Source organism: Paenibacillus sp. J22P59 (assembly GCF_059383895.1).
This window is the reverse complement of the sequence record NZ_JBXENX010000019.1, coordinates 1-57,671: the sequence shown is the minus strand read 5'-3', so window position 1 is coordinate 57,671 and position 57,671 is coordinate 1. Positions and strand designations below refer to the sequence as shown.

The 57,671-nt window shown below is 46.9% G+C and carries 56 protein-coding genes, 1 rRNA gene and 1 riboswitch (1 of these 58 running past the window's edge); all 57 genes read left to right on the top strand.

The window, feature by feature from the left end; genetic code table 11:
* Positions 1–1,249 carry the 3' portion of an HD domain-containing protein gene (locus AC50YO_RS23800; RefSeq protein ID WP_494850890.1) on the top strand. The gene continues 47 nt to the left of window position 1, outside the view, so the window shows 1,249 of its 1,296 coding nt (coding positions 48–1,296); the start codon falls outside the window, past its left edge; its stop codon occupies positions 1,247–1,249.
* Positions 1,250–1,278: 29 nt separating this feature from the next.
* Positions 1,279–2,052, top strand: coding sequence for a TatD family hydrolase (locus AC50YO_RS23795; RefSeq protein ID WP_494850888.1), 774 nt, complete (start codon positions 1,279–1,281; stop codon positions 2,050–2,052).
* A 184-nt stretch (positions 2,053–2,236) separates the two neighbouring features.
* Positions 2,237–2,442, top strand: a riboswitch (cyclic di-AMP (ydaO/yuaA leader).
* 242 nt (positions 2,443–2,684) lie between these two features.
* Positions 2,685–3,833, top strand: a complete 1,149-nt coding sequence (locus AC50YO_RS23790) for a resuscitation-promoting factor (protein ID WP_494850886.1) — start codon at positions 2,685–2,687, stop codon at positions 3,831–3,833.
* A 181-nt stretch (positions 3,834–4,014) separates the two neighbouring features.
* Positions 4,015–4,554, top strand: coding sequence for a ribonuclease M5 (rnmV, locus tag AC50YO_RS23785; RefSeq protein WP_494850884.1), 540 nt, complete (start codon positions 4,015–4,017; stop codon positions 4,552–4,554).
* A gap of 11 nt (positions 4,555–4,565) precedes the next feature.
* Entirely contained in the window at positions 4,566–5,468 is a 903-nt protein-coding gene (rsmA, locus tag AC50YO_RS23780; RefSeq protein ID WP_494850883.1) for a 16S rRNA (adenine(1518)-N(6)/adenine(1519)-N(6))-dimethyltransferase RsmA, read from the top strand.
* Between the two features lie 193 nt (positions 5,469–5,661).
* On the top strand, positions 5,662–6,546 hold the full coding sequence (yabG, locus tag AC50YO_RS23775) for a sporulation peptidase YabG (RefSeq protein WP_494850882.1): 885 nt from the start codon (positions 5,662–5,664) through the stop codon (positions 6,544–6,546).
* A gap of 155 nt (positions 6,547–6,701) precedes the next feature.
* Complete coding sequence (gene veg / locus AC50YO_RS23770) at positions 6,702–6,977, top strand: biofilm formation stimulator Veg (RefSeq protein ID WP_494850881.1); 276 nt, start codon at positions 6,702–6,704, stop codon at positions 6,975–6,977.
* A 160-nt stretch (positions 6,978–7,137) separates the two neighbouring features.
* A complete protein-coding gene (locus AC50YO_RS23765; RefSeq protein ID WP_494850878.1) occupies positions 7,138–7,326 on the top strand; it encodes a small, acid-soluble spore protein, alpha/beta type in 189 nt (62 codons plus the stop codon).
* 121 nt (positions 7,327–7,447) lie between these two features.
* A complete protein-coding gene (gene ispE / locus AC50YO_RS23760) occupies positions 7,448–8,302 on the top strand; it encodes a 4-(cytidine 5'-diphospho)-2-C-methyl-D-erythritol kinase (RefSeq protein ID WP_494850875.1) in 855 nt (284 codons plus the stop codon).
* A gap of 73 nt (positions 8,303–8,375) precedes the next feature.
* A complete protein-coding gene (gene purR / locus AC50YO_RS23755) occupies positions 8,376–9,203 on the top strand; it encodes a pur operon repressor (RefSeq protein ID WP_494850873.1) in 828 nt (275 codons plus the stop codon).
* Between the two features lie 18 nt (positions 9,204–9,221).
* On the top strand, positions 9,222–9,620 hold the full coding sequence (locus AC50YO_RS23750; RefSeq protein ID WP_494850872.1) for a RidA family protein: 399 nt from the start codon (positions 9,222–9,224) through the stop codon (positions 9,618–9,620).
* Positions 9,621–9,750: 130 nt separating this feature from the next.
* Positions 9,751–10,038, top strand: coding sequence for a septation regulator SpoVG (gene spoVG, locus AC50YO_RS23745; RefSeq protein ID WP_167282740.1), 288 nt, complete (start codon positions 9,751–9,753; stop codon positions 10,036–10,038).
* 160 nt (positions 10,039–10,198) lie between these two features.
* Positions 10,199–11,599, top strand: coding sequence for a bifunctional UDP-N-acetylglucosamine diphosphorylase/glucosamine-1-phosphate N-acetyltransferase GlmU (gene glmU, locus AC50YO_RS23740; protein WP_494850871.1), 1,401 nt, complete (start codon positions 10,199–10,201; stop codon positions 11,597–11,599).
* Between the two features lie 93 nt (positions 11,600–11,692).
* Positions 11,693–12,343 (top strand): 50S ribosomal protein L25, encoded by a 651-nt coding sequence (locus AC50YO_RS23735; protein WP_494850870.1) that lies wholly within the window; start codon positions 11,693–11,695, stop codon positions 12,341–12,343.
* A 142-nt stretch (positions 12,344–12,485) separates the two neighbouring features.
* A complete protein-coding gene (pth, locus tag AC50YO_RS23730) occupies positions 12,486–13,046 on the top strand; it encodes an aminoacyl-tRNA hydrolase (protein WP_494850868.1) in 561 nt (186 codons plus the stop codon).
* Between the two features lie 66 nt (positions 13,047–13,112).
* Positions 13,113–13,343, top strand: coding sequence for an anti-sigma-F factor Fin (gene fin / locus AC50YO_RS23725; protein WP_494850867.1), 231 nt, complete (start codon positions 13,113–13,115; stop codon positions 13,341–13,343).
* 112 nt (positions 13,344–13,455) lie between these two features.
* Entirely contained in the window at positions 13,456–16,983 is a 3,528-nt protein-coding gene (gene mfd, locus AC50YO_RS23720) for a transcription-repair coupling factor (RefSeq protein WP_494850866.1), read from the top strand.
* Positions 16,984–17,055: 72 nt separating this feature from the next.
* On the top strand, positions 17,056–18,153 hold the full coding sequence (locus AC50YO_RS23715) for a peptidylprolyl isomerase (protein WP_494850865.1): 1,098 nt from the start codon (positions 17,056–17,058) through the stop codon (positions 18,151–18,153).
* A 124-nt stretch (positions 18,154–18,277) separates the two neighbouring features.
* Positions 18,278–19,150, top strand: coding sequence for an SPFH domain-containing protein (locus AC50YO_RS23710; RefSeq protein WP_494850864.1), 873 nt, complete (start codon positions 18,278–18,280; stop codon positions 19,148–19,150).
* A gap of 12 nt (positions 19,151–19,162) precedes the next feature.
* Positions 19,163–19,336, top strand: a complete 174-nt coding sequence (locus AC50YO_RS23705) for a type II toxin-antitoxin system antitoxin (RefSeq protein ID WP_494850863.1) — start codon at positions 19,163–19,165, stop codon at positions 19,334–19,336.
* Between the two features lie 141 nt (positions 19,337–19,477).
* A complete protein-coding gene (locus AC50YO_RS23700; RefSeq protein ID WP_494850862.1) occupies positions 19,478–20,080 on the top strand; it encodes an AAA family ATPase in 603 nt (200 codons plus the stop codon).
* 384 nt (positions 20,081–20,464) lie between these two features.
* Entirely contained in the window at positions 20,465–21,004 is a 540-nt protein-coding gene (spoVT, locus tag AC50YO_RS23695; protein ID WP_494850913.1) for a stage V sporulation protein T, read from the top strand.
* 149 nt (positions 21,005–21,153) lie between these two features.
* The gene (locus AC50YO_RS23690) at positions 21,154–22,281 is read left to right on the top strand and encodes a PdaC/SigV domain-containing protein (RefSeq protein WP_494850860.1); all 1,128 of its coding nucleotides are present in this window, start codon (positions 21,154–21,156) and stop codon (positions 22,279–22,281) included.
* Between the two features lie 203 nt (positions 22,282–22,484).
* Positions 22,485–23,957: a bifunctional methyltransferase/pyrophosphohydrolase YabN gene (gene yabN / locus AC50YO_RS23685; protein WP_494850859.1), complete on the top strand. Its 1,473-nt coding sequence runs from the start codon at positions 22,485–22,487 to the stop codon at positions 23,955–23,957.
* A gap of 211 nt (positions 23,958–24,168) precedes the next feature.
* Positions 24,169–24,441: an HU family DNA-binding protein gene (locus AC50YO_RS23680; protein WP_494850858.1), complete on the top strand. Its 273-nt coding sequence runs from the start codon at positions 24,169–24,171 to the stop codon at positions 24,439–24,441.
* A 3-nt stretch (positions 24,442–24,444) separates the two neighbouring features.
* On the top strand, positions 24,445–24,723 hold the full coding sequence (locus AC50YO_RS23675) for an RNA-binding S4 domain-containing protein (protein WP_494850857.1): 279 nt from the start codon (positions 24,445–24,447) through the stop codon (positions 24,721–24,723).
* A 186-nt stretch (positions 24,724–24,909) separates the two neighbouring features.
* On the top strand, positions 24,910–25,194 hold the full coding sequence (yabP, locus tag AC50YO_RS23670; RefSeq protein ID WP_494850855.1) for a sporulation protein YabP: 285 nt from the start codon (positions 24,910–24,912) through the stop codon (positions 25,192–25,194).
* On the top strand, positions 25,191–25,799 hold the full coding sequence (yabQ, locus tag AC50YO_RS23665) for a spore cortex biosynthesis protein YabQ (protein WP_494850854.1): 609 nt from the start codon (positions 25,191–25,193) through the stop codon (positions 25,797–25,799). The genes yabP and yabQ overlap by 4 nt, the downstream gene beginning before the upstream one ends.
* A gap of 23 nt (positions 25,800–25,822) precedes the next feature.
* Positions 25,823–26,134, top strand: a complete 312-nt coding sequence (locus tag AC50YO_RS23660; protein ID WP_494850852.1) for an FtsB family cell division protein — start codon at positions 25,823–25,825, stop codon at positions 26,132–26,134.
* Positions 26,135–26,236: 102 nt separating this feature from the next.
* Complete coding sequence (locus AC50YO_RS23655; protein WP_494850851.1) at positions 26,237–26,746, top strand: S1 domain-containing RNA-binding protein; 510 nt, start codon at positions 26,237–26,239, stop codon at positions 26,744–26,746.
* A 370-nt stretch (positions 26,747–27,116) separates the two neighbouring features.
* Positions 27,117–29,615: a stage II sporulation protein E gene (spoIIE, locus tag AC50YO_RS23650; RefSeq protein ID WP_494850849.1), complete on the top strand. Its 2,499-nt coding sequence runs from the start codon at positions 27,117–27,119 to the stop codon at positions 29,613–29,615.
* Between the two features lie 335 nt (positions 29,616–29,950).
* Positions 29,951–30,676: a vWA domain-containing protein gene (locus AC50YO_RS23645; protein ID WP_494850848.1), complete on the top strand. Its 726-nt coding sequence runs from the start codon at positions 29,951–29,953 to the stop codon at positions 30,674–30,676.
* Positions 30,660–31,580 (top strand): protein kinase domain-containing protein, encoded by a 921-nt coding sequence (locus tag AC50YO_RS23640; protein WP_494850847.1) that lies wholly within the window; start codon positions 30,660–30,662, stop codon positions 31,578–31,580. The genes AC50YO_RS23645 and AC50YO_RS23640 overlap by 17 nt, the downstream gene beginning before the upstream one ends.
* Positions 31,581–31,627: 47 nt before the next feature.
* Positions 31,628–33,058 carry a tRNA lysidine(34) synthetase TilS gene (tilS, locus tag AC50YO_RS23635; RefSeq protein WP_494850846.1) on the top strand — a complete coding sequence of 477 codons (1,431 nt, stop codon included), beginning with the start codon at positions 31,628–31,630 and terminating at the stop codon, positions 33,056–33,058.
* A gap of 53 nt (positions 33,059–33,111) precedes the next feature.
* On the top strand, positions 33,112–33,651 hold the full coding sequence (gene hpt, locus AC50YO_RS23630; RefSeq protein ID WP_494850845.1) for a hypoxanthine phosphoribosyltransferase: 540 nt from the start codon (positions 33,112–33,114) through the stop codon (positions 33,649–33,651).
* 111 nt (positions 33,652–33,762) lie between these two features.
* A complete protein-coding gene (ftsH, locus tag AC50YO_RS23625; RefSeq protein ID WP_494850843.1) occupies positions 33,763–35,778 on the top strand; it encodes an ATP-dependent zinc metalloprotease FtsH in 2,016 nt (671 codons plus the stop codon).
* A gap of 318 nt (positions 35,779–36,096) precedes the next feature.
* Positions 36,097–37,035: a quinolinate synthase NadA gene (gene nadA / locus AC50YO_RS23620; RefSeq protein WP_494850842.1), complete on the top strand. Its 939-nt coding sequence runs from the start codon at positions 36,097–36,099 to the stop codon at positions 37,033–37,035.
* A 41-nt stretch (positions 37,036–37,076) separates the two neighbouring features.
* Positions 37,077–38,693: an L-aspartate oxidase gene (gene nadB / locus AC50YO_RS23615; protein ID WP_494850841.1), complete on the top strand. Its 1,617-nt coding sequence runs from the start codon at positions 37,077–37,079 to the stop codon at positions 38,691–38,693.
* A complete protein-coding gene (gene nadC / locus AC50YO_RS23610) occupies positions 38,686–39,570 on the top strand; it encodes a carboxylating nicotinate-nucleotide diphosphorylase (protein ID WP_494850839.1) in 885 nt (294 codons plus the stop codon). The genes nadB and nadC overlap by 8 nt, the downstream gene beginning before the upstream one ends.
* Positions 39,567–40,337 (top strand): type III pantothenate kinase, encoded by a 771-nt coding sequence (locus AC50YO_RS23605; RefSeq protein ID WP_494850838.1) that lies wholly within the window; start codon positions 39,567–39,569, stop codon positions 40,335–40,337. Before nadC ends, AC50YO_RS23605 begins: the two co-directional genes overlap by 4 nt.
* 2 nt (positions 40,338–40,339) lie before the next feature.
* Positions 40,340–41,236 (top strand): Hsp33 family molecular chaperone HslO, encoded by an 897-nt coding sequence (gene hslO / locus AC50YO_RS23600; RefSeq protein ID WP_494850837.1) that lies wholly within the window; start codon positions 40,340–40,342, stop codon positions 41,234–41,236.
* 16 nt (positions 41,237–41,252) lie between these two features.
* Positions 41,253–42,221 (top strand): peptidylprolyl isomerase, encoded by a 969-nt coding sequence (locus AC50YO_RS23595; RefSeq protein ID WP_494850835.1) that lies wholly within the window; start codon positions 41,253–41,255, stop codon positions 42,219–42,221.
* A gap of 96 nt (positions 42,222–42,317) precedes the next feature.
* Entirely contained in the window at positions 42,318–43,256 is a 939-nt protein-coding gene (gene cysK, locus AC50YO_RS23590) for a cysteine synthase A (protein ID WP_494850833.1), read from the top strand.
* A 165-nt stretch (positions 43,257–43,421) separates the two neighbouring features.
* Positions 43,422–44,981 carry an anthranilate synthase component I family protein gene (locus tag AC50YO_RS23585; protein WP_494850911.1) on the top strand — a complete coding sequence of 520 codons (1,560 nt, stop codon included), beginning with the start codon at positions 43,422–43,424 and terminating at the stop codon, positions 44,979–44,981.
* Between the two features lie 15 nt (positions 44,982–44,996).
* The gene (gene pabA, locus AC50YO_RS23580; RefSeq protein WP_494850831.1) at positions 44,997–45,578 is read left to right on the top strand and encodes an aminodeoxychorismate/anthranilate synthase component II; all 582 of its coding nucleotides are present in this window, start codon (positions 44,997–44,999) and stop codon (positions 45,576–45,578) included.
* Positions 45,575–46,456: an aminodeoxychorismate lyase gene (gene pabC, locus AC50YO_RS23575; protein ID WP_494850829.1), complete on the top strand. Its 882-nt coding sequence runs from the start codon at positions 45,575–45,577 to the stop codon at positions 46,454–46,456. The genes pabA and pabC overlap by 4 nt, the downstream gene beginning before the upstream one ends.
* 43 nt (positions 46,457–46,499) lie before the next feature.
* Entirely contained in the window at positions 46,500–47,357 is an 858-nt protein-coding gene (gene folP / locus AC50YO_RS23570) for a dihydropteroate synthase (RefSeq protein WP_494850908.1), read from the top strand.
* Between the two features lie 17 nt (positions 47,358–47,374).
* Positions 47,375–47,761: a dihydroneopterin aldolase gene (gene folB / locus AC50YO_RS23565; protein ID WP_494850827.1), complete on the top strand. Its 387-nt coding sequence runs from the start codon at positions 47,375–47,377 to the stop codon at positions 47,759–47,761.
* Entirely contained in the window at positions 47,739–48,296 is a 558-nt protein-coding gene (gene folK, locus AC50YO_RS23560) for a 2-amino-4-hydroxy-6-hydroxymethyldihydropteridine diphosphokinase (protein ID WP_494850825.1), read from the top strand. Before folB ends, folK begins: the two co-directional genes overlap by 23 nt.
* Positions 48,248–48,457, top strand: coding sequence for a helix-turn-helix domain-containing protein (locus tag AC50YO_RS23555; protein WP_494850823.1), 210 nt, complete (start codon positions 48,248–48,250; stop codon positions 48,455–48,457). The genes folK and AC50YO_RS23555 overlap by 49 nt, the downstream gene beginning before the upstream one ends.
* A 71-nt stretch (positions 48,458–48,528) precedes the next feature.
* A complete protein-coding gene (dusB, locus tag AC50YO_RS23550) occupies positions 48,529–49,548 on the top strand; it encodes a tRNA dihydrouridine synthase DusB (RefSeq protein WP_494850822.1) in 1,020 nt (339 codons plus the stop codon).
* Between the two features lie 261 nt (positions 49,549–49,809).
* On the top strand, positions 49,810–50,289 hold the full coding sequence (greA, locus tag AC50YO_RS23545) for a transcription elongation factor GreA (RefSeq protein ID WP_494850821.1): 480 nt from the start codon (positions 49,810–49,812) through the stop codon (positions 50,287–50,289).
* A 78-nt stretch (positions 50,290–50,367) separates the two neighbouring features.
* Positions 50,368–51,900 carry a lysine--tRNA ligase gene (gene lysS, locus AC50YO_RS23540; protein WP_494850819.1) on the top strand — a complete coding sequence of 511 codons (1,533 nt, stop codon included), beginning with the start codon at positions 50,368–50,370 and terminating at the stop codon, positions 51,898–51,900.
* 197 nt (positions 51,901–52,097) lie between these two features.
* Positions 52,098–55,877, top strand: coding sequence for a phospholipid carrier-dependent glycosyltransferase (locus tag AC50YO_RS23535; RefSeq protein ID WP_494850818.1), 3,780 nt, complete (start codon positions 52,098–52,100; stop codon positions 55,875–55,877).
* Positions 55,878–55,891: 14 nt separating this feature from the next.
* Positions 55,892–56,869 (top strand): glycosyltransferase family 2 protein, encoded by a 978-nt coding sequence (locus AC50YO_RS23530; protein WP_494850816.1) that lies wholly within the window; start codon positions 55,892–55,894, stop codon positions 56,867–56,869.
* The gene (locus AC50YO_RS23525; protein WP_494850815.1) at positions 56,862–57,281 is read left to right on the top strand and encodes a GtrA family protein; all 420 of its coding nucleotides are present in this window, start codon (positions 56,862–56,864) and stop codon (positions 57,279–57,281) included. The genes AC50YO_RS23530 and AC50YO_RS23525 overlap by 8 nt, the downstream gene beginning before the upstream one ends.
* A 291-nt stretch (positions 57,282–57,572) precedes the next feature.
* Positions 57,573–57,671 (top strand): 16S ribosomal RNA (locus tag AC50YO_RS23520); the annotation flags it as partial.

Sequence of the window (57,671 nt, the reverse complement as noted above, 5' to 3'; positions counted from 1 at the left end):
CAAGTACATATATGTACAGGATCAAACCATCTGGGACTTGATTAATACAAAAGAATTCCAGCGATTGCGTCGAATTAGACAACTGGGAACCTCCTATTTAACCTTTCATGGAGCTGAGCATAGCCGATTCTCTCATTCACTTGGTGTATATGAAATTACGAGGAAGATAATTTCACAGTTTGAACGCAATAATTATCCCGGCTGGCCGCGAGAAGAACGAATGCTCGCTCTATGTGCGGCTTTGCTGCATGATGTTGGCCATGGTCCCTTCTCTCATTCCTTAGAACAGGTATTTGACACGCATCATGAGCAATGGACCTGTGCAATTCTGCTGGAGGACACGGAAGTCAATCGAGTTCTTCGGCAAGTGTCCGATGATTTCCCACAGCAAGTTGCGGCAGTTATCCGTAAAACATACCCCAATCCAATCGTCATCAGCTTGATCTCAAGTCAGTTGGATGCGGATCGAATGGACTATTTGTTAAGAGATGCTTACTTCACTGGTGTGAATTATGGCAACTTCGATTTGGAGCGCATACTGCGCGTGCTTCGTCCGATTCAAGGGAAGATCGTTGTTAAGGAAAGTGGAATGCATGCCATTGAGCATTATCTAATGTCCCGCTATCAGATGTATTGGCAGATTTACTTCCATCCTGTAACAAGAAGCTCGGAGATCATATTAAGGCAAATTTTCCGCAGGGCCAAAGAGCTTCATGAAAGCGGCTATGCGTTAGGATGGATGCCGACTCCAATTAAGCATCTTCTCAATAATACAATTACCGTGAATGAATATTTGAAGCTGGATGAAGCCTATGTTCAGGCTGCATTCATTCACTGGGCTGAAGAGGCTGATGCTCTCTTGTCAGATCTCTGCGACCGCTTCTTGAATCGCCGCTTATACAAATATATAACCATAGATGAACCAGACGACACTTTATTAGAAGAAGTGCAACGCCAGTTTGTTGAAATAGGCCTTAATCCAGACTATCATATGGAGATTGACTTTCCTTTCGACCAGCCCTATGACATCTATCGTCCCGATACCAAAAAAGGAGGGAAAGAGGAGAAGACACCTATTCTGTTGTTGGACGAGCAGGATAGATTTATTGAGATCTCGGCTAAATCCGACATCGTATCCTCTATAACTGGCCTGCATCAGGGACAATATCATTTGTATTATCCAGAGGAGCCTCTGGCAGCCGCTGCAGACCAATTAAGCAAGCCTGTTCGCGAGCTATTCAAACTATAAGCCTTATTATAGAAGGAGCATGACAAAATATGATCTCTTTATTCGACACACATACCCATCTCGATGCTTCACAATTCGACGAAGACCGTGCAGAAGTGATTGAAAGAGCAAGAGCTGCTGGTGTAGATTTAATGCTTAACATTGGGTTTAATCGCGAGACGATTCCATCGACAATAGCATTAGCCGAGCAGTATGAGTTTATCTATGCTGCTGTCGGCTGGCATCCTGTCGATAGCATTGATATGAGACCTGAGGATTTGGAATGGATCGAACAGCTTTGTTCACATGAAAAGGTTGTAGCAATAGGGGAAATTGGCTTGGATTATCATTGGGATACTTCTCCCAAGGACGTGCAGCAGCGTGTGTTCCGCGAGCAGATTCGCCTAGCCAAGCGCCTTAATAAACCGATTGTTATTCATAATCGGGATGCCCATGAGGATATTCTTCGACTATTAAAGGAGGAGAATGCTTCCGAGGTTGGAGGGGTCATGCACTGTTTTTCTGGCAGTCCTGAAACCGCTAAGCAATGTCTCGATATGAACTTCTATATTTCGTTCGGTGGACCGCTTACATTCAAGAACGCGAGGGTGCCAAAAGAGGTGCTTGCAACAGTTCCTTTGGATCGATTATTAATGGAAACAGACTCCCCTTATTTGGCCCCGCATCCATATAGAGGGAAGAGAAATGAGACCTCTTATGTATCCCTTGTGGCCGACATGGTAGCTGAAATTAAGGGGAAAACGAAGGAAGAAATTGCTGAAATCACCACCCAAAATGGTAAAAAATGTTTCCGAATTCAGTAAAATCGGTTGAAAAGCAGAGAAAACGAGACCTTTACGACGATAAAACTGATTTTTGCTTGGGAAATCGGCTAAATTTTCAGTGGTAATGCTGAAATTTCGTTAAAATCGTCTTTTATCTCATCTTTACAACTAGGCTCTGGTGAAGGTATGATTCATTTCAGAGCTTTAAATTTTTGTATTGGATTTCCAGTTTGCGCTTAATCTCCATTGCGGAGAGCGGGGGAACCAGGGCGACTATGTTGGGGGAGAATGTTACCTCACAACAAGACCATGATGAATTCTTCTAGGGGTGAATTTTGCGGCGATTGCCATGAGCATTCGATCCGTGATTAGGGCAGCTCTCTTGCCCGAACCCGACAGCTAACCTCGTAAGCGTGTTATAGAGAGCGATCACCCTCGTGCATCCACCAACCCTGAAGTCTAGCAGACCATTCGGGAAGCCACGATACAGATCCTCTGTCGACGGCTTCTTTTTATTTTCCGAATAACACGGAAATGGTCGACATAGGGTAGATTTAGGAGGTGGGGGGCGTAAGAATAGACTGGAGCGTGTTGATCACGCCAATATACTATAGTCACGTCAATGTATCATGTTACACTAGGCGGCGGGGCTATGAAGGAGGACCGATGAAGTGGGCATTATCCAAGCTAAGGAAACCCATGTGAAACGATCATCCAGCATGTCTTTCGCATTGCGATGGAAGCATGGAAACTTGCGTTTGATTCTTCTGAGTGCTACTATCTCAATCGCTATGACTTTCATGTTTTTGGTGTTGTTGTACGGATCGGCTGACAAAAGCGTATCCGTAGTGGTTAATGGACAAGAAACTATTGTGAAGACAAAACAATGGGTCCTGCAACGCCTACTGGATGAACAAGCTATTACAATTGGTCCGCATGATGAGGTCTCAGTTCCTCTGAATGCGTCCATCAAAGACGGAGACCGGATTGAGATTAATTTCGCGGTTCCAGTCGTTGTAAAAGCTGATGGCAAGACCTCAACGATGTACACGACAGAGAAAACAGTGCAAGCAGCGATCGATGATTTGAATATTTCGGTTCGCGATCAAGATAAGATATTGCCATCGTTGAGCACACTAGTCACGGAGGATATGACCTTATCCGTTATCCGCGTTGACAAAAAAGTGAGTGAGAAAGAGCGTACTACTCCGTTCTCGATCGTTAAGAAGGAAGATCCGACTCTGGAGACAGGCAAGGAGAAGTTGGTTCAGACCGGTAAAGAGGGCCTTGTCGTCGAGAATATAGAGAAGCATTATGAGAATGGTGTTCTTATATCAGAGACTGTCGTGAGCAAGGTGGTTGAAGCGAGAGCGGTCAATCAGGTTGTTGCAGTCGGAACGAAGAAGGCAGAGCCTAAGGTACAGGTGCTTTCCAACAAAAGTCCAAGCCTCATGAGCTATACTAAGAGAGGTGTTACGTTCAAAGCTAAGAAAGTATTGAGCAACTTCACTCTTACGGCCTATACAGCGGATCTGCGCTCCACAGGCAAAGGAAAAGATCACCCTGATTTCGGAATCACAGCTTCCGGTACACGTGTGACAGAGGGACGTACGATTGCAGTCGATCCTAAAGTCATTCCAATCGGTTGGTGGGTATATATCGAAGGCATCGGCTTCCGCAGAGCGGAGGATAAGGGCGGTGCAATCAAAGGCAACAAAATTGATGTGTACTTCGACAGTGCGAAGCAGGCAACCAATTTTGGCAGAAAGAAAGGGTTCACGGTATACGTACTTGGGCCAAATAAGCCGTCAGCAAGCTAGGCGAGATGACGGTATCGTATTTAGAAGCTAAATATGTCATGATAAGGAGAGGCACTGCCTCTTCTTTTTGTCTGTTCAGGGGCAGTAAACATTCATTAAACAAGAGATTACGGATATAGTAAATAGACGTTGTCATAGGAATGAAGGTTGCACTTTCTTTCGATGGAAAGGGATGTTTTTATTGATTAAGGAGATTATTGTTGTAGAAGGCAAAGATGATACGGTTGCCATTAAGCGAGCGGTTGAAGCAGATACCATTGAGACGAACGGTTCCGCTATAGGAGAGGACGTTCTTAGACGCATCCTGCTGGCTCAAGAGCGAAGAGGAGTTATCATATTCACAGACCCTGATCATGCTGGTGAGCGTATTCGCAAAATTGTTGCAGGCCGCGTTCCTGGCTGTAAGCATGCTTTTCTGCCGCAGGAGAAGGCTATGTATAAAGGTGATATCGGCATTGAGAACGCTGCGCCGGAGGCCATTCGCCAAGCCCTTGCCGAACTGCGTACAGAGACGCCAGAGGGTCTGGGGGAGATTACTTGGGATGACTTGATGGATGCTGGGCTTATTGTACATCCTGAGGCAGCAAACCGTCGTCTGCTGATGGGCAATCTGCTTGGCATTGGGTATGCCAATGGCAAGCAGTTCTATAAGCGTTGTACAAGCTTCCGAATCTCCCGTGAAGAGTTCTTGGAAGCGCTGGGCAAGATGGAAGAGGGATAGGAGTGGGGATAATGAGCGGGCAAGAACAGAATATGAAGGCAGTAGAGGTAGCGACGCCTAGAAGAACCAAAGAAATTGTCGCAAAGTATGGTTTTTCTTTCAAGAAGAGCTTAGGGCAAAATTTTCTTATTGATCAGAATATATTGCACAAAATTGTAGCAGCAGCCGATCTTAATGAAACGAAGGGCGCACTTGAGATTGGACCTGGTATTGGTGCATTGACTCAGCATCTCGCGTCTGCAGCCGCAAAGGTAACAGCTGTTGAGATTGATAACCGATTAATTCCGATCCTGCGTGATGTTCTTGAAGAGGAGAATAACGTAGAGGTCGTACATGGCGATATACTGAAGCTGGATCTAAAGCAGTTATTTGAAGAGCAATTCTCGGATGTATCTGGCGTAAGCGTAGTGGCGAATTTGCCTTATTATGTGACGACACCGATTCTGATGAAGCTGCTGGAGGAACGATTGCCTTTAGAAAATATTGTTGTTATGATCCAGAAGGAAGTAGCCGAGCGGATGGCAGCCAAGCCGGGCGGCAAAGAATATGGCAGTCTCAGTGTGGCTGTGCAGTATTATTGCGAGCCGAGTCTCGTATGTATCGTGCCGCATACGGTATTCATTCCGCAGCCGAATGTGGATTCTGCTGTTATTAAGCTTGCGCTTCGGGATAAGCCTCCCGTGGATGTGCCCGATGAGGACCACTTCTTCCGTATTGTTCAGGCGAGCTTTGCTCAGCGCCGCAAGACGCTTGCGAACAATCTGACTGCCTTAGTAGGCAAGGAAAATCGTGAGCAATTAACGGAATTGCTTCATAGCTGCGATATTGACCCTGTACGTCGCGGCGAGACGCTCTCGCTTGATGAATTCGCCAGAATCAGTCGGGCGTTTCTAGAGGCTGGCTGGAGGGGTTAAAAGAGAGACAGGCTGATGAAGCTGATCAAGGTTTATTTGAATCTACAAAGAAACCGTTCCTTTCGTAAATGGCAGGTATTACTTCCATTTTGCTAAGGGTCGGTTTCTTCTTGCTTTATAAAGGAAGAGGGATAAAGTTCTGCGCACATTCCGGGCGCTTCACCCATACGATGAACGAAGAGGTGATTTACCCATGGAGCAAGGGGACCTGGTCGTCCGCAAATCATATGGCGGTGATGTGCTGTTCCAAGTTGAAGCTGTTCAATCTCATCACGCCTTGCTTAGAGGCACGGACTACCGATTGCTTGCGGATGCGCCAATTCCTGATTTATCGGTTGTTCGAGACCCTGAATCGACAAAGGCAAAGCAGCAAGTGAGGATTAAAGTTAATCATACCTTAACGAGAATGCGTCAGCAGCGAGAGCAGCAAGCCGTTCAGACTGAAGATGATATAAGGCATGCATTGCAGCAAAGCCAGCCCTATTTTGAATTACCGGGTAAAGTGCTCCATCTGGACGGGGATGGGAACTATTTGCGGAAAAGCATGCAATTGTATCAAACGATGAAAGTGCCGGCACACGGTGTACATGCGCATGAATCCCAAATGGCGGATCTTTTGTACCGCCTATTGCCACAGGTTAAACCGGATATCGTTGTGATTACCGGACACGACGGTGTGTTGAAAAATCGTGTGGGAGAGGATCTCTTCAGTCTTAGCAGCTACAAAAATTCTCAGAATTTCGTGAATGCAGTACAAGTGGCCAGACAATATGAGAAAAACAGGGATAGCCTGGTTATCGTATCTGGTGCTTGCCAATCTCACTTTGAGGCCTTGCTTCAAGTGGGTTCCAACTTCGCAAGCTCGCCTGGACGAATCTTAATTCATGCTCTTGATCCGGTCTATATTGCAATCAAAGCAGGCTATACATCTATTAAAGAAACCATAAATTTGTCGGATGTTATCGAAGGTACGATTAGTGGAATTGATGGGGTTGGCGGGATTGAAACGATGGGAAGATTCCGTGTGGGCATGCCGAAGTCAAAGGTAGGAGCTACAACCTCAGCGCTAAAAACTTAATATGCGTAATATTTTATTAAATATTCGTCAGAATCAAAAAAATGGGCGAAAACACCGTTGACAACCAAATAACTTGACTGATATAATATTTTGCTTTGTTTGACAAACTCCCTCTTTCTGGTTATAATGGACAAGGAAAGAGGTGGTAGTGGACAATGGCAAAAAATGCGCTATTGGATATAAAACGTAATTTGGAATCTCATGTCGGCTCCAAAATCCGTCTTCGAGCTAACGGTGGCCGGAGAAAGACCATCGAACGTACCGGAACGTTAGAAGAAATCTACCCTTCTGTCTTCATTGTCAAACTGGATGAGGAATCTCATGCCTTTAAGCGCGTGTCATACAGTTATGCGGATATACTGACGGAGTCGGTTGAAGTGACCGTATGCAATGATGAAGGTCAAGTCCGAATCACCCATATTCAACAATAGAGCTATAGATGCCTATAGAGGCAGTTTAGGCGCGGATGAGATATTCATTCGCGTTCTTTTTTTTATACATATCCTGACTCGCATAGACGTGAGCATCAGACACATACTAAGAAGCAATCTATTCTTGATTTGATGTGAACCTAGAAGGGTGGGGTGTGCAATGGGTCGAAGAAGAAGAAGCGTCATGTCAGAGCAAATGAAATATGAGCTGGCGAAGGACCTCGGTTTTTATGACACGGTTCAGGAAGAAGGCTGGGGCGGCATTAAAGCCAAGGATGCAGGCAATATGGTGAAGCGGGCTATTCAGCTTGCTGAGCAGGCTGTTGCCAATAAGAATAATCAGGTATAAATGGATTTAAATACAAGCTAAGAGTGCTGCACGCAAGCTCGTGTTGTTAACCTCTTAGCTTTTCTTCTGCCCGTTTGCTATAATGTTCCTTAATCTAATGTTACGAACGGGAGAGCTTAGGATGAAAATTTATGAGAAAGCTCCAGCAAAAATAAATCTGCTGCTTGATGTAATGAGGAAGCGGGAAGATGGCTTTCATGAAGTTGAGATGATAATGACAATGGTCGATTTGGCAGATCGTCTGGAGATGGAAGAACTTCCGCGTGACACCATTATTATATCGAGCCAGGCAGGGTACATACCGCTGGACGAGAAGAATCTGGCCTTTCAGGCCGCCCAACTTATTAAAGAACGTTATGATGTCCGTAAAGGCGTCTACATTCATTTGGATAAAAAAATTCCGGTGGCAGCAGGCTTGGCTGGGGGCAGCAGTGATGCTGCGGCAGCGTTGCGCGGCTTGAATCGGTTATGGAAGCTGCAAATTCCTGAGGAGGAGCTCTGCCGCCTTGGCGCTGAGCTTGGCTCCGATGTGCCATTCTGTGTTACGGGAGGTACTGCTATTGCTCGTGGACGCGGAGAGAAGCTGGAGCGGATTGTGAACCCCCCGCAATGCTGGGTCGTATTAGCTAAGCCGCCTATTAACGTCTCTACAGCAGATGTATATGGCAAATTCCGTGTATCAGAACTAAAGAGTCATCCCTCTACAGAAGCAATGGTATCTGCCATTGAAAGGGGCTCCTTTTCTGATATTTGCTCGGGGCTCGGCAATGTATTAGAGAGTGTTACCCTTGATCTGCACCCTGAGGTGCGGCAGTTGAAGGAAAGCATGCAGCGTCTAGGAGCTGATGGCGTCTTGATGTCGGGAAGCGGACCAACTGTATTTGGGCTTGTATCCAAAGAAGCTAAGCTTGCCCGGATATATAATGGGCTTAGGGGCTACTGTAAAGAAGTGTATGTGGTAAGAATGCTGACATAGTCTTCTTGCTTAAATCCGTATAAAAATGTTATATTGTCTTTATAATATTCGGATTTTAGTGGGGGGCAAAGGCTTGAAAAAGTTAAAGAGAAGTGCAAGACTGGTAGAAATGACGCACTATTTGCTTAGTCGTCCCCACACGTTAATATCGTTGACAGCATTTGCCGATCGCTATCAGTCCGCTAAATCATCGATTAGCGAGGATTTGGCGATCATCAAGGAAGTATTCGAGGATGAGGGCTTCGGTGATTTAAATACGCTTGCGGGCGCTGCAGGCGGTGTGAAATTCACACCCAAGATGCATAAGTCCACCGCGCTATCAATTATGACTAATATATGCCGCCAATTGGAACAGCCTGAAAGGGTTCTTCCTGGCGGTTATTTGTATATGACGGATATGCTTGGTCAACCGGAGCTGCTGGCTGATGTAGGACGAATGTTCGCAACAGCATTTGCTGGTCGAAATATTGACGTGATTATGACAGTAGAGACCAAAGGGATCCCGCTCGCCTATGCAGTGGCCTCCTGTCTCAATCTGCCTGTCGTTATTGTGCGCAGGGACAATAAGGTTACAGAAGGCTCGGCAGTTAGCATCAACTATGTATCCGGCTCTACTAAGCGCATTCAGACAATGTCGCTAGCAAGACGTGCTTTGAAGGAACAGTCCAGAGTTCTTATTATTGATGACTTCATGAAAGCTGGCGGAACCATTCAAGGCATGATTGATTTACTCTATGAATTCAAAGCAACCGTTGCAGGGGTTGGCGTATTCGTTGAATCAGGCGAGGTTGAGCTCGGAGAGCGTCTGCTTGAGGATTATGTATCGTTAGCCAAGCTGACAGCCGTTGATATGAAGACGAAGCAAGCGACAGTCATTGCCGGAAATTTTTTTAATTCCTAAAGAAGGCGGGTAAATAACATGGCTAACAAGCAATCTTTGCAAATGATTACGGCGGATAAGGCACCACCTGCAATTGGGCCTTATTCACATGCAGTTAAGCTCGGCGGTTTGCTATTTACTTCTGGTCAAATTCCGCTTGATCCAGAAGGTAATCTTGTAGAGGGGGGAATTGAAGAACAAACACATCAAGTATTTCGGAATTTGCAGGCTGTGCTGCAAGCAGCTGATGCCAGCTTGGCCGATGTCGTGAAAGCGACTGTTTTTATGAAGGATATGAATCAATTCGCTATCGTCAATGAGATTTATTCTTCCTATTTCGGCGAACACAAACCAGCACGCTCGGCCGTTGAGGTCGCTCGACTGCCAAAGGATGTTCTTGTCGAAATAGAGGTCATTGCATCGACATATGTCGAATAGAAGCGAAAAACTTTCTAAGTAAAAAAAATATTTTAAAAAGTGCTTTATTTTTCCAAAAAACTAGAAGGATTTTGCATGAAAACGTGGAAGTATACACCAAGTCTCAGATAGGCAAAGGTGGTGAACACAAGTGCAAATTACTGATGTCAGACTCCGCCGTGTAAATTCGGAAGGACGCATGAAGGCTATTGCTTCCATAACCATTGATAATGAATTCGTCGTTCACGATATTCGTGTTATTGATGGCAACAATGGAATGTTTGTTGCAATGCCAAGCAAGCGTACGCCAGATGGAGAATTCCGGGATATCGCTCATCCGATTTCTTCGACCACTCGGGAGAAAATCCAAGCTGCAGTACTCGCTGAATATGAGCGTGCGGCAGTAGAAGAAGTAGTCGCTATTGAAGAAGGAGCATAACCTGTCTTTTGTTGGAACGGAATTTTCCCCCTATTAGGGACGGCCTGTTCGTTTCTGCGGGGGAGTGTTGAAAGAGGGAGAGCCTTAGGGCTCTCTTTTCTTTTTATTCGTAATGGGATATATTCAAAAAGAGAAATAGGATGTTGGGGAGGAAGACAAATTGAAAGTTATGGCGATAGTACTGGCTGCCGGACAGGGCAAGCGTATGAAGTCGAAATTATATAAAGTTCTTCACCAAGTGTGCGGTAAGCCTATGGTTGGGCATGTACTTGATATTATAAAAGAAGCGCAGAGTGAGCGTGCTGTAGTAGTGGTAGGCCATGGCGCGGATGCTGTTCAGGCTTATTTGGGCGACCGTGCAGAATATGTCCTTCAAGAGCAACAGCTTGGAACCGGTCATGCGGTTCTCCAAGCAGAGGCGCTGCTAGGGCAGGAGGACGGGACGACGATCGTTATTTGCGGAGATACCCCTCTTGTACGCTCGGAGACGATTACTGCCATGCTGGAGCTTCATACGTCCAGCCATGCAGCTGCTACCGTACTGACAGCTTCCTTTGATGATCCGACCGGATATGGCCGAGTGCTGCGAAGCGCTGGTGGAGCTGTCGAAAGAATCGTAGAGCAAAAGGATTGCACACCTGAACAAGCGGCAGTGAATGAGATCAACACAGGTACCTACTGTTTTGATAATAAGAAATTGTTCAAGGCTCTTGCTGAAGTGAAAAGCGATAATGCTCAAGGCGAGTATTACTTGACGGATGTTATCGGCATATTCAAGAAAGTGGGAGAGATTGTTCAGGGCTACTGTACGGATGATGCTGCTGAGGCAATTGGTGTTAATGATCGCGTGGCTCTCGCAGAAGCAGAGCAGTGCATGCGCGGGCGCATTAACCGTAAGCATTTGATCCAAGGGGTTACTTTCATTGATCCGGCATCGACTTATATTGATGCGGACGTGCGTATTGGCGCAGATACGATCCTATATCCGGGTACGGTTCTGCGCGGAACAACGGCAATTGGCGAGGATTGTGTTATTGGACCGCAGGCTGATATCGAGAACGCAACGATCGGTAATGGCGTGACGATTAAACATTCGGTTATCGCAGAAGCGGAAATAGGGGATTTAAGCAGTGTCGGCCCATACGCTAATCTTCGTCCAGGCTCGAAGCTTGGGGTCGATTGCAAAGTGGGCGATTTCGTGGAATTGAAAAATGCAACGCTTGGCGACGGCAGCAAAGTATCTCATCTTAGCTATGTTGGCGATGCCAAGGTAGGGAAGGATGTCAATATTGGCTGCGGAGCTATTACGGTCAATTATGATGGATTTAATAAAGCTCTCACAGAGATCGGTGATGGCGCCTTTGTAGGCAGCAACGTAAATCTGATTGCACCTGTGAAGATTGGCGATGGCGCTTATGTGGTAGCTGGCTCGACGATTACGCATGATGTTCCTTCGAGCGATTTGGCGATTGCACGTGAGCGTCAAGTTAATAAGCCGGGCTATGCAGATAAAATCCGTGCGCGCGCTAAGGCGAAGCAAGAGCGCAGCAAGAAAGAGTAAGGCAGGTACTCGGAATTAAGCGATTTTTGTTTAATTATCATCAATTATGGGTAATCCTATATGGAACTTGACTTTATATAGGAGGTTTTCAAAATGTCCATACCGATGATAGCCGAACAAAGAGCAACCCATACGAAGGGTGAGCTTCGCTCCTTGAGAGAAGGGGGCAAAGTGCCTGGTGTCGTGTACGGGAAGCAGCTTGCTGAGCCGACCTCTATAAGTCTTGGAGAGAAAGAACTGCTCGCTCTGCTGAGATCACATCCTAATGCCGTATTGGAGTTAGATATCCCCTCCATTGGCAAACAGCCCGTAATGATAACCGAGGTGCAGCGTGAGCCCTTATCGCGAAAGGTGCTACATATCGACTTGCATCAGATTAATATGAATGAAGCAGTGAAGACGCAGGTGCGGATAGAGTTCGTTGGTGAGGCCAACGGCGTGAGTGAGGGAGGCATTCTTCAAGTCATGCTCCATGAGATTGACGTGGAATGTCTTCCAGGCAGCATTCCAGAGGCTATAGAAGTTAACGTAGCCGATCTGGAAATGGGCAGCAACCTGCTCGTCAAAGACATCATTGTCCCTAGTGGAGTTGAAGTGAAGTCGGATGAGGAATTGGTTGTTGTCACGGTGCTGGCACCTCAGAAGGATCTTACAGAGGAAGAAGCAGAAGATGCAGCGGTCGAGCAGCTTGAAGCGGAATCCAGATCCAATGAGGCTCATAAGAATGAAATTGTTCAAGCGTAGCATGCACACCATGCTGCTCCAAACGGTATTGCCTCAACCTGAGGCAATACCGTTTCTTCTTGTTTGACAAGAAGGGAATATCACCCTTTGTGTAGAACAAGACAGGGAGAAGACAACGGCAACACAGATTGGAGATACGCATATGAAGTGGATTGTAGGACTAGGTAACCCGGGCAACACTTATCAGGGAACGAGACATAACGTTGGGTTCATGGTCATTGATGAGCTGGCAAGACGATGGGGCATCCAGGTAACGCAAAATAAATGCAAGGCATTAGTAGGGGAAGGCAATGTGCAAGGCACGAAGGTGATTCTTATTAAACCGATGACTTATATGAACTTATCGGGAGAATCCGTCCGCGCTTTCATGGATTATTTCAAGGCAGATCTGAGCGACGGCCTTATTGTGTACGATGATCTGGACACGGAGGTTGGCAGGATAAGGCTCCGTTATCAAGGAAGCGCAGGGGGCCATAATGGCATCAAGTCGCTTATCCAGCATTTGGGCACCCAGACCTTTAACCGTGTAAGAATGGGGATCTCAAGGCCGCTGCCGGGGCGTAATATAGCGGATTATGTGCTCGATACATTTCCTAAGAGTGAGCATGAAGCAATTAAGGCGATGATTGAACAAGCCTGTGATGCCATTGAATACGGTTTAAAAGCGGACTTCGAGAATACGATGGCGAAATTTAACCGATAATTAAGCCTAAGATACACGAGGTTTGGGCATACTGAAGGGTATAACTATTCTTCAGGAGGCATACATATGGCTGTAAACTATATTTGCCGGCATTGCCGTACTTCAATGGGGATGATTGATGGAAGGGATATTACGGAGCAGCAGCTCGGTTTCCATTTCTTGACCCCCGAAGAGCGCAGCGATATAATATCGTATAACCTGAACGGTGATGTGACGGTTAAAGTAGTATGTGATTTTTGCCGAGAGGCGCTGGATGCAAATCCCGAGCTGCTGCTGGTATCCAACCCGCTGCAATAAAGGGCTTCCAAGCGATCGGCAATATAAGTAGGGCCTTAGCGATGCGGCTGAGGCTTCTTTTCGATGATAGATACTGTTTGTGTTGTTGTAAAGAAACGGGGTGCCTAAACGGTTGAAAGCGTTAATAGAGGCTTTTGCTGCGGATCCAGATGTTCAATCGGTTATAGCCGGAATTCGCAAAGGAATGCGCGAGCAGATGATATCGGGGCTTGCAGGCTCCTCCAGACAAGTGTTAGTTGCTGCAGTGAAGGAAGAGCTTGACCGTCCGTTGCTCGTCGTTACGCATAATATGTATGCTGCACAGAAGATAGCGGAGGATTTGCAGGAATGCTTGTCACCCGATCATGTATTATTATATCCCGCTAATGAGCTAGTGGCTGCTGAAGCAGCGATCTCGAGTCCCGAGACGCTGGCACAGCGCATGGACGTGCTAATCAAGCTGTCCGAAGGCTTCCGCGGGATTGTTGTCGTGCCTTTTTCAGGGGTACGGCGTTATTTGCCTAATAAGGGCATAATGGCTGATTCCAAAATTGCTATTCAAGTGGGAGCTTCCCTATCCATAGAGAGCTTTCTTCGTCAAATGTCAGGACTGGGCTATGTACGGGTAGATCGCGTGGAATCCAAAGGCGAGATGAGCGTACGGGGCGGAATTGTTGATTTCTATCCTCTTACAACGCCGCAAGCCTATCGAATTGAATGGTTCGGTGATGATGTCGATTCCATCCGGACATTCGACCCAGCTGACCAGCGTTCACTAGACAACCTGCAGGAATATACGGTGCCGCCTTGCCAAGAAATTGTGGCTGATCAGCAGAGGTTCACGGCGGCAGCCAATCATGCCGCTTCAATGCTTGAGCAGCAGCTTGAGAAAATGACGGATCGAACAGCCAAGGATCGGTTGCGCACAGAGATTGGAAGCGAGATTGAGAAGCTTCGGGAGCATATGTACTTCTCAGAACTCTATAAATATATTTCCTTACTCTATCCCGAGAGACAGACCATTCTTGACTATTTGCCAGAGGATACGCTCCTCGTTCTAGATGAACCGACTAGATTAATTGAGACCGCACGACAATTAGAGCGTGACGAGGTGGAATGGGCAACTCATCTTCTTCAGAACGGTAAATCGCTGCCGGGCTTTGTTCTTGCGCGGGCTTCGGAAGAGATTCTGTACCATCGTCCTTTTCCAACGTTGTTTTTATCGTTGTTTCTTAGGCAGATTCCACATACGCAGCCGCAAAACATACTGAATATGACCAGCAGAGCTATGCAAAATTTCCATGGGCAAATGAACGTGCTCAAAGCGGAGATGGATCGTTGGCGCAAAACGGGTGCCAATGTCATGATGCTCGCAGGCAATGCGGAACGTATGGAGCGGATGCGGCGTGTTCTGCAAGATTATAATATAGAGCCTCCAGCTCTAATAGAGGGTAATTTGCAGTCGGGCTTCGAGCTGCCTTCTTCTCATCTGGTCATTATTACAGAAGGAGAGATGTTCTCTCAGAAGCAGCGTAAAGTACGGAGACTCGATAAAAAAATCGACAATGCTGAGCGGATTAAGAGCTATACAGAGCTCAAGGTTGGCGACCATGTCGTTCACCAGAATCATGGTATCGGCAAATATGTAGGCATCGGCACTCTGGAGATTGCCGGCATTCACAAGGACTACCTTCATATTCTGTACGCTGGGGGAGATAAGCTCTCCGTACCGATTGATCAGGTTGATATGATCCAGAAGTATGTTGGCTCAGAGGAGAAGGAGCCTAAAGTTAATAAATTAGGCGGCAGTGAATGGGTAAGGGCCAAAAATAAGGTTCGTGCCTCTGTTCAGGATATAGCGGATGATCTTATAAAGCTATATGCACAGCGTCAAGCGGCTCCGGGCTTTGCTTTTGGTGAAGATACGGATTACCAGAATGAGTTCGAGGCGATGTTCCCTTACGATGAGACTAGGGATCAGCTCAGAGCGATTGAGGAAATTAAGAAGGATATGCAGAAGTCCCAGCCGATGGATAGACTTCTCTGTGGAGATGTGGGCTACGGCAAGACGGAGGTTGCCATTCGAGCGGCATTCAAGGCTGCGATCGAAGGCAAGCAGGTTGCCGTGCTTGTACCAACGACCATTTTGGCACAGCAGCATTACGAGACGTTCCGTGAGCGCTTCTCTGGCTATCCATTCAATATTCAGGTGCTTAGCCGATTCCGCTCCCGCAAGGAGCAGAATGAGACGATGAAGGGCCTCAAAGAGGGAACCGTTGATGTTGTAATTGGAACACATCGTCTGCTGTCACAGGATATTATATTCAAGGATTTGGGACTGCTCATCGTGGACGAGGAGCAGCGGTTCGGCGTGTCGCATAAGGAAAAGCTGAAAAAGCTGAAAACGAATGTGGACGTACTGACGTTAACGGCTACACCGATCCCTAGAACGCTTCATATGTCGATGCTTGGCGTACGTGATCTCTCTGTTATTGAGACGCCGCCAGAAAATAGATTCCCTGTACAAACCTATGTCGTGGAATATAATATGGCGCTTGTCCGAGAATCCATCGAGCGTGAGCTTGCCCGCGGCGGGCAGGTCTATTATCTTTACAATCGTGTTCAGGGCATTCATCAAATGGCTGAGCTGATTACTTCCCTTGTGCCTGATGCTAAGGTTGCGGTGGGCCATGGGCAAATGTCAGAGCAGGAGCTTGAGAAGACTATTCTTGACTTTCTTGATGGCGAGTCCGACGTATTGGTCAGCACCAGCATTATCGAGACCGGAGTGGACATCCCTAATGTGAATACACTTATTGTCCATGATGCTGATAAAATGGGCCTTTCCCAGCTCTACCAGCTGCGCGGCCGGGTTGGCCGTTCGAATCGAATTGCCTATGCGTATTTCACCTATCAGCGAGATAAGGTACTAACAGAGGTTGCTGAGAAGCGGCTGCAGTCAATCAAGGAATTCACCGAGCTTGGCTCGGGCTTCAAGATTGCGATGCGCGATCTCTCCATCCGTGGAGCGGGCAATCTGCTAGGTGCGGAGCAGCACGGGTTTATTGCCTCCGTCGGCTTCGATCTGTATTCACAGATGCTGGCTGACGAAATAGCGAAGCGCAAGGCGGAGATGGAAGGCGTAGAGGTAAAAGAAGAGAAGGTCATCACGACGCATATTGATGTGAGCATTGATGCTTATCTTCCTTCTGACTATATCTATGATAGTATTCAGAAGATTGAGATCTATAAAAAAGTGGCAACGATCCGCTCGCAAGAGGAAGCGGATGATCTAGCGGAGGAAATGATTGACCGCTTCGGCAATTTGCCTCAGGCTGTCGACAATCTCTTGTCTGTTGCTAAATTGAAAGTATATGGCGCAAAATATGGCATCGAGCAGATTAGTCAAAAGGGCGATGACCTGATTGTACGTTTCGAAGCTCAGGAGCGGAAGCGGGTCGATATGAAGAAAGTGGATCAGCTATGCCTGCACTTTGAGAACCGGTTCCGGCAAGGAAGTCCGCTGGATGATTATCCGACATTGCTGCTGCGCGGCAAAGGCCTCGAGATGGACCAAAAGCTGCAATTGCTTGAGGGATTCATGAAGCAATACAAGGATGCGAGAATGGCGGAGGAAGAGCTTCAGGATGCGACTCCTTAATGTTAAATTCGCTTTGTGATGAGGTTATCTGATACAATATGTACAACTTTATAATTCGAAAGGGGTTCCAACATGTTACACAGTACACGTAAATCCGCATGGCGCAGAGGCGCGCTGCTTCTTGTTGCGCTTGTGCTTGTCATGACGGTTATGACGGCATGCGGCAAGGCGAAAGATGCATCATTCGAAGGTGCGGGCAAAGGAACGGTTGTCGCAACTTTTAAGGATGGCACTATAACTGAGGATGAGTTCAACACTTATCTGAAAGTATTCAATGTTATGCAGCCTGACTATGAGCAATTTACAACTATTCCACAATTCAAAGAGAGCTTGCTGGAGCAATTTGTATCCTACAAGGTACTGGCTGGCCAAGCAACGGATGATGTGAAGAAAGCAGCTGCCAAAGAAGCGGACAAGCAGGTCAAGGATTTCAAGGCTGCTGTTGATAAAACACCTGAACTGAAGTTCTCCATGGAGGAGAAGAAGGTTAGCAATAAAGACGTTGAAACGTACATCAACTTGATGCTTGTTGTAGTTGAGCATATGAACTCCAAGGTAACGGAAGAGGATATCGCTGCAGAATACAAAAAGAATCCTACGCTCTACAATCCGGTTACGGTTCGCCATATCCTTGTAGCTACAGCAGATCCGGCTACTGGCGAAGAGAAGCGTTCTCTTGAAGAGGCTTTGAAGCGTGCGAAGGAAGCAAAAGCAAAGCTTGAGGCTAACGGAAACTGGGATGAAATTGCCAAGGCATACTCAGACGATACAGGCTCCAAAGATAAAGGCGGCCAATATGTTGACGCCAAAGCCGGAGACTGGGTAGAAGAATTTAAAAACGCTGCATTGACACAAGAGGTTGGCAAAATCGGCGATCCTGTTGAGACATCATTCGGCTACCATGTCATTAAGGTAGAGAAACGTGATGTTGCGGAATACGCTAAGCTGACTGACGCAGCCAAAGAAGAAGTGAAAAGCGCAGTATCCTATGCGAACATGAATAAATTCATGGAAGAAGAAATGCCGAAGCAAGAGCTGAAGATGACGCTTCCTAAAGAAGAGACTCCTGCAGAGTCCCCATCACCAGGCGCATCTGCAGCTCCGGATGCTTCGCCATCTGCAGAAGCTTCACCGTCACCAGAGGCATCACAATCGCCTGCTGCGAAATAAGACGCAACAATTCTTAGAGGCTGTGTATCCCGCAAATGCGGGGTGCACAGCCTCTTTTTTATGTTGTATTAAATTGTAAAAAGTGATATCATTATTATATCAAAATAATATTAGGGGTGTTGAGATGAAGGAACGTGCAGCCTTTCATGTAAACGGATTTTTGGCATTATTATTTGCACTAGTTTCTATTATTGGGGGTGCCGTGCTGATTGCTTCCGAGGCTTCCAAAGTAGAACCGAATGTAACCGTCATTGTCATTGGCATTATACTGGTCGTCTTATGTGCGGTCGCTGTATCCGCATTGACGGTCGTTCAACCGAATGAAGCGAAGGTGATTACCTTCTTCGGGAAGTATATTGGTACGGTGAGAGATAGCGGACTATGGATGGTGTTTCCGTTCACGAACAAAGAGAAGGTATCGCTTAAAGTCCGCAACTTCAATAGCCAGACTTTGAAGGTAAATGATGCAGAGGGCAATCCAATCGAGATTGGTGCTGTCGTTGTATTTAATGTAACGGATACAGCCAAAGCCAGCTTCGATGTTGATAATTATGAACGCTTCGTTGCTATTCAGAGTGAGACGGCCGTAAGGCATATCGCAGCACAGTATCCGTACGATACTCATCTGGTTGAAGGGGTTCTCTCCCTGAGAGGCAATGCCGATGAAGTAGCGGGAGAATTGATGCAGGAGCTTCAGAAGCGCCTTTCGGTGGCAGGAGTACAAGTTCTGGAGACTAGATTAACGCATTTGGCGTATGCGCCTGAGATTGCCAGTGCCATGCTGCAGCGGCAGCAGGCCATAGCTATCGTAGCTGCACGTCAAAAGATCGTAGAGGGGGCAGTCGGTATGGTGGATGCTGCTCTTAAGCAGTTGGTGGAGAATGGGATCGAGCTGGATGCGGAGCGGCGTGCAGCTATGGTCAATAACTTGATGGTTGCCATTGTCTCGGACCGAGCGGCAACGCCTGTAATTAATACGGGCTCATTATATACGTAAGGTTATCGGCAGATGAGCAAAGAGAAGAAGGCTTTCGCGCTCCGCCTCGATCCCGAAATTCACCGCGCGTTAGAGCAATGGGCGAATGACGAATTCCGCAGCGTTAATGGACATATTGAGTTTGTGCTTAGAGAGGCGCTGGCTAGAGCGGGACGGCTTCCGAAGCCCCCAATGAAGGACAAATAAGAAGGTGGACAAAGGCTGTTTTATTCCAATTAAGGAATAAGCAGTCTTTTTTTGTGCCTTTTTATCCTGGGACGAGGCGGTGGAAGCTGAAACCTTTTCTGTAAAAGGCTCGTTGTTAATTGAAATTGTATTATTGAGGTGATGGATGTGATTATTTGGGTGAATGGTGCCTTTGGCTCCGGAAAAACGCTGACCTCTTACGAATTACATAGGAGAATCCCTAATTCATACGTATTTGATCCCGAGCATGCGGGCTTCTATATAAGAAAAAATATGCCAAATGAGATGGTGAAGGGAGATTTTCAAAATTATACGATGTGGCGTGAGATTAATTATGCCATGTTGAAGTACATAGCAAGCGGGTACGACGGAATAATTATAGTGCCGATGACGGTGGTTGATCCCGTTATATTCAATGAAATTGTGGGGGAATTAAGGAATGACGGCATCGTTGTTCACCACTTTACACTATGGGCCTCAAGAGAGGTTTTGTTAAAAAGACTGCGCAGCAGAGGCGAGGGGCAGCAGTCTTGGGGTGCTGGGCAAATAGACCGATGTATGGCAGGGTTGTCACTTGACGTATTCCAACAGCGCATTGCCACCGATGATATGTCGATTGATGCTGTTGTGGAAACAATATCCTCTAGCTTGGGTATTCCGTTGTTACCTGATAATAGAGGAAGGATTAGGAAAAAGTTCGATCGCATTAAAACGCAGGTTAAACATATTCGTTTATTCAGCTAAAGACGCTTGTGTCGATAGGTATTCAATGGGGTAGAGAAATAAGTAGTCGATTGTTCCCAAGGAAGTTTGCATAAGAAAATGGGAGCCGATGAATACTATGGTCAGATTCACAATGAATTAGTTATCGAACTCGCTCGATTTCGAGAACAGCACTTATTAAGGCGATCCGCTATACACGCTGGAAAAGGCTGTTCATCGTCCGAACGTCTCCGCTAGCCGTATTTCACAAAAAGGATAAGATTGCGGCAAGAATCGCCAAAGCTTATCTTTCTTTCGCAAAAACGATGCATCCTTACAAAAGGATGAGGAAATGGTTTTTGCTTGTAGACAGGCAGTAGTTATCCAGTCGACTTAAAATCCTCTAGGAAAGTGGGGCAACATGAAATGAAAGCAACTGGAATTGTACGTCGCATCGATGATCTCGGTCGTGTGGTGATTCCGAAGGAGATCCGCCGTACATTGCGTATCCGCGAGGGCGACCCGCTCGAAATATTTGTAGACCGTGATGGTGAAGTCATACTGAAGAAATATTCGCCTATTGGAGAGCTTGGCGACTTTGCTAAGGAATACGCGGAGTCCCTATTTGAAAGTACAAATCATATTACGCTAATCACAGATCGGGATACGGTCATTGCGGTAGCCGGAGCCTCCAAAAAAGAACTGATTGATAAGCAGATTGGCTCCATACTGGAGAGCTGCATGGAGAATAGGAAGACGGTAGAAGCTGCTGCCGGAACCTACGAAATCATAAAGGATCAGCATGAAACCTATACGGCCTTTGTCTCAGCGCCCATTATAGCCGGCGGTGATCCAATTGGCACAGTCGTATTGCTCAGTAAGGATGAAGCTGTAAAAATGTCGCAAATGGAAACCAAAATGTCAGAGACAGCGGCTGGCTTTTTGGCGAAGCAAATGGAACAATAGCATTACTTGGCTTGGCTCTCTGACGATAGCGTACCGCTATTTCAGGGGGCCAAGCCATTTTAACTTTATTGTAACTAATTATGGGTTCGTCCCAGGTATAGTATGGGTATAGAGGTTATATAGCCCTTACAAACCTGGAGGTAATCATCATGAATAAACCTTTTAAAATGTTAGCACTAACTGTAGTTAGCAGCTGCTTGCTAGCTGCATCAGTTCCAGCGGCCATGGCAGCGAATGCACAGCCGGCTCAATCGCTCTCAATATCTTCCACTCCTACTATAACAAGTGAGATTCCGGCTGGGACGGTTAAAGTGACCTCCAAAGTCGTTGAGGAAGCGAATGAATATTATAAAGTGAAGCTTGAAATTCCTGTTATTGAAAACATGGCAGATAAGAAGTACCAAGACCAATTAAATGATATTATAGAACGCCATGCAATGAAGGATTTTGACATTGCGAAGCAGCAATCCAAGGAAGACGCAGCATCCGCTAAGGAAAGCGGATATGACTTCTATCCTCATGAGGTGAACGTCAGTTATAAGGTCAAATCGTCGGGCGGATTATCCGATTCAGGCTACCTGTCCTTGGAAGTACAGACCTATACTTTTACTGGCGGCGCGCATGGCATGACTCGGGTAGATACCTATAATGTAAGGAATGGGCAAGAGGCTTCTCTCCTTACATTGGAGGACTTGCTCGGTGCTGACTATAAAGCAAAGGCCAATCAGGCAGTGAAGCAAGCGATAGCCAAAAACCCGGATGACTTCTTTACAGATGAGGACATGGGATTCGAGAGCATAACAGATACCCAAGCCTTTTATGTGGAGAATGGGCAGCCTGTCCTCGTATTCCAGCAGTATGAAATCGCTCCTTATTCTTCGGGTATTATAGAAGTGAAGGTCCCTGTACAGGGTGCAGCGGTGGACTCCGTTCGTATTGTTCGCCAGGATAAGGATTTGCAAGAGGGCATCGCTTATCATATGACAGACAAGGGTGTACGACTGATACCTCTTCGGGAAGTCGCTGAATTGCTCGGTTATAAGGTCGATTGGCATAAAGCTACAGGATCCATTGACGTGAGTCAAGGAGCAGCTTGGACAACTGTGAAGCCGGATATGGACTCTTATATTTATAACAAAATGGCTCCAATCAAGCTGGGAACCGCGCCTGCAGTTATGGGCGGAGTTACTTACGTGCCAGAGGCATTTTTCAGTGAGATATTGAAGCTCGACGTAACGGTAGAGAAAGACACTGAAGCGATCGTTATCAGCAAATAAGAAGCACAAATGCTCTTACAAAAAGGCAACTATCTAAGCGAACGAATGGATAGTTGTCTTTTTTGCATGCGCATTTAAGGCAACGGATTGCTTGTCAGCACGGCAAAGCTATACTGGCGCATGCAAGGTGTCCATTATTAGTCAGAGGCAAGTAGTGGTATACTACGAGAAAACGAGTGTATAGGCTAGGAGGAGTATGAACATTGGCAAATGAAATAATAATCGTCGGATTGGGATCTGGGGATCCGGATCAATTAACGCTCGGCGTATGGCGCAGGCTCCAAGAGGCAACCCGCATCTATGTTCGAACCGAGCAGCATCCTGTGATGGCACTGCTCAAGGAGCATCAGATTGGCTTCACTTCATTCGATGCTATCTATGAGCAGCATGATACTTTCCCTGAAGTCTATGAGGCGATTGCAGCCACATTGATTACAGAGGCGCAGCAAGCGGAAGGCTCCATTATCTATGGCGTTCCAGGCCATCCTATGGTGGCTGAGCGCAGCGTACAGCTGCTGCGGGAGCGCTGCTTGGCATCTGGAGTTTCCCTGCATATTGTTGGCGGGGAAAGCTTTCTTGATCAAGCATTCATTAGGCTCGGCATTGATCCAATAGAGGGATTCGCATTGCTTGATGCAGCAGAGCTGCAGGCTAGCGTGCTCCAGCCCCGTGTACATACGTTGATTGGGCAAGTCTATGATTCATTTACTGCCTCTGAGGTTAAGCTGGCATTAATGGAACGCTACCCTGATGACTATGAGGTCGTTGTCGGCCACGCTCTTGGTGTAAAGGGAGAAGAGAAGATTATACGCGTACCGTTATACGAGCTCGACCGAACACCGGGCTTGGGCAATTTGTCGCTGATCTGGATTCCGCGTTCCGAGGAGGATGCTGTACTTAATCGTTCCTTTGACCGCCTGCATGAAATTGTAGGCATACTGCGCAGTCCAGAAGGCTGTCCTTGGGATCGCGAGCAGACACATCAATCTATTCGGAAGAACTTTATCGAGGAGCTCTATGAAGCGCTGGAAGCCATCGACAATGATGATCCTGATCATATGCGTGAGGAATTCGGCGACGTTATTCTGCAAGTCATGCTGCATAGTCAGATGGAGGAGGAGGAGGGCTCCTTCTCGGTCTATGATGTAATAGAGACGTTGAACGAGAAGCTTATTTTCCGTCATCCTCATGTATTCGGGGACCGCGGCGCCAGTGATGCTACTGAAGCACTAGGTAATTGGGAGCAGATGAAGGCGGAAGAGAAGAAGCGCAACGGCACAACTCGCGAATCTCAATTAGATGGCATTCCGACCGATCTGCCCGCGCTGATGAAAGCTTACAGCCTTCAAAAAAAGGCGGCCAAGGTCGGCTTCGATTGGGATGAGCTTGATCCCGTATTAAGCAAAGTAGAGGAAGAGCTTGCGGAGCTGAGAGAAGCGGTTGCGTCCGGCGATCTGGGCAATCAAGCAGCAGAGCTTGGTGATTTGCTATTTGCTGTTGTTAATGCTTCAAGGTTCATTAAAGCTGATCCTGAGGAAGCTCTTACTCTTACAAATATGAAGTTTAAGAAACGATTCTCTTATATTGAAGAGCAGCTTCGTATAAACGGCAAAACTTTTGACCAGACTGATTTAACAGAAATGGATCGATGGTGGGAAGAAGCTAAACAGCAATAACGGCCCTATTTCGTCACATTTCGCCCTATTTCCGCATCATTCGGTAAAAATTTTTCGGGTTGTGCAGGAATTTATGTACCCGAGCAGAATAAGTATCATCGTACCTACTACGCAAACAAAAATATCCAAACATAGCGGACGAGCAACGCTTTCTTTAAATTAGACATAAGCGCTGACCGCAAATGAGGTAATTACTGAGGAGGATTTTATAATGAACAAAACAGACCTGATCAACAACATTGCAACAAAAAGCGGATTGACTAAACGTGATGTAGAAGCTGTCCTTAACGGCTTTCTTGGTGAAGTAACGGATGCTCTTGCTGGTGGAGATAAAGTTCAATTGATCGGTTTCGGTACTTTCGAAACTCGTAAGCGTTCCGGTCGCGTAGGCCGCAACCCGCAAACGGGCAAAGAAATCACGATTCCAGAATCGAAGGTTCCTGCATTCAAAGCAGGCAACAAATTGAAAGAAGCAATCAAGTAATCGATGCGATTAGATAAATTTCTCAAAGTGTCCCGATTAATCAAGCGGCGTACAGTCGCGAAGGATGTGTCCGAGCAAGGACGTGTTTGGATTAACGGCCGCGAAGCGAAAGCCAGCAGTAGCGTCAAAGTCGGAGACGAGCTTACGATCCAATACGGGCAGAAGAATGTAACCGTTCGTGTTGAACGGATTGCTGAAACGACCCGTAAAGACGAAGCCGGCGAGCTGTACACTTTAGTGAGAGAAGAACAACGCCAGCGTGAGGAAGAACCAGGCTGGTAGTTCATTAAGAGGCTGCTACACATGCATGATGCATGTGTAGCAGCCTTTTGTGCGTGTGGGAGTATAGAGAGGAAATAAATAGGCTGTTTCATAATGAGAGAATCGGTTTAATAGGTTCTAAAGTTCGTCCTGCCTCCATAAGCTAGTCTCAAGCTATGCTTTTGAAGTGGATGGAGGGACGAGTCGATGAATGACCAGAGCAAGGGGCAGAAGCGTCAGGAAGTGAAGATGCTAAACCGCAAGCTGCTAGAAATAACGGGCGTATTGAATGTTGAGAGCTTTGATAGTGAGGAGTTTCTGCTGGACACAGATCTGGGCTTTCTTATGATCAAAGGGCAAAATCTGCACATTAAAAATCTTAGTCTGGAGCAAGGGCTTGTCACAATCGAGGGATATGTCCATTCACTCGCCTATTTGGATGGTAATGCCGCTACGAAATCCAAAGGCTTGTTCGGGAAGCTGTTTAAGTGACTCTTACGTTAAGCATGCAGTGGTATACGATAGCGATGATGCTGCTATCCGGGATTGGCATGGGTGTCGTCTTCGACGGATATCGAGTAGTGTCGAATGAGCTGAGCTTCCCGAGATGGACATTGCCGATGCTGGATATGACTTATTGGCTTGCAGCATCCATCCTCGTATTCAAAATGCTGTACGCCAGCAACAACGGCGAGGTGCGGGCGTATGTGTTTTTAGGGCTGGTAATCGGTATATTCAGCTATTACTGGCTATTCAGCAAGCCTATTATTGCAATGGTAAAATGGTTAATTCATGCTATTCGCGTGTTCCTGCGATTCATGAGGAAATTGTTTATTATTCTGATTGTGAAGCCTATTATGCTCCTCTACAAAATACTCATTGTCGTTTTAGGATTTGGGTCTGCGCTCACTATTTTCGTATTTAAAACTATGTTACAATTGGTTCGTCCATTTTGGCTATTGCTTCGATGGCTGCTAGGTCCGCTCTTCCGTTTGCTTAGGCAATGGCTCGGTCCTTATGTTATTCGATGGCAGCTGCACGACAAATGGAATTTAATTGCATCGCGAATAGCATCATTGTGGAGACGATGGTTCTAATTAAAGGATAGGAGGACAAGCTCATGAAGACTGCTGCAGTTGGCAAATCAACGGGAAATACGGGGTCAAGGCGAAGAATAAGGCTATGGATGATGTTCATCGTTCTGTTTATGAGCTGGGCTACCTATACTTTCTTAGGACAGTTGAAACAGTCTAACGCGACTGAAATCAGACTTGCGAGTGTTCAGAAGCAATTGGATGAATCTACAGAGCAGAGTCAGCAATTACAGCAGCGAATCGACCAGCTGAATGACCCAGAATATATTGAACAGCTTGCAACAAAGGAACAAGGTATGGTAAAAGAAGGGGAAAAGGTGATAGAGGTTATTAAATAGACGCTCTAAACGGGTGAACGTCTGTTGACCTTCCTTCAACGCTTCGGTTATAATCACGGTAGTGAGATATAGCAAAAATTTTAGGGAGGAACATTTTATTTTATGGCAATTGAAGTAGGCGCCAAGTTAGAGGGCAAAGTTACAGGGATTACGCATTTCGGGGCATTCGTCGACTTGTCGGGAGGTGTCACGGGGCTTGTTCACATCTCGGAAATCGCCGATAATTACGTCAAGGACGTGAAGGATCACCTGAAGATTGAGGACATCGTCAAGGTTAAAGTGATCAACGTGGACAAAGACGGTAAGATCGGACTTTCCATTAAACAGGCAATTGACCGACCAGAAGGCCAACAACCTCCGCAGCGTGAGCCGCGTACAGGTGGTGGCGGCGGTGGCGGTGGAGAACGCTTCAATCGCGGTGGTGGCGGTGGCGGTGGCCAAGATCGTGGCGGGCGTCCCTTCAACAAGCAGTCGTCTGGCAGACCGTCATACGGCAAGCCTTCGTTCGAGGATAAAGTGTCGCGCTTCCTGAAAGATAGTGAAGAACGCATTTCCTCCCTGAAGAAGAACACCGAGGGCAAACGCGGTGGACGCGGAGCCAAGCGGGATTAAATGAATTGATATTATCATATGAAGCAGGACCCTCGGGTTCTGCTTTTTTGCATGTTTTAGAATGTTTTAGGATGCCTGCCTAAAAACTTTTCTCTGATACCTCTGTAAACCCGACATGTTCAAACCTTCATTCGTCAGCAGAAGAACGCACGGATAGACGGTTTTTGTTGAAGCGCTGATGCTTCGATGGTCATGTAAGCCATGGCAAAGCCATACGGGGCAAGGGTTTGAAAGCGTTGACAAATAAGCTGCTCCTCAGGTGTTTTTGTCGGAAAAAACTTTTTGGACTGCTACGCTAAACTGACAAACTTCATACGGACAACCTCCTATACTGGGGAAACACAATAAACTCGGATTGGTGGTGTCGGTAATGAACAAGGAAAATTTGGTGATATTCCCTGGAGGTAAAGGGATAAAGGCTGGCTGGAAAGAGGCGATGATAAATAAGGGGAAAGAATGGGCGGCTTCGAAAAGGTTCATACAGATGGCTTTGGCGAAGAAATGGACCTTCCTGCTTATCGTGGTAGGCTTTTTACTTGGACGAGCAGTTATTCTGGAATCGCTGATGCCGTTCGCTGCCGCTTACTTTGCGGTGATCTACTTTATGCGGAAGGATGCCTACGCATGGGTCGCTGTATCGCTCATTGCAGGCAGCTGGTTCGCTGTTACCCCTCAGCCGATGTGGATCGCTATGGAAATAGCCGTGTTGTATCTACTCTTCCGAGGGCTGGAGACTTATGAGAAGGCCGAATTATCTTCTGCACCGCTGCTCGTCTTTGCCTCCACCTTGCTCGTACAGCTATTCTCGGTGTTTATCGGTGATGGGCTAAGCTGGTACAGCTTCGTTATGGTTGTTGTCGAAGCCGCACTCGGATTTGTTCTGACCCTTGTTTTTGTACAGGCTATTCCTGTGCTGACGATGTCCAAGAAAAGCGTCTCGTTCAAAAATGAAGAGATTATTTGCCTCATGATTCTGCTCGCTTCGGTCATGACGGGGGCTGTAGGCTGGATAGTGTACGGCATGTCAGTAGAGCATGTGATGTCGCGTTATATGCTGCTGCTCTTTGCACTAGCAGGCGGTGCTCCGCTCGGAGCCTCAGTTGGTGTCGTTGCTGGGCTTATTCTAAGCCTTGCTGATTTGCAGGCTATCGTGCAGATGAGCTTGCTAGCTTTTGCAGGGCTGCTGGCAGGGCTGCTGAGAGAAGGAGGGAAAATGGCGGTAGCTTTCGGGATGCTGCTGGGAACCTCCATTCTGGCTGTATATGTGGGCAACCAAGCCGATGTCATGTCCTCTACCTGGGAGTCTGTAACAGCGGCGATCTTATTGATGCTCACACCGCGTGTCATGATTCGTACAATTGCCCGTTATGTTCCAGGAACCAATGAGCATTCCAAATCGCAGCATGAGTATGCCAAGCGTGTACGGGAAGTAACAGCGGACCGGGTATCGCAATATTCAGAGGTATTCCGTCAGCTGTCCCGCAGCTTCGGTCAATTAAACGGGACGACTGCTACGTTGAAGCGAGAGGAGGAGCTCGGACATTTCATGAATGCTGTGGCTGAGCGAAGCTGCTCATCCTGCCATAGACAGCATGCATGCTGGGAAGGGAAATTCTATCAGACCTATAAGATGATGACCGATATGATGACTACTGTAGAGGAGGATCGGGTACCAGCGAATAAGGATATTCCAAAAGTGTGGTCCTCACATTGTGTGAAGCCAGGGCAGGTTCTTGGCGTAATGGATCAGCAATACAAGCTATATAAGAATGATATGCACTGGAAAAAACAAATATACGATTCGCGCCAGCTTGTCGCTGATCAATTATCGGGTGTATCGCAGGTTATGGAGGATCTTGCGAATGAGATTAAGAGAGAAGGACAGACGCTTCATCTGCAGGAGGAGCAGATTCGGGAAGCCTTGGAAGGGCTAGGGCTATCTATACAAGAGATCGAGGTCATTAATTTGGAGGAGGGAAATGTCGAGATCGAGCTGTATCATAATTTCAGCAGAGGCTACGACGAGTGCCGTAAAATTATAGCTCCGCTCCTGTCTGATATTCTGGGGGAGCATGTAGCGGTTAAGTCTGAGCGTGCGGCTTCCAAGAATGGGGAAGCGACGCTGGTTGTGTTCGGCTCCGCGAAGGAATACGAGGTAGAGACCGGAATAGCAGGCGCAGCCAAAGGAGGAGATCTGCTGTCAGGGGACAGCTTCAGCATGGTGGAGCTGGGCAACGGAAAGTTCGCGGTGGCTATAAGCGATGGCATGGGCAATGGAGAGCGGGCGCGTCAGGAGAGCAGTGCAGCGTTATCCATCCTGCAGCAATTGCTTCAATCCGGCATGGATGAGAAGCTAGCTGTAAAATCGGTCAATTCAATACTGCTGCTCCGTTCCTCTGACGAAGTGTTTGCTACGGTTGATCTAGCGATCATTGACCTGTATACCGCTCAGACGACCTTCATGAAGATTGGCTCTACACCAAGCTTTATTAAGCGGGGAAGTGAGGTTATTCCTGTTACAGCGAATAATTTGCCGATTGGAATATTGCAGGACATCGACGTAGATATGCTCTCTATGCAGCTTCTGCCGGGAGATACGCTGATTATGATGAGTGACGGCATTTATGATGCACCAGGGCATGCCGTCAATAAAGAGATGTGGATGAAACGAATCATCCATGAATTGAAGACGAATGATCCGCAGGAGATGGCAGATTCTCTTCTTGAGACCGTTGTGCGTTACCATAAAGGGGAAATTATAGACGATATGACCGTGTTAGTAGCTCGAGTGGACAAGCATTTGCCAGAGTGGGCTTCGTTCCGTTGGCCGGGGCTTACCCGTTTGGAGCGTCCAAGAACAGTGAGCTGAATGAATAGGTAGGAGCGGGAGGAGGAGATCATTTATTGTGAAACAACTGAAAAAGGTTCTTTTGCAGCTATGTACTCCGGTACGTCGCATGCAAAAGAGCCTTTTTCTGGGCTTTATCAGGCACACGCCCGTTTACTTTCTACCATACATTCATTAAAAGGAGATAGATTCCGAAGTAAAAGAGAGAGGTTCTTGCAGCACCCGCAGCGATTCAAATATAAAAATATCGTTTATTTAGTAGTCTAGTCGTTTATCCCTTCTCACAAAAGGAAAAGCTGATAGAAAGCCAAGGTTTCTCTAGGCATCAGACTACCTAATGTAGGAGGACAGCAAAAATGAAGCAAATACTATTAATAACGGATGGTTGTTCGAATGTAGGGCTCAGTCCGGTTGTTGCTGCCGCACATGCCAAAGCTGACGGAATTGCCGTTAACGTCATTGGTGTTCTTGATTATGGCGATGTTGGTGAAATGGGCGCTTCAGAGATAGAGGAGATTGCCAGAGCGGGCGGTGGCCTGAGCCGATTGGTCAATATGCGTCAGCTCTCCCATACGGTTCAGATGATGACGCGCAAAACGGCCGTTCAGACAATTCAATTAGCGGTACAAAAGGAATTAAAGCAGGTGCTGGGCAATGGCTCTATCGAAGCGCTGCCCCCTGATAAGCGAAGCGAAGTTGTACGAGTCATAGACGAGCTAGGAGAGACGTCCAAGCTGCAAGTAGCCCTGCTTATTGATGCAAGTGCAAGCATGAAGCCCAAGCTGCATGCCGTTGAGGAAGCGATTCACGATCTCATGCTCAGCCTGCAGGCTCGGCAAGGGAAGAGTGAGATCGCTGTCTTTCATTTTCCTGATTCCAAGCATGGGGAAGATAGTAAGCTCGATTTGAATTGGACGAGTAATCTGGACGGAGCGAAGTCTTTATTTGCGAAGCTCTCAATGGGCGGAACAACACCTACAGGCCCGGCGATTATGCAGGTGATTGATTTTTACCGTCAGGGGGATTATGGTAGGAAGAGCAGAGATGAAACGGATGGGATGATGAGTGACTACGTCGTTTAAGATTAATCTGCGCCGGGGAACCGTCGTCATAGGCAAATGGAACCAAGGAAGATACCGCGTGGAGCGTCTTTTAGGCGAAGGCGCGAATGGGAAGGTATACCTAGTTCAGAAGGATCGTGCATGGTATGCGCTGAAGGTTGGAGCGGATGCAGTCGATCTGCAATCAGAGATTAATGTGCTCCAAGCGTTGGCCAAGCAAGGAGAGCATGGAACGGAGCCTTTCCTCTATGACGTGGATGATCTGCACGGCTCGGACGGTAAAGACTATCCCTTCTATATTATGCGTTATGTTCGAGGGACAACCTTGTCAGGTTATTTGACGGAGAACGGTTCAGAGTGGTTTCCTTTGGTAGGCTTGAGCTTATTGAATAAGCTGGGAGAGCTGCATAGTAAGGGGTGGGTGTTCGGTGATCTTAAGATGGAAAATGTACTTGTAGCTGATTATGGCTATGTAGAACTGGTTGATTATGGAGGCGTGACGGCTCTGGGCAAGAGCATCCGGCAATTCACAGAAATTTATGATCGCGGTTATTGGAATGCCGGCTCCCGTTCAGCTGATGCAAAGTATGATTTGTTTTCCTTCGCCCTGCTATGTATCCAGTTGCATGAGCCGAAGCGCCTCCAGCAGCTCAGCTTAGGCTTGCCTCAGAATCGATCCATAGAAGACCTCTTAGCCATTGTTGGGGATAGTGCAGCGCTAAAGCCGGTATCAGGCTGGCTTAGACAAGCATTGTCAGGCGGCTTTTTCGATGCGGTCGAAGGAGCAGAGGCGTGGAGAGTACTGTTGCACCGGAGAGATCGGCATCGTTCTGCCGCTACGCCCAACTGGCTCAAAGGGTTCGCTGCAGTATCGGTTATCGTGCTGGTTATATCGGTATATTGGCTGGTACGGGGCGGCGTATAATTGTACAGCTTACATAAATCAATGGTATATAGGGAGATTGGTCAGGTATGGCACCAGAAGAGAACAAGCTGCTGCTCGAAGTGAAGCGATTTGCTGCGAATGAGCGGTTATGGACCAGAGGCGACCGAATCATAGCTGCTGTATCTGGAGGTCCTGATTCTATGGCACTGCTGCATATGCTGAGCTATATGGCTGAGGACGAGGGAATAACCCTTGTAGCTGCGCATGTTAATCATGGCTTCCGGATAGAGGCTTCGGCTCAGGAGGCTGAGGTTGTTCGTCAATATGCGCAGCAACTCGATATTCCATGCGAGACAGCGGAATTTAATTTGCCTGCTTATATTGAGGAATCCAAGCTTAACTCGCAGGTAGCTGCACGGGAAAAAAGGTATCAGTTCCTGCATGAGACCGCTGATCGTTGGCAGGCAACAAGCATTGCACTGGCTCATCATGGCGACGATCAGGCAGAGACTGTGCTCATGCACCTGATTCGAGGGGCAGGGTTAACGGGTATAGCAGGAATAGCAGCCAAACGCCGCGAAAAAAACGTGGAACTTATTAGGCCGCTGCTTCGTATGAAGAAGTCAGACATTCTGCGTTATTGCGCGGAATGGGAAATACCCTATTGTCTGGATGGAAGCAACAATGAGCGGTATTATTTTCGCAATGTCATTCGACTTGATGTATTGCCGTATTTGTCTCAATTCAATCCTCAACTGCCTCGTTCACTTCAACGGCTGGCCGATGTTGCGAGCGCAGAAGACCAATGGATGGAGAATGAAGCAAAAGCAAGGTTCACCGAGCTTGTAGCGTTAACCCCTGACGAATGCAAGGTGAAGTGCAGTGATTTGTACGGCTTGCATGTTGCTTTACAAAGGAGATTGATTAAACTAATATTAAATTATCTTGCGAGGGATGCGGATTCCGTCTCCTTCGAGCTTGTCGAGACGATGCGTCTTGCATCTGCGGATCATGCGCAGAGCACATGGCGAGCAGATGTTGGGGCAGGCATTCGCTGTATTAGAGAGTATGAGATAATTCGTTGGATAAACGTATCGGATAGCCCCGATATGGTAGAAACGACGCATTATGCGTATACTGTTCCGACCGATATACAGTCAGCAAGGATAGAGGCGGGCGGAAGAGTGCTTTCATTCAAGCATCTCTACGCGGATGAACGTGTACAGCTCTCGGGGAGGCATGAAGTTTGCTTTGATGCGAAGAAGCTCTCCTACCCATTGCTTATACGCAGTCGGCGGCCGGGTGACAGAATTCACGTCCTAGGATTAAACGGGTCCAAAAAAGTGCAAGATATGTTCGTCGATGAAAAGCTTCCTCCATCTCAGCGTGACAGCTACCCGCTCTTGCTTGACGCGGAAGGCCGATTGCTATGGATTCCGGGGATAAGACGTTCCTCTCATGCGCTCGCGGATGCGGATACAACGGACTTCCTGTTCATTCGAGTGGATAACGAATAAGAAGCACTGTTATACTCATAATTATAAGTAATAAATCTAGGGGGATTTTCATTTTGCTTAATGACATTCAAGAAGTATTGTATGATGCCAGTCAGATTCAAGCTAAAGTAAAGGAGCTCGGCACTACGCTGAGTCAAGATTTTGGCGGGCGGAATCCGCTTGTTATTTGTGTACTCAAGGGCGCATTTATTTTCATGTCTGATCTGGTTAAGGAAATGACGATCCCGCTTGAAATTGACTTTATGGCGGTATCGAGCTATGGCCAATCGACTAAATCCTCCGGGGTTGTGAAGATTATCAAAGATTTGGATGCAACGGTTGAGGGGCGTGACGTACTTATCGTTGAGGATATCATCGACAGCGGCTTGACGCTCAGTTACTTAATTGATGTATTGGAACGTCGCAATGCCAAGTCTGTAACAGTGGCTACCTTGTTTGATAAGCCTGCTCGTCGTTCTGTAGATCTGGAGGCGGATTATACAGGCTTCACGCTGCCTGACGAATTCGTCGTCGGTTATGGTCTTGATTATGCTGAGAACTACCGCAATCTTCCGTTTATTGGCATATTGAAACCGGAAGTCTACACCAAATAGCTCGATGAACACGCGTTTTACCTGCATACTTCCCCCTCAGGTTGAAGGTCTATTGAGATGGAAAGTCATGCTATGTTAAAATATTAGAAGCGTCTTGAGAGGAGGTAGGGGATGAATCGGATCATGCGTAATACAGCGTTTTATTTGATCATCTTTTTGGTAACCGTTGGGATCATTCAGTTTATCAGCAACCAAAATGATACTACCGTCGAATTGCGATATGATCAGCTTCGCACAGCGATTAGCGAGAGTAACGTTGAGGAGCTAACCGTTAAGTATGACGGTCAGACTTATTTTATCTCTGGTAAATTAATAAAGCCGCTTGCAGATGCGAAGAGTGAGGAACTTAAGTTCACAGCTCGCGCAGGTCTGGAATTCGGTGAAGTACTGATTGGTGCCGAAGAGGAAAAAGGTTTTAAGCTAAATTATAAACCGATGGATACACCGAGCATTTGGCTCACGTTCCTTACTTCCATCATTCCGTTTGTGATTATATTTGTTCTTTTCTTCTTCCTGATGAATCAAGCACAGGGTGGCGGCGGCAAAGTGATGAACTTTGGCAAAAGCCGTGCAAAGCTGTACAACGAAGAGAAGAAGCGCATCACGTTCGAGGATGTTGCGGGTGCTGACGAAGAGAAGCAAGAGCTTATCGAAGTCGTCGATTTCTTGAAGGACCCACGCAAATTCAACCTGGTTGGAGCACGTATTCCTAAAGGCGTATTGCTTGTAGGACCTCCAGGTACTGGTAAAACCTTGCTGGCTCGTGCTGTTGCAGGCGAAGCTGGTGTTCCATTCTTCAGCATCTCCGGTTCCGACTTTGTTGAGATGTTCGTCGGTGTCGGCGCATCCCGTGTACGGGACTTGTTCGAGAATGCGAAGAAAAATGCTCCATGTATTATCTTCATTGATGAGATTGATGCTGTTGGTCGTCAGCGTGGTGCTGGACTAGGCGGCGGACATGATGAGCGCGAGCAAACGCTCAATCAGTTGCTCGTCGAGATGGATGGCTTCGGTGCGAACGAAGGCATCATCATGGTAGCGGCAACGAACCGTCCAGATATTCTGGATCCGGCTTTGCTCCGTCCAGGCCGTTTTGACCGTCAAATTACGGTTGATCGTCCAGATGTAAAAGGCCGTGAAGCTGTACTGAAAGTACATGCTCGCAACAAGCCGCTCGAAAAAGACGTTAAGCTCGATATCATTGCGAAGCGTACAACTGGCTTCACCGGTGCGGATCTGGAGAACCTGCTGAATGAAGCAGCGCTTCTTGCAGCACGCCGCAATAAGAAGGATATCGCCATGAAAGAAGTTGACGAGGCTATTGACCGCGTAATCGTTGGTACGGAGAAGAAGAGCCGTGTCATCAGTGATCGCGAGAAACGGATCGTTGCTTATCATGAGGCGGGACATACGATTGTTGGTTACTTCCTTGAGAACGCAGATAAAGTGCATAAAGTAACGATTATACCGCGCGGTCGTGCTGGAGGATACGTTATTATGCTTCCGAAAGAAGACCGTATGCTGGTAACCAAGCAAGAGCTGCTTGATAAAGTAACGGGCTTGCTCGGCGGACGGGTAGCTGAAGAGCTATTCATTGGTGAAATCGGAACGGGCGCATACAGTGACTTTAAGCAAGCAACTGGCATTATCCGTAGCATGATTATGGAATATGGTATGAGTGACAAGCTTGGACCAATGCAGTTCGGTCAGACTCAAGGGCAAGTATTCCTTGGTCGCGATCTAGGTCACGAGCAGAACTATTCCGATGCCATCGCTTACGAAATTGATCAGGAAATGCAGCGCCTAATTAATGAATGTTATGCGCGTGCGAAGCAGCTTCTCAGCGAGAAGAGCAAGGAAGTACATTTGATTGCACAAACCTTGCTATCTGAAGAAACGCTTGAGATGGATCAAATTCAACGACTTATTGATACAGGCTCACTTACAGGCGGAGAAGGTACGACTAATGAAAGCGGAGCTTCCGAGTCTACTTCTGAACCTATTATCGATGAGATTGGCGACGTGAAGGTTCGTATTCAATCCCGTGATGCAGATGATACTGCAGCACCAACGATTCCTAATCTCGACAAACCAACGGATGAAGAGGATCCGAATAAAGGATCATAATCCAATCCTACAATAAACAGCTATTCCTAACTTGCAGCTAGTCCAGCATGCAAGGGGAATAGCTGTTTTTCTTTCTAATAAGAAAGGGATCAAGCTGATTATAAAAAAAGTCAGCTTAAATGCTATAGAATGACTCGTAATAGATTGACAGCGCCCCCTGCCTGGAGTAAATTTAAGCTTATCAAAGAAAATATGTCTATAAATTAAATCACAAGGCAATTGACTTACTAACTTTGTGCATCAATTCACAAAGTTGGCAATGCCCTAATCGGAATGGGAGTTAGTAATCCCATCGCTCATCAGAGGAGAGGATTTACTGTGGAAGCACTGGCACTGGAACGCAAGGCGGAACAAAACCGTGAGCTGCGTGAACGGCTAATGCAGCTGAAGAAAGAGCGTAATGCTATCATTCTGGCTCATTATTATCAACGCGACGAAATTCAAGAGGTTGCTGATTTCCGCGGGGATTCATTCCTGCTCGCACAAAAGGCTGCACAAACCGATGCGGACGTTATCGTTTTTTGCGGGGTTCACTTCATGGGAGAGAGCGCTAAGATTCTGGCCCCTAACAAAACAGTGATCATACCCGACGAGCGTGCTGGCTGCCCAATGGCAGATATGGTGAATGTAGATGGACTGCGGAAGCTCAAAGCACAGCATCCAAATGCTACAGTCGTTACTTATATTAATTCATCTGCTGAGATCAAAGCAGAGACGGATATTTGCTGTACCTCTGCTAATGCTCTGAATGTAGTCAATTCAGTAGAGGGCGACGAGGTAATCTGGGTTCCAGATAAAAATTTGGGTCATTATGTTCAACAGAATACAGACAAGAAGATGATTATCTGGGAAGGGTATTGCAATACCCATGATATGCTGACAGTCAAAGATGTTGAAGAGATGAAAGCCAAGTACCCGAACGCACAGTTCGTCGTTCATCCTGAATGCCGTCCTGATGTTGTTGAGTTAGGCGATTTCGTAGGCAGTACAACGGCTATTATCAAATATTGCAAGGAGTCGGAGTGCCAGGAGTTTATTGTTGGTACAGAAGATGGAACGGGTTATCAGCTTCGTCTAGACAGTCCGAACAAATCCTTCCACTTTGCATCCAAATATTTGGTTTGCCCTAACATGAAGGTGAACAATTTGAAGAAGCTGGTCAAATGCCTAGAAACGATGCAGCCGCAAATTTATGTTCCGCCACATGTGGCAGATCAAGCACGCTTGTCCTTGGAGCGCATGTTACTCGTGAAATAGGAGCAGCATGCGCTACTCCTATGCCTGGAGGCGCCTGAATTATGATTCCTAGATACCTTGTAGATATTAACCTGGAGGATCTTCCAGTAATCGATAAAGATGTGATTGTTATTGGGGCCGGCATAGCCGGTCTTTTTACCTCATTAAGGGCAAGCAACGATAATCAATCTGTTCTTATGATTACTAAGAAATCGTTGCTTGACAGTAACACCCGCTACGCCCAAGGCGGCATAGCCGCTGTTATTTCGGATGAAGATTCTCCTGCCTACCACTTGGAAGATACCCTTATAGCGGGAGCTGGCCTTTGCTTGGATGATGCAGTTAATATACTCGTTCACGAAGGGCCGGCAGGTGTGGAGCATCTTATACAGATGGGTACGCAATTTGACCGAGAAAATGGGGAATTTGCTCTAACCAAGGAAGGCGCGCATAGCCAACGCCGCATTCTACATGCGAATGGCGATGCAACCGGCTATGAGATCGTTCGCGCACTTTCGAAGAAGGCAACCTCTGACTCTAATATTGAAGTATGGGACGAGCATTTTGTCATTGATCTTGTTACACAAGACGGAGAATGCTGCGGTGCCGTTGTTCAGGCACAGGATGGGCATCGCGTATTCGTTCGCGGTAAAGCAACGATTCTATGCTCGGGTGGAGCAGGCCAGTTGTATCGTTACACTACGAATCCTGATGTGGCAACTGGTGACGGTATTGCGATGGCATACCGAGCAGGGGCGTATATACAGGATGTGGAGTTCATACAATTCCATCCGACCTCACTCTGCTATCCGGGAGCACCGCGCTTCTTGATTTCGGAGGCCGTTCGAGGTGAGGGAGCTGTTCTGCGCAACATTAAAGGCGAACGCTTCATGGAGCGCTACCATCATCAGCTAGAGCTGGCACCGCGTGATGTTGTAGCACGCGCTATTGTAAGTGAGATGGAAGAGACCAAATCGACATTTGTCTATATCGATGTTACAAGTGAATCCGAGGAAATGGTCAAGCACCGTTTTCCGAATATTTATGAATTTTGCTTGCAGTTTGGCCTTGATCTGACATCGGACTGGATTCCAGTCGCTCCAGCAGCTCATTATATGATGGGTGGAGTCAAAACCGATCTAAACGGGGAAACCAATATAAGAAGACTGTTCGCATGCGGCGAAGTATCTTCAACAGGTGTTCATGGCGCTAATCGGCTGGCGAGCAACTCCTTGTCTGAGGCCGTCGTATTCGGTAGAAGAATTGTTGATCGTATTCAACAGCTGCCTAAGCTTGATGTTAGGCCATCTATTCGCACAGAGCAGCTTCGCAGCAATCCTCCCATGCAGGCTGTCGTTGAGAAACGTCTGAAGCTGCAAAAGATTATGGTAAGATATGCAGGATTGCGACGCAACGCAGCAGGCTTAGAGCAAGGTCTTGAAGAATTGAAGCGGCAATTGCCGATCTTCCAGTCTGTCTTAACGAAGCGGGAAGAATACGAATTTGCCAATCTGCTTATATGTGCAATGTTAACGACTGAATCCGCACTTTCCCGCGAGGAGAGCCGTGGTGCCCACTACAGGGAAGATTTCCCCGAACGTGATGACAAGATGTGGCGCAAGCATACGGTGCAGCATCGTCTAGAAGGAATGACAGAGGAGCGATTAGCAAATGTATGAGACGACGTTTGATGGATATAATCATGCACTGCGTGAGCAAATACGCGGATGGCTGGCAGAGGATATCGGTAGCGGCGATATAACGACAGCGACAACGATCCCGGCGAACTCGCAAGCAAAGGCAGTTATTCATCTCAAGGAGAGCGGTGTTATCGCAGGATTGCCTGTTGCTCAGCTAGTCTTTGAGCTTGTAGATCCTACTCTGGCATTCCACGCCCAAGTGAAAGACGGCGACTATGCGGAAAAGGGAACGGTGCTTGCGGTTGTAGAAGGCAATACACATCGTATACTAACGGGAGAGCGGCTAGCACTGAATATCATGCAGCGCTTATCAGGAATTGCTACAAAAACCAATGAATTTGTAACGGCGCTTGAAGGATTGCATGTTCGTTTGGTAGACACGCGCAAGACAACACCCGGACATCGACAGCTGGAGAAATATGCAGTTCGTGTAGGCGGCGGAGCAAATCATCGCTTCGGCTTATATGATGCTGTTATGATTAAGGACAACCACATAAAAGGTGCAGGCGGGATTCGTGCAGCAATTGAAGCTTCTCGCGCAGCTATTCCCCATACGATGAAGATTGAGGTAGAGACAGAATCCATGGAGCAGATTAACGAAGCTCTAGCTTATGGCGCCGATATTATTATGCTCGACAACATGTCGACTTCCCTGATGAAAGAAGCGGTTAAGCACATCAAGGAACAGTCACCTCATGTTATTATAGAAGCTTCAGGAAATGTAAGACTGGATACAGTTCGGGCAATTGCTGAATGCGGAGTGGATGTTATATCTGTTGGGGGCTTAACCTATTCCTTTAACGCACTTGATATTAGCTTGGATCTAAATGCGAAGAAGGGTGGGTCTCTTCTGTGATATTAGTCATCGATGTTGGCAACACAAACATTGTATTGGGCGTCTATATTGGTAAGGAGCTGCAGCATCATTGGCGGCTCAGTACGAATCGTTCTGCAACGGTTGATGAATATGGAATTAATATTCATAACTTATTTCACTATGCGGGCATAACGATGGATCAAGTAGATGGCGTGATCATCTCCTCGGTAGTACCGCCGCTTATGCGTACGCTTGAGCAATTATGCTTGAAATATTTGCGGAAGACTCCGATCATTGTGGGACCAGGAATTAAGACTGGCCTGAATATTCGTTACGAGAATCCCCGTGAAGTCGGAGCCGATCGTATCGTCAATTCGGTTGCGGGAATTGAGAAGTACGGAACACCGTTAATCGTAGTGGATTTCGGTACAGCAACAACATTCGATTACATTGATGCATCAGGCAGCTACCTAGGTGGGGCTATTGTTCCGGGCATTGGAATTTCAACAGAGGCCTTGTATCAGCGTGCAGCCAAGCTGCCTCGTATTGAGCTCGTCCGCCCTCGCAGTGTAATAGGGCGCAATCCTGTTACTTCTATGCAAGCGGGAATTATTTTTGGTTATGCGGGCCAGGTAGATGGCATTGTTCAGAGAATAAAAAAAGAATTCGGCGTATCGCCTCGCGTAATTGCAACAGGCGGGCTTGCTGAGTTAATCAGCGCGGAATCGGAAACGATAGAGGAAGTTGATCCACTCCTGACTTTGGAGGGATTGCGGATCATATTCGAACGGAATCAGGAGGGATAAAGATGGAAGAAGAGTACAATGATATTCTCGTAAGAGGTACAGCATGGGGCGGCAAGATTCGCGTCTTTGCTGCTCGTACGACCAAGCTTGTATCGGAGCTTCAGCGCAGACATCAGGCGATGCCTACAGCAACTGCTGCAATGGGAAGAGCAGCGACAGCAGGAGCCATAATGGGTGCTATGCTCAAGGGTGAGGAGAAGCTGACCGTTCAGGTCAAAGGCGATGGGCCTATAGGCCAGATCGTGGTTGATGCGAATGCTCACGGTGAAGTTCGTGCATATGCAGACAACCCTGACGTGCTTCTGCCGAGCAATGCGGACGGCAAAATAGATGTAGCAGGTGGAGTAGGGACCACCGGTCATCTTCACATCGTCAAAGATTTGGGCTTGAAGGAACCTTATCGCGGCAGTGTGCCGCTCATTTCGGGTGAGCTCGCCGAAGATTTCACGTATTACTTCGCAGTGTCGGAGCAGACGCCTTCAGCGGTTGGGCTTGGTGTATTAGTGGATACAGATGGAAGTGTTATACATGCAGGCGGGTTCCTCGTACAGCTGCTGCCGGGCTTGACCGATGAGGAGATTACCCGATTGGAGAATGCGATAGGCAGAATGCCGCATATTACGGCTCTTCTTGATCAAGGAGAGACGCCGGATGAAATATTACGCTGGCTAGTAGGGGATGACTTACAGATTCACGATACGATGGATCTGCGTTTCCAATGCAAATGTTCGCAAGAGCGTGTTAGTCAAACCCTGATCAGTCTCGGTGAATCCGAAATTCAGCAGATTATTGAGGATGATGGAAAAGCGGAGGTAGTGTGCCACTTCTGTAATGAGGCTTACTCCTTTGACAGCGAGCAGCTGGAGCAGCTGCTGAGCCAAGCGAAGCCTGATCAATAAGAGGGGTATTAGGCGGATGAAGAAATTCGGGGTGTTGAAGACGCTGGTCGTCCTTCAAGCTGTATGTATGATCGTTCTTAGTGTTGTTGTCGTTATGGAGCTGTCTCCTGTCTCCAATACGAAGCCCGATTCCGTTCCAGATGAGACGGATACGGAGCAAGGTGATTCGGATTCGTCTGCGGGAGCACAGAATAGGGCAATAGCTGCAATGGTCGGAGAAGTACCTATTACTGCGGCAGAATTAGAAAAAAAGCTATATCAGCAATATGGTGACACGGTACTTAGAACGATCATGGTTCACAAAGCCATTGACCTCGAAGCGCAAGCGCAGCACCTTTCTGTAGAAAGAGAGGAGCAGGAACGCGAGTTGACCGCTATGATTGAAGGGTATGACAACGAAGAAGCCTTTTATCAAATGATGGATGAACAGCTGGGCATGTCTAAGGAAGATGTGCTGGAAGAATTGAACTATCGACTATTGCTTGAGAAGATAGCCGTGTTGACCGTTCAGCCATCGGATTCCCAGGTCGATCGGTACATTGAAGAGCATCCTGAGCTATTCGGTCCCAAATTGCAGCTTCATTTGCGATGGATCTTAGTTGATTCATCGAAGCAGGCATCAGAGGTGCTGAATAAGCTGGAGGCTGGCGAGGATTTCGAGAAGCTGGCAAAAGAATATTCAGTAGATGCTTTTACAGCAGATTTCGGTGGCGATCTCGGACTTATTGATTCGGATGATCCTTTCTATAATGAAGAGATGCTTGATACAGCAAGCAGGCTGCAGACGGGCGAGATGGCAGGCCCTTTATTAGTAGATGATGGGTATGCCATTATTCGGTTAATGGAGCGTCGTAAAACATCTGCAATGACAGGATATAGGCTCTATGATACAGCCCGCAAACAGTTGGCTTTATCACAGGCTAAACCTCTCCGAGTCATCGAGGATGAGTTGCTCAAAAAATATGATGCAGTTAAGGCTGGATAATAAAAGAAGCTATTGACAATGAATACGAGTCATTGATAATATGGAATTAGTTAAAATACCAACTGAAATAGTCGGAATAAGGAGGCATTCATTTCCATGGCAAAAATTGTTCAAAGTGTAACTGACCTTATTGGTGATACTCCGCTTGTCCGTTTGAACCGTCTAGTACCAGAGGACAGCGCTGAAATTTATGTTAAGCTGGAGTACCAGAATCCGGGTGCCAGCGTTAAAGACCGCATAGCAATCAGCATGATCGAAGTAGCCGAGCAAGAAGGCAAGATCAAGCCAGGCGATACAATTGTTGAGCCTACGAGTGGTAACACAGGTATCGGGCTTGCACTTGTTGCGGCTGCTAAAGGGTACAAAGCGATTCTGGTTATGCCGGAAACGATGAGTATTGAGCGTCGCAATCTGCTTCGCGCTTATGGCGCAGAGCTGGTATTAACACCAGGCTCCGAAGGCATGAATGGTGCAGTTCGCAAAGCGGAAGAGCTGGCTAAGGAAAACCCTAGCTACTTCATCCCGCAACAATTCAAAAACCAAGCGAATGTGAAGGTTCACCGTGAAACGACTGGTCCAGAAATCGTAGAGGCGATTAATTCCCTCGACGGCAAGCTGGACGCGTTCATTGCTGGTATCGGTACGGGCGGAACGATCTCAGGCGTAGGTGAAGTTCTGAAAGAGAACTTTGAAGGCATCAAAATCTACGCGGTTGAGCCAGCTGCATCCCCATTGTTGTCGGGTGGACAGCCTGGTCCTCACAAAATTCAAGGTATCGGAGCTAACTTTATTCCTGAGATCTTGAATCGTGAAGTTTATGACGGTGTTATTGTTGTTGAGAACGAAGATGCATTTGACTATGCTCGTCGTGCAGCCAAAGAAGAAGGTATCCTGTGCGGAATTTCCTCCGGCGCAGCGATCTATGCCGCATTGAAAGTGGCAAAAGAGCTTGGCAAAGGCAAACGTGTCATTGCAGTTGTACCAAGTAATGGTGAGCGTTACTTGTCGACTCCATTATTTAATTTCGAGAACTAATAACTACTTCGGTAGCCTTCCATTCCTAGAATGGAGGGCTATTTTTCTATTGCAAAAAAATAACGTTAAGACAAGAGGGAAGGTGTCTTTAGTCTTTCCTTTTTCGCTCCCTTTTTGTATACTTAGCAGATCATATAGAGGTAGTCGAACGGAGGAATGATGGGAATGTTCATCGCTTTTGAACAGTGGGTACTATGGCAGAATGAACATAAGTATACGACACTGCCACTGCTCAAGAGAGTGCCGCTGGCGTCGACGAGCATAGCTTCTTGGGAATCGGTCTGGCGGGAGGCGTCACCCCATGCTGTCGTGCTCGAGAGCGGGAAGGATGGACGATACACCTATCTGGGTCTACATCCTGTAGAGGTCATTCACGGCAAGGGGTTGTCAGCCGAATCAACGACTTATCATCCGGATAGTAGCCCTGCTAAGAAGCAATGGGAAGGAAAGCCCTTAGATATCATGCGTAGATGGATGGAGCCATACCAGGCTCCCAAGCTGAGCGAGGGACCAAAGTGGACCGGGGGATGTGTAGGCTACTGGGGCTACGATGTAATTCGTTCTATTGAACGCTTGCCTGAGCTGGCTGCTGATGATATCGGATTTCCGGATTATTTGTTCATGAGAATGAATGAACTCTGGATTATCGATCAGCAGGATCAATCTCTCTATTGTGCTGTTCATACAGCGATTGATGGGGAAGCAGATGTACAGGAGCTTGAACAATATTATGAGGAAGCCACGTTGAAGGCAGAAAATATGGCTTGCTTTTGGCAGCAGCATTTTGAGCAGCATACAGAGGCAGAGGAAGCTCGCAAAGAGAGGGAGCAGGTAGCTCTCGGCGACAGCCCTCACTCCATACTGGAACCAATGGCGGGCATTACTTCTCCGACTTCAAAAGAAGCTTACATGAATGCAGTACAACGCATTCAACAGTATATAAGCAGCGGAGATGTGTTCCAAGTGAACTTGTCGCAGCGCCAGACACGGGCTAGCCAGGCAAGTCCGGAGGAGCTTTATGAGTGGATCAGAATTATCAATCCTTCTCCGTATATGGGCTTCCTGCGATGTCCAGACTTTCAGTTGGTCTCGGGTTCACCAGAATTGCTAGTTGAACAGCAAGGCAGGAAGCTTGGGACAAGGCCAATTGCTGGTACTAGGCGCCGCGGCAGAACGGAGCAGGAAGACAAGCTGATGGCACAAGAACTAAGCTCTAATGAGAAGGAGCGGGCAGAGCATATTATGCTGGTCGATCTGGAGCGTAATGATTTGGGGCGAATATCCGCTTATGGGACTGTGCATGTGGAAGAGCTTATGGTGATTGAGCGTTATTCACATGTCATGCATCTCGTGTCTCAGGTCAATGGACAGCTTGCTGACGGAAAAGATGCTTATGATGTCATTGCAGCGACCTTCCCAGGGGGAACCATTACAGGCGCTCCCAAAATTCGAACGATGGAGATTATCGAAGAGCTGGAGCCTGTAAGGCGAGGACCTTATACGGGTTCTCTTGGATGGATTGACTATAACGGTGATATGGAATTTAATATTATTATAAGAACAATGGCAGTGAAGGATGGCCATGTGCATATTCAAGCTGGAGCGGGTATCGTTATTGATTCCGATCCTGAGCGGGAATACCATGAATCACTAAATAAAGCGAAGGCGTTATGGAAGGCTATTCAATGCAGTGAGAGTGCATCTAAGCCGAGCCTGACGCGATGAAGGGGAGAGGGAAATATGATTCTCGTTGTAGATAACTATGATTCCTTTACGTATAATTTGGTGCAGTATTTGGGCGAGCTTGGAGAGGAGATTGTGGTGAAGCGCAATGATGAGATTGACCTTGCTGGCATTGAAGCGCTGAAGCCAGACCATATCCTTATCTCTCCAGGACCATGCTCACCTAACGAAGCCGGCATCAGCCTAGCGCTTATTGAGCATTTCAAAGGAATTATTCCTATCTTCGGCGTATGCCTTGGCCATCAATCCATCGGACAAGCATTCGGGGGCGAGGTAATCCGTGCAGAGAAGCTGATGCATGGCAAGACCTCCTCTATTCTTCACGATGGCAAGACGATCTTCGAAGGTATTCCATCCCCGTATACAGCAACTCGCTATCATTCCTTAATTGTGAAGCGGGAGACACTGCCAGATTGCCTAGAGATCAGTGCAGAGACGGCTGAAGGGGAGATCATGGGATTACGTCATAAAGAGTATCCTATAGAGGGCGTACAATTCCACCCGGAATCGATTATAACCGAGCATGGCTTGACGATGCTTCGCAATTTCCTGCAAATTAGAACGGGCGCTGTGCGATGAAAATAGGGTATAACGGGTTTGTCACAGAATCCGAAGAAGCTGTGATCTCATTATTTGATCACGGCTTTTTGTACGGGATGGGCCTGTTCGAGACCTTCCGGACTTACGGCGGCCAGCCTTATCTGCTGGATCGGCATTTGCAGCGCCTGCTCGATGGCTGCGAGCAGCTAGGCATTCGTTATCAGCCAAGCCGGCCGGCGCTACTAGCTATGATTGAAAGACTGCTTCAAGACAATGGCCTGCAAGATGGCTATATCCGTCTGACCATCACAGCAGGGGAGGGAGAGCTAGGGCTGCCCTCCGGCGATTATGAGCATCCCAATGAACTCCTGCTCATGAAGCCGCTGCCCCCCTATAACGACGCTTTGTATAGGAATGGCAAGGAGCTGCGGCTGCTCCAGACGACGAGGAATACGCCTGAAGGCAGCATTAGGTTGAAATCTCTCCATTATATGAATAATATACTGGCAAAAAGGGAACTGCTGAGGAGCGGAGCTTCGTCAAGTGCTGAAGGGCTTATGCTAAGCGAGGATGGTTGGGTTGCTGAAGGGATTGTAAGCAATCTCTTTTTTGTAAGCAATGGAATTGTACGTACGCCTGCTACCGATACCGGCATATTGCCAGGGATTACGCGGCAGCGTGTATTGGAGCTAGCAAATGAATGTGGATATGCTACGGAAGAAGGGCATTATGGATGGGAGCAGCTAATCTCAGCCGATGAGGTGTGGGTGACGAATTCTATTCAGGAACTGGTGCCAATTAACCGTTTGACTAATACAAATGGTATCAGTACTTCGCTGGGGCAAGGATCAGCGGGAGCAGTAACACGTGAGCTGTTGTCCGCCTACCAGCTCGATACGAATAAGGGTAAAGGGTGAAGGAATGGAACCTAAGACAGATAATGCAACCGGACGAGGCTTCATGAAGCCGGTCTATTGGAATCGTTCCTACGCTTGGGCAGATGGCACAAAGTTGAAGCTGGGAGAGCGCACTCTTATTATGGGGATACTCAATGCTACGCCGGATTCCTTCTCGGACGGCGGCTTGTATAATCATGCTGAGGCAGCGGCGGTTCGCGCTCAGGCAATGGTGAGCGACGGTGCAGATATTATAGATATTGGAGCAGAATCAACTCGTCCGGGGTTTGAGGCTGTTAGTGTAGAAGAGGAGCTGCAGCGTCTGTTGCCGGTTATTCATGCTGTTCGCGAGGCGGTACCGGGTGTTCCAATTTCTATTGATACCTATAAGGCTGAGACTGCTCGTCAGGCTCTGCAGGCGGGTGCTCATATCATCAATGATATTTGGGGTCTCCAGCATGATCCGCTTATGGCAGCAGTTGCAGCCGAGTACGGCTGTCCCGTTATTATTACTCATAATCGCTCCAATACGGAATACACCAATCTCGTTGCCGATGTGCTTGCTGATCTGCTGGACGGAGTAACCGTAGCCAGGCAAGCTGGCATAAGTGAAGAGAACATATGGCTTGATCCAGGTCTTGGCTTCGCCAAAGGATATGAACAAAATCTGGAGATGATGGGTCATCTGTCAGAGCTTGTAGCGCTGGGCTACCCCGTATTGCTTGGAAGCTCGCGCAAGCGGTTCATCAAGCAGACTCTGGATCTTCCTGTAGACGATCTTGTTGAAGGAACTGCAGCAACGACAGCACTTGGCATTGCACAAGGCTGTCAGGTTGTGCGTGTTCATGATATTCGTGCCAATAAAAGAACGGCTAAGATGGCCGATGCTATTCTATATGCAAGGGTTCCATCCAATTCATAAAGCGAGGAGAATAGCTAATGGACAACATGATAGTAAAGGGCATGCAATTTTATGGCTATCACGGCGTTTTTGCCGAAGAAAATAAGCTGGGACAGAAATTTGGAGTTGATCTTGAGCTGAAGCTTGATCTTGAGCAGGCAGCCTTAACGGATGATTTGAATTATACGATTAATTACGCTGACCTTCATGCTTTGACGAAAACAATTGTAGAAGGCAAGCCTTACAAATTAATTGAGGCTTTGGCGGGCGGCATTGCAACACAACTACTAGAGGCTTATACTATGATAAATGAAGTGACGGTTCGTGTAACGAAGCCGAATCCGCCGTTCGATATCCATTTTGACGGGGTTACGATCGAGCTGCGCAGAAAGCGGGATGACAATGGACGCATTATCCCCGTTTAATCAGAGCACTTCCACTACTGCCTATATCGCACTTGGCTCTAATATCGGAGAACGGGAGCTTCATTTGAGGAAGGCTGTTGAACAGTTGCATGCTCATCCCTCTATAAATGTTCTTCGTGTATCAAATTTTTATGAGACTGATCCTGTCGGTTATACGGATCAACCTGCGTTTCTTAATATGGTAATGGCGGTACAATCTTTACTAACACCAATTGAACTGCTTCGCGTACTGCTTGATACAGAGCGGCTTCTTGGCCGTGTGAGAGATATACGCTTTGGTCCACGCACGATAGACCTTGATCTACTGCTGTATGCCGATGTTGTTATGGATGATGAAGAATTGACGATTCCACACCCGCGCATGCTGGAGCGAGCATTCGTACTTGTTCCTCTCCATGACGTCATCGAGCAATCACACCCTCTGTGGAGTGAGGTTGCAACAGCTGCCGCAGCGGCGCTTCAGGATGGAAAGGAAGGCATCATGTTATGGAAAATGATCAATTGGCTCAACGAGTCCGGGCATTTCGAAAGCTGAAGGGCTATACTCAGCAAGAATTGGCGAAGGTACTAGGCGTCTCGGTAGCCGTTCTCGGTTCACTGGAACGAGGTACGCGGAAGCCTGACCCTAAGCTGCTCTCAAGCATTGCAACCACGCTAGGTATCAGCTATGAGGAATTAATAGACGCTGATAAGTAATCGAATGAATTTATACAGCAGCAGTAATAGTTATTGCATGGAATGACCTTTAAAGGAGGAGCTGGAAGCACATGCTGAAAATCGGAGACATCGAGATGAAGAATAGAGTTGTGCTGGCGCCGATGGCAGGCGTGTGCAACCCGGCTTTTCGACTGATTGCAAAAGAGTTTGGAACAGGGCTTGTGTGTGCGGAGATGGTGAGTGACAAGGCTATCCTGCATGGCAACAAACGGACGATGGAAATGTTGTTCGTCGATGAGCGGGAGAAGCCGCTTAGCTTGCAAATATTCGGGGGCGACCGGGAATCGCTCGTGGAGGCTGCGAAGGTCGTTGACCAGCAGACCAATGCAGATATTATTGATATTAACATGGGCTGTCCTGTACCGAAGGTTACGAATTGTGATGCCGGTGCAAGGTGGCTGCTTGATCCAGACAAAATCTATGAGATGGTATCTGCTGTCGTTGGTGCTGTCAGCAAGCCGGTAACGGTTAAGATGCGGATTGGCTGGGATGCTGAGCATATCTTCGCGGTAGACAATGCCAAAGCAGTAGAGAGTGCAGGAGGCAAGGCTGTCAGCGTTCACGGGCGTACGCGTGAGCAGCAGTATACGGGCAAGGCTAACTGGGACATTATAAGAGATGTCAAACAAGCGGTGTCAATTCCCGTAATTGGCAATGGAGATGTTTTCTCTCCAGAAGATGCGCAGCGGCTGCTCGATCATACAGGCTGCGACGGGGTTATGATTGGCCGTGGAGCACTCGGAAATCCTTGGATGCTGTATCGGACCATTCAATATCTATCTACGGGCGAACTGCTGCCTGATCCGCTTCCGCGGGAGAAGCTGGAGGTTGCTATTCTTCATATGGATCGGCTTGTTGCGTTGAAGGGTGAGTCTACAGCAGTACGTGAGATGCGCAAGCATATGGCATGGTACCTCAAAGGACTTCCTGGCGCGGCACGCGTAAAGGATGTCATTATGGAAGAAACGGGACGTAACCGACTCGTTGAAATTATGGAGCAATACATCGCTTCTCTGGATGCTGAGACATTAGAAGCGGCTAAAGAAGCGGGTGCCAAGGCAGTACATTAAGATCACGGGCGGGCATTCGACGGGGTTCCGCAATGTTCGCCCTTTTTATTGGAATGGGTTGAAGCGGTTTCACAGGGTGGAATGGCTTTGATTGACATTCGGGGTAATTTTGAAATATAATCTTGCAATATACATCATCGGGCGATGTCGTTTACTTGTGTACATAGCCCATTGGCATGACGCATGGGGAACGTAATATATTAAGTAACAGTGAATTCATACACCGTATGAAAAATTGTCACACGACAGGAGAATCGGAATATGAGCGATAAGGAAATCATTCTGACTCAGGACGGTTTGAAGAAACTTGAAGAGGAACTTGAAATTCTCAAGTCGGTCAAGCGTCGTGAAGTAGCAGAACGGATTAAGGTAGCTATTGGTTATGGCGATATTAGCGAGAACTCGGAATACGAGGATGCTAAGAATGAGCAGGCCTTCATTGAAGGGCGTGTCATCACGCTTGAGAAAATGCTCCGCAATGCGCGGATTATTAATAGTGACGAGATTAATACAGAAACCGTCAGCATTGGCTCTACCGTAACCGTTGAAGATTTGGAGTTCGGTGATACGATGGAGTATGCAATCGTAGGTTCAGCTGAGTCTGACCCCTTGCAGAACAAGATATCCAACGAAAGTCCGGTAGGCAAAGCGATATTGGGCAAGAAGAGAGGCACAGTCGTAGACGTGAGCGTCCCTGCCGGCATTATTCAATATAAAATTATTGATATTAACAAAAAATAAGGTTTGCACTGCGTTTGCGTTTATTTGGAAAGCTTCCTTAGCGGAAGCTTTTTGAACGTTTCAGCTAGTGTCAAGGAGATGAATGAAGTGGATCAGCACAATAATGAGCTAGAGCAAGGGCAAGAGCAGGAACTCAGCGAGCTTCTACAAATTCGCAGAGACAAATTGGACGAGCTTCGGGGATTGGGCGTAGATCCGTTCGGCGGCAAATTCGAGCGCACGCATCATGCCAAAGAAATTGTGAACCAATACGAAGCGCAGAGCAAGGAAGAGCTTGAAGGCCAAGAGATTAAAGTAAGCATTGCTGGCCGTATTATGCAAAAGCGCGGCATGGGTAAAGCAGGCTTTGCGCACATTCAGGATTTGAGCGGAAAAATTCAAATCTATGTTCGCAAAGATGCAGTCGAAGAGAATAAGTTCGCTGCCTTCAATTTACTTGATATCGGTGATATCGTGGGCGTTCATGGTGTTGTCTTCAAGACCAATACAGGTGAAGTCTCGGTTAAGGCATTGGATGTTGAAGTGCTGACGAAGTCGCTTCTTCCGCTGCCGGACAAATATCATGGATTAAAAGATGTCGAGCTGCGTTACCGCCAGCGTTATGTCGATCTAATCGTGAGTCCTGATGTACAACAGACTTTCATTGCTCGTTCCCGTATCATTCAATCTATGCGCCGCTATTTGGATTCCAAAGGTTATTTGGAAGTGGAAACACCAACCCTGCACTCTATTGCAGGAGGAGCGGCGGCTCGTCCATTCGAGACCCATCACAATGCGCTGGACATGAAGCTGTATATGAGGATTGCTATTGAGCTGCATCTGAAGCGTCTGATCGTCGGCGGTTTGGAAAAGGTGTATGAGATCGGCCGTGTCTATCGGAACGAAGGAATCTCCACTAGACATAATCCGGAATTCACAATGATTGAATTGTATGAGGCATATGCGGACTATAAAGATATTATGTCGTTGACTGAGAACTTAATTGCCCATATTGCGCAAGAAGTGCTTGGTACAACGAAGATTATGTATCAAGGTCAAGAGATTGATCTAACGCCGCAATGGCGCCGCGTATCCATGGTTGATCTTGTGAAGGAAACGACAGGCGTTGATTTCGGCGTCGAGATGAGCGATGAAGAAGCTCATCGTCTGGCGAAGGAACATAAGGTAGCCGTCGAGCCTCACATGACATTCGGACATATTCTGAATGCATTCTTTGAAACCTTTGGGGAGCATACGCTCATTCAACCGACGTTCGTAACGGGACATCCAGTAGCGATTTCGCCTTTGGCGAAGAAAAACGCTGCTGATCCACGATTCACGGATCGCTTCGAGTTATTCATCGTAGCACGTGAGCATGCTAATGCATTCACAGAGCTGAATGATCCGATCGATCAACGCGAGCGCTTCGAATCACAGCTTCTTGAACGCGAGCACGGTAATGACGAAGCACATGAGATGGATGATGATTTCATCCGTGCTTTGGAATACGGCATGCCGCCAACAGGTGGTCTTGGTATCGGTGTTGACCGTCTGGTTATGCTGCTTACTGATGCAGCGTCCATTCGTGATGTACTGTTGTTCCCGCACATGCGCGAGCGTGCAGGCGAATAAATAGAATCCACCGCTTGGGATTATATCCCAAGCGGTTTTTTGTTGTTGCGAGTTGACCCCTTGCCCATTTTCCTTTAAAGTTGAAATGTATTTTCAGGAAAAAATAGGCTGAGTCAGCTTACGATATTAGAGGTGAGAGAATCAAAATGTGGAAGATAGCTGTACATACTGTAGTAAGTTCATTATTGCTCTTATTTATGGTGATTCCTGCAATGACGGGATATGCTGCTCAGAATCAGACTAATCTTTTGAGGAATGCAGGATTTGAACAAGCAGAATCAGGGCTTCCTTTGATCTGGTCACAGGATTTGTGGATATCGGGGAATGATGCTGCTCAGTTAAGTATCGAGAATGTAGATGCCCGTTCAGGAAAATTTGCCGTTCTTATTCATAATATACAACCGAATCATTCCAAATGGGTACAGAGAGTAGCTGTTAATCCTAACTCTTATTATCATATAACAGGCTGGGTGAAGGTCGATCTTGAGGACAACAGCTCTACTGGAGCTAACCTTAGTGTTATTGGTGTAGGCCGCCCCTTCCCAGAACAGAGGGATACGAATGGTCAATGGGTGCCCCTTGAATTCTATGGCAGGACTGGTCCCGAGCAAAAAGGGCTGACCCTTGCAGCGTCTTTAGGCAGCTATGGCAGCTTAACGACGGGTAAAGCCTGGTTCGACGATCTCTCCATGGTTGAAATGGCCGGAGAGCCTAAGGGAGTAGAAGTCATCTCCTTCTTACCGACAGAGATTACAGGAGAGACGGCGCAATCAGAGGAAGAGATTGATCCGAAAAAAATATCTGCGTTACCGGTATTGCTGGTATCGGCACTTTTTGGTATAGCGTATGTATTAATCTATAACCGAATTCTTCGTCGGCGTAATCCGTTAGAGGCTTCTTCTAATAAATATCTCAACGGACTAGCAATGGCAATTTTTATTGCCTTAGTATTCCGCATCTATATTGCTCTTACGATTCCGGGCTACATATCAGATCTGAATACATTTATGTATTGGGCAAATCATCTTTATAAGAATGGACTTCCTTATTTCTATCAAGAAGGGATGTTCGCTGACTACCCTCCAGGCTACTTATATGTGCTGTATGTATTAGGAGCTGTTAACTCCATGCTTGATCTGGGGCATACCTCCGAGTATACGCGTCTGTTATTTAAGCTTCCGGCCATTATTGCTGATCTGGCAGCAGGCTGGCTTATTTATCAATTTGGTAAGCAAAAGCTCGGGCAAGCCGTAGCAATGGGACTTGCCATACTCTATATATGGAGCCCTGCAATTTGGGTCAATTCCGCCGCATGGGGACAGGTTGATTCCTTTTTCATTCTGTTTCTGCTGCTCGCTATGCGATCGACGGCGGAGAATAGACTGATTCGCGGCTCTATCTGGTTCGCGATAGCTGTGCTGATTAAGCCTCAGGCGCTTATCTTCACACCTGTACTGCTGTTTGCTTTCTGGCATCAGCGTGATTGGAAGCGGGCAATTATGAGCTTGTTGTATGGAGCTGCGGCCTTCCTACTACTTGCAACGCCTTTTTTCTGGCATCAGGGCGGTATTATCGGGATGTTCAAGCTATATGTTACGACCTTATCATCTTATGCTTATGCGACTCTTAACGCTTTCAACTTGTATGCTTTAACGGGCGGCAATTGGATATCGCTTGATGAGTCCTGGTTAGGGCTGTCTTATGGAGCTTGGGGCAATATCGGAATTGTTCTTGCCGTCGCATGTGCTGCATGGCTGTCGCTAACGGGCAAACGCAAGCTGGACTTATCAAAGTCCTATTATATCGCTGTAGTTCTTATCGTCATTGTGTTCATGTTCGCGGGCAAAATGCATGAGCGATACATGTTCCCGGCTCTATTATTATTGGTCTTCGCGTATATTCAAGCGAAGGATCGCCGAATATTACATTTGTTCCTAGGCTTCAGCATTACGAACTTTATTAATGTCGGTTACGTTCTAGCCTTTAGTGAAGCGAACCAGCATCCTTCGAATGATGGCATCGTATTTGTAACTGCGATAGCCAATCTTGCTCTTGTTGTATATATGTTGTATATCGGTCATGCTGTATATATAAAGGATAGGCGCATGCTTGTGCCTCCTATAACAGAAGAAGAGATTGGCGGCAAGGATGAACAGCTCCTGGCTGATATAGACAAAGGCAATGATCAAGCGGCACCATTGAAGCTGGTCAAAAAAGATTGGATCTGGATGTCAATCATTACAATTGTGTATGCTGCGGTGGCATTATTTCAGTTAGGTTCGACGAATAGTTTGGATTCAGGGTGGAAGCCTGAGCGTATCGGTGAAAGCTTTTACGTTGATTTTGGACAGTCGATACCAATTGAAAAAGTGAACAGCTTCGGGGGAGTAGGGACTGGAAAGTATAAACTGGAGTTTACGGAGTCGACCGATACATGGGGCAACTCGCGTGTGATCGAACAGAAGGGCGGCGATAACTTAAAGTGGACGAGTCAAGCGATTAATCTTGAGGCTCGTTATGCTAAGGTTACCGTTATTACAACGGGCTTTTCTATGCAGGAGATGGTTTTCTATGCGAAGGATAGTAAACAGCCTGTCACTATTCAAGCCGTTGAAAAGTTAACCCAAGGCTCTTCTGAGTTATATGAATCTAATGCTGAGCGACTTTTTGATGAGCAGTCGAATGCCCAGTATTATCATTCCTATCAGAATGGCAGTTATTTCGATGAAATCTATCATGCGCGAACAGCATATGAGCATTTGGAGGGTATAAAGGCATACGAGAATACGCATCCTCCATTAGGTAAGCTGCTTATTGCAGCAGGTATCAAGCTGTTTGGCCTCAGTCCATTTGGTTGGCGCATTGTAGGAACCTTGTTCGGGATTGCGATGGTTCCATTGCTATATCTGTTCGCCTTGCGCCTATTCCGCAGAACAGGATATGCGGCAACAGCTGCGATTCTTTTGGCAGCGGAGTTCATGCATTTTACACAGACTAGGATTGCTACGATTGATGTATACGGCGTATTCTTTATTATGCTGATGTTCTATTTCATGCAGAAGTATTACACGATGAGCTTTTATCGGGAGTCCCTTGGGAAGACACTTGTACCGTTGTTCTGGGCAGGCTTGTTTTTTGGCATCGGGGTTGCGTCGAAGTGGATCGTGCTCTATGGAGGAGCAGGACTTGCCGTTATGCTTGGGATCGTCCTTTATCGGCGGTATCAGGAGTCTGCTGCGGCCAAGCGGGCAATTCATAATGATGAAGGAGTAGCGGGAGAGAATTATCGGAGAGCCGGACATTTGTTTTATCGAAATACGATTATTACATTAGCTAGCTGTATCGTATTCTTCGTCGTCATTCCTGCGGTGATCTATGCGGTTTCCTATATACCGGTCTTGTCGGTGGAAGGTGATAAGTATACAGCCGAAAGGCTAGTGGAGTATCAGAAAAACATGTTCAGCTATCACAGTGAGCTCGTCGCTACACATCCTTACTCCTCCCAGTGGTGGGAGTGGCCCTTCATGAAGCGTCCTGTCTGGTATTATAATGGCAAGGACTTAGCTAGTTCTGATCATATATCGTCTATCTCGGCATTTGGCAATCCACTAATCTGGTGGACGGGGATATTCGCTCTTATTGCCGCTCTGTATTTGAGCATCAAACGCAAGGATAAGCATCTCTATATCATATGGATTGCATATCTGTCGCAATATTTGCCTTGGATGCTTGTTCCGAGGTTAACGTTTATTTATCATTATTTCGCTATGGTTCCCTTCATGATTCTGGCTATTGTATACATCATGAAGCTCGTAGAAGAGGCGCGGCCTAAATTACGGTGGATCCGCTACGTGTATGTTGGTACGGCTATTGTATTATTCATTGCTTACTATCCGGTAATCTCCGGAATGGAAATCAGAAGAGACTACGCAGCGTCTGTACTGCGGCTATTTCAATCATGGGTGTTTTTTAATTGAACGGGGGAAAAGGCGTGAAGCCGATTTACAGCATTATCGTACCGATGTATAACGAAGAAGAAGTTATTGGGCATACGTATTTGCAATTGAAGGCTGTAATGGATGGTCACGGCGAGCCGTATGAGCTTGTATTCGTTAATGACGGCAGTAAAGATAGGACTGTCTCCATTGTGAATGACATTTGCTCAAGGGATCAGAATGTTCGCTTAATTAATTTCTCCAGAAATTTCGGCCATCAAATTGCTATTACTGCAGGCATGGATTATGCGCAGGGCGATGCGATTATTATTATTGATGCTGACCTACAAGACCCTCCGGAAGTTATGCTTGCTATGATAGCGAAATGGAAAGAGGGCTATGAGGTTGTCTATGGGAAGAGATTGAAGCGAAAAGGCGAGAGCTTGTTCAAAAAGCTCACAGCCATGATGTTCTATCGTACAATGAAAAGCATGACGAATTTTGATATACCACTCGATACTGGTGATTTCCGATTAATTGATCGCAAGGTATGTGATGTATTGCGCGGACTTAAGGAAAAGAACCGATTCGTCAGAGGGTTAGTGAGCTGGGTTGGCTTCCGCCAGACAAGTGTTGAATATGTTCGAGAAGAACGTTTTGCCGGTGAGACGAAATATCCTTTGAAGAAAATGATCGGCTTTGCCTTAGATGGAATTACCTCCTTCTCTTACAAACCGCTCAAGCTGGCAACGTATATAGGATTTGTACTATCGGTCTCAAGCTTCTTCTATTTAGTCGTTGTTTTATTCCAGAAGCTGTTCACATCGAACAATGAGCCTGGATGGACTTCTATTGTAGCTATTAATTTATTGTTCAACGGCATTATTCTTTTACTGCTAGGAGTTATTGGCGAATATATAGGTCGAATATACGATGAATCCAAGAATCGTCCGCTCTATATTGTCAGGGAGACACAGGGCTATAAGGAAGAGGAGAAAGAAAACGAAGTAGAGAAAGAGCACGAGTATGTCTGATCAAGCCTTACAGCGTAAACGAAGCTCGATCAAGCAAATGATTGTATTTAATATAGTAGGATTATTAAATACAGCTGTTGATTTTGTTATCTATACTCTGTTGGTCTGGGCAGGCCTTCCTTATATAGCTGCCCAGGTGATTGGTTATGCTTCAGGTATGGCGAACAGTTATACACTGAACTCATGGATTACATTTCGCAAACCGGCAGATCAGCGAGTACGGCCGAGATTCAATCGTCCTCAAGTGATTCGTTTCATTGTATTGAACTTAACCGTACTTGGTCTATCGCTGCCCCTTCTCTATTGGCTGACAGATGGGCTTGGCCTAAATGCTATTTTAGCTAAGCTATTCATTACCTGCGTAACAATGGCAGTTAATTTCGTAGGGAGCAAGTGGTGGGTATTCCGCTAGTTTGCTCTCTATTATAATAGAAGGAATAAGTCCATTATTGGCTTGAAAAACAAAATCTAAAAAACTTAAAAAAAGTACTTGCAATGGTATAGGCACCCGTGATATATTATACAAGTCGCCGCTGAGAGAGACAAGCGAACGACACGAAGAAGTAATTGTTCTTTGAAAACTGAACAACGAGCGAAACTGCCCCATTGATCTTAGGATTAATGGAGAAGCAATAAAAATGTTTATGAGCAATCAAAACACATCGAGATTTTCATATCAACTTCGGTTGAATGTGAAAACTCTTAAATGGAGAGTTTGATCCTGGCTCAGGACGAACGCTGGCGGCGTGCCTAATACATGCAAGTCGAGCGGGATTCATTGAAAGCTTGCTTTCAATGAATC

Excerpts from the sequence above, each read along its gene's own strand:
- AC50YO_RS23795 (WP_494850888.1), top strand. The coding sequence starts at position 1,279 with ATGATCTCTTTATTCGACACACATACCCATCTCGATGCTTCACAATTC.
- AC50YO_RS23555 (WP_494850823.1), top strand. The coding sequence starts at position 48,248 with ATGGAAAATGATCAATTGGCTCAACGAGTCCGGGCATTTCGAAAGCTG.
- yabP (WP_494850855.1), top strand. The coding sequence starts at position 24,910 with ATGAATGACCAGAGCAAGGGGCAGAAGCGTCAGGAAGTGAAGATGCTA.
- AC50YO_RS23585 (WP_494850911.1), top strand. The coding sequence starts at position 43,422 with ATGTTCATCGCTTTTGAACAGTGGGTACTATGGCAGAATGAACATAAG.
- AC50YO_RS23660 (WP_494850852.1), top strand. The coding sequence starts at position 25,823 with ATGAAGACTGCTGCAGTTGGCAAATCAACGGGAAATACGGGGTCAAGG.
- pabC (WP_494850829.1), top strand. The coding sequence starts at position 45,575 with ATGAAAATAGGGTATAACGGGTTTGTCACAGAATCCGAAGAAGCTGTG.
- AC50YO_RS23645 (WP_494850848.1), top strand. The coding sequence starts at position 29,951 with ATGAAGCAAATACTATTAATAACGGATGGTTGTTCGAATGTAGGGCTC.
- ftsH (WP_494850843.1), top strand. The coding sequence starts at position 33,763 with ATGAATCGGATCATGCGTAATACAGCGTTTTATTTGATCATCTTTTTG.
- AC50YO_RS23750 (WP_494850872.1), top strand. The coding sequence starts at position 9,222 with ATGGCTAACAAGCAATCTTTGCAAATGATTACGGCGGATAAGGCACCA.
- AC50YO_RS23535 (WP_494850818.1), top strand. The coding sequence starts at position 52,098 with ATGGTGATTCCTGCAATGACGGGATATGCTGCTCAGAATCAGACTAAT.
- nadC (WP_494850839.1), top strand. The coding sequence starts at position 38,686 with ATGTATGAGACGACGTTTGATGGATATAATCATGCACTGCGTGAGCAA.
- lysS (WP_494850819.1), top strand. The coding sequence starts at position 50,368 with ATGAATGAAGTGGATCAGCACAATAATGAGCTAGAGCAAGGGCAAGAG.
- yabG (WP_494850882.1), top strand. The coding sequence starts at position 5,662 with ATGGAGCAAGGGGACCTGGTCGTCCGCAAATCATATGGCGGTGATGTG.
- AC50YO_RS23690 (WP_494850860.1), top strand. The coding sequence starts at position 21,154 with ATGAATAAACCTTTTAAAATGTTAGCACTAACTGTAGTTAGCAGCTGC.
- AC50YO_RS23735 (WP_494850870.1), top strand. The coding sequence starts at position 11,693 with ATGTCCATACCGATGATAGCCGAACAAAGAGCAACCCATACGAAGGGT.
- ispE (WP_494850875.1), top strand. The coding sequence starts at position 7,448 with ATGAAAATTTATGAGAAAGCTCCAGCAAAAATAAATCTGCTGCTTGAT.
- folP (WP_494850908.1), top strand. The coding sequence starts at position 46,500 with ATGAAGCCGGTCTATTGGAATCGTTCCTACGCTTGGGCAGATGGCACA.
- AC50YO_RS23525 (WP_494850815.1), top strand. The coding sequence starts at position 56,862 with ATGTCTGATCAAGCCTTACAGCGTAAACGAAGCTCGATCAAGCAAATG.
- AC50YO_RS23675 (WP_494850857.1), top strand. The coding sequence starts at position 24,445 with ATGCGATTAGATAAATTTCTCAAAGTGTCCCGATTAATCAAGCGGCGT.
- tilS (WP_494850846.1), top strand. The coding sequence starts at position 31,628 with ATGGCACCAGAAGAGAACAAGCTGCTGCTCGAAGTGAAGCGATTTGCT.
- rsmA (WP_494850883.1), top strand. The coding sequence starts at position 4,566 with ATGAGCGGGCAAGAACAGAATATGAAGGCAGTAGAGGTAGCGACGCCT.
- fin (WP_494850867.1), top strand. The coding sequence starts at position 13,113 with ATGGCTGTAAACTATATTTGCCGGCATTGCCGTACTTCAATGGGGATG.
- folB (WP_494850827.1), top strand. The coding sequence starts at position 47,375 with ATGGACAACATGATAGTAAAGGGCATGCAATTTTATGGCTATCACGGC.
- AC50YO_RS23700 (WP_494850862.1), top strand. The coding sequence starts at position 19,478 with ATGGATGTGATTATTTGGGTGAATGGTGCCTTTGGCTCCGGAAAAACG.
- nadB (WP_494850841.1), top strand. The coding sequence starts at position 37,077 with ATGATTCCTAGATACCTTGTAGATATTAACCTGGAGGATCTTCCAGTA.
- dusB (WP_494850822.1), top strand. The coding sequence starts at position 48,529 with ATGCTGAAAATCGGAGACATCGAGATGAAGAATAGAGTTGTGCTGGCG.
- AC50YO_RS23655 (WP_494850851.1), top strand. The coding sequence starts at position 26,237 with ATGGCAATTGAAGTAGGCGCCAAGTTAGAGGGCAAAGTTACAGGGATT.
- pabA (WP_494850831.1), top strand. The coding sequence starts at position 44,997 with ATGATTCTCGTTGTAGATAACTATGATTCCTTTACGTATAATTTGGTG.
- AC50YO_RS23680 (WP_494850858.1), top strand. The coding sequence starts at position 24,169 with ATGAACAAAACAGACCTGATCAACAACATTGCAACAAAAAGCGGATTG.
- AC50YO_RS23710 (WP_494850864.1), top strand. The coding sequence starts at position 18,278 with ATGAAGGAACGTGCAGCCTTTCATGTAAACGGATTTTTGGCATTATTA.
- spoIIE (WP_494850849.1), top strand. The coding sequence starts at position 27,117 with ATGAACAAGGAAAATTTGGTGATATTCCCTGGAGGTAAAGGGATAAAG.
- AC50YO_RS23715 (WP_494850865.1), top strand. The coding sequence starts at position 17,056 with ATGTTACACAGTACACGTAAATCCGCATGGCGCAGAGGCGCGCTGCTT.
- AC50YO_RS23595 (WP_494850835.1), top strand. The coding sequence starts at position 41,253 with ATGAAGAAATTCGGGGTGTTGAAGACGCTGGTCGTCCTTCAAGCTGTA.
- veg (WP_494850881.1), top strand. The coding sequence starts at position 6,702 with ATGGCAAAAAATGCGCTATTGGATATAAAACGTAATTTGGAATCTCAT.
- spoVT (WP_494850913.1), top strand. The coding sequence starts at position 20,465 with ATGAAAGCAACTGGAATTGTACGTCGCATCGATGATCTCGGTCGTGTG.
- AC50YO_RS23765 (WP_494850878.1), top strand. The coding sequence starts at position 7,138 with ATGGGTCGAAGAAGAAGAAGCGTCATGTCAGAGCAAATGAAATATGAG.
- AC50YO_RS23705 (WP_494850863.1), top strand. The coding sequence starts at position 19,163 with ATGAGCAAAGAGAAGAAGGCTTTCGCGCTCCGCCTCGATCCCGAAATT.
- folK (WP_494850825.1), top strand. The coding sequence starts at position 47,739 with ATGGACGCATTATCCCCGTTTAATCAGAGCACTTCCACTACTGCCTAT.
- hslO (WP_494850837.1), top strand. The coding sequence starts at position 40,340 with ATGGAAGAAGAGTACAATGATATTCTCGTAAGAGGTACAGCATGGGGC.
- cysK (WP_494850833.1), top strand. The coding sequence starts at position 42,318 with ATGGCAAAAATTGTTCAAAGTGTAACTGACCTTATTGGTGATACTCCG.
- pth (WP_494850868.1), top strand. The coding sequence starts at position 12,486 with ATGAAGTGGATTGTAGGACTAGGTAACCCGGGCAACACTTATCAGGGA.
- greA (WP_494850821.1), top strand. The coding sequence starts at position 49,810 with ATGAGCGATAAGGAAATCATTCTGACTCAGGACGGTTTGAAGAAACTT.